Consider the following 57,671-nt stretch of genomic DNA (forward strand, 5'->3'; position numbering starts at 1 on the left):
TGGGTTGCTGCGCAGCAGCATAAAAAAGTAGCCCCGGCTAGCGGGGCTACACAAGATGAACATCCGTGACCTTTCGGCTGGGAGCTCTCTTTTGGGTAAGACAAAGATAACAAAATTATCCTATAAAAAAACTTGACTTTTAAGACAGTACCTTGTGGGCGAGCTGCAGAAACATCTGTTAAAAGCAGAATCGTAATGGAATATCCTTTTTACTATTTGCTATAAATTGGAAACAAACGGATAATCAACGGCTAGTGCAGGTATTTCACCGGACTTTACGGGCGCTATACACGCACAACAGTCCCGGGAATAGCGTGGCAGTGGGTGTGGTGGCTGGCGCTGCAGTGTTTTGCAACTGGAAAATTAAGCAGGCATGGTGCTTACATATAAATGAGTTGGGGGAAAACAATAAGTGCCGGGTTAATCATCTGTTTTGAATTATTTCCTTATCTTGCTGTACGGATTCCACTTCGGCAAACGAGCCGGATTCCGCTGTTCCGGTGCAAAAAAGCAACAGCCGGGGCAGAAAGGTGGCTACTCCGCACTATGTGCGGAGTAGCCGAATAACTCGGTTTATCCGATAGTTAGCAAAGATGTATAATTATGAATTTAAAATTCCATAATATTTTAAAAAATTATCATCTTATTTTAACTGGAATTTCATTTTCCCTTTACTCCCTTATGGGTTCAAATGAAGTTATAGATTACATTAGCAAAAATAAATCCATTTTCTTTGTGAAGCTGGTGGTGATAGAGCAAGTAATTCTTCTTTCTATTTTTAATTTACTTCACATAATCCTATACTTGATAAAAAAGGATTTTATAAGATTTGGCGTAGTAGCAGCTTTTAATAGTGTTTTGCTTTTGATTGTTTTAAGTGGGTATATGATACTATTGGTAATTAGCCCAGCACTTAGTGTAGCAATAGCTATTTGTATTTTGTATTTAGCATTAAAAGATGGTTTAAGAAATAAAAACACCTTTGCCAACCAAACCTATAGTGCATAAACGCACCATAGCAAAGCCGTTTGAGGTAATTGATAAGTATGAAAAGAAGTTTTATTACACTCCTTCCATTTCTGATTTTGATTAGCTGTTATAAACCAGATAATCAGTATAATATGGCTAAATCAGAAGGGGCAGAAAATGTAACAGCTCTACCAGAAGTATCAGGAGATGCTGAGGTAGAATTTAGTATTTTGTTTCTTAAGAATCTGATTTTAAATAGTGACAGCATTTATTTGTTAATCGGAGAAACAAGTCCAAACAAAGGCTACTTGTACATCAAAGAAAGGCTTATTAGTAAGGATGACATTAAGAGCCTTGCAGATTTTATACCGAAAGATACTTCAACTAAATTAATTGTTTATCCAGCGGACACAATAAAAGGAGACATTCCACCGCCACCTCCTCCACCACGTTGGGGTAGACCAATAGGAGTGTTAAGAATTTATAATGCCTCTGTTTCAAGATCAGTTGACTTTGCCATAGATTCATCAGATACTTTTGTTTTTTCGCACAGCGGAAGAAGGCGAATGGCTTTCACAAGGGATGGTGATGCTTATTTTAGAAGAATTTATAGGGAATACAAATCCCTCCAACCACGCCTATAATTTAGTTACGCCATATTTAGACAAGTCCGTTACCAGTTATAGTTAATAACAACACAATACACCCGGAAACCAACCACCTAAATATACGGCAATGGAAGAAAGCAAAAGTGAGATTAAACCAAATGGAACAGTTCAAAGCCCTTTCAAACAGACCTACTTTCATGGCACCAAGGCTGACTTAAAGCTTGGCGACTTGATCGAAATTGGTGTTAACTCAAACTATGGGCAGAAGAATAAAGCAAAATACATCTACCTCACCGCTACACTGGATGCTGCTATTTGGGGCGCTGAACTTGCTTTTGGCGAAGGGAATGAAAGAATTTATTTAGTAGAGCCAACAGGTCCGATTGAGGATGATCCCAATTTAACGGACAAAAAATTCCCGGGTAATCCAACAATGTCTTATCGCTCCAAACACCCGTTTAAGGTTGTCGGCGAGATTACCGCCTGGCAAGGACACTCACCGGAACAAGTCGAAGCTATGAAAGACGGATTAGCAAAACTGAAAGAACAGGGTATTGAGGCAATAGAAGATTAATTTGAAACAGGCAAAACTGATTCATGCACTTACTATTCCGTTATTCTTACTAGCCCTACCAGGTAAAGTGCCAATGCCGTCCTCTTAAGAACTTTTGCTGTCATCTCGACCACAGGGAGAGATCTGGTTTTGAAGGAAAAAAACTTCTAGATATCTCATAGCATTCGAGATGGCAAGTTGCTCATAGGCTACTGGTTTTCGGGGATCTGGAGATCCCCAGCAGATTGCATTCGGATAAAAACATCCGAATGAGCGTGTGTACTAAAGGTGTGCGCTGTCGGGGGACAGCGCACGGGGGCTTCTTTCATAATATTGATCCTAATAACACTTTGGAACTCCTGCCTTCCAGCTTCAGGAAACATCAACCAACCAACTCTAGCTTTTCAGGTTTGTCCTGGCTGGTGCCGGCTATTTCGCTTTTGGCGGCGGCGTAGGTTTTGTAGCCGCCGTCCAGGTTTTTCACCTTAAAGTTGTTTTCCTGCAAAATGCGCAGGGCGATGTAGCCCCGCATACCCGCCTGGCAGTACACGTAGATGGTTTGGTTTTCCGGAAGCTCGTTCAGCCTGTCGCGCAGCTGGTTAAGGGGAATGTGACGTGCACCTTTTATGTAACCGGCATCGAATTCTGCCTGTTCCCTTACGTCCAGCACGTAATTGCCTGCTTCAACAAAAGCATCTATCTCGTGCCACAGGTATGTTTCCAGCGTGCCTTCGAGCATGTTCTGGGCAACGTACCCGATCATGTTCACAGGATCTTTGGCAGAAGAGTAGGGCGGGGCATAAGCCAGTTCCAGTTCCGGCAGGTCGAGCGCCGTCAGGCCGGCTTTTATGGCGGTGGCCAGCACATCAATGCGTTTGTCAGCACCCTTTTCGCCAACAGCCTGCGCTCCGAAAATTCTACCGTCTTCGGGAGAGAAAATAAGTTTTAAGGCCAGCGGTGTAGCTCCCGGGTAATAACCGGCATGCGCATTCGGGTGGATATGCGCGACAAGGTAGGGAATGCCCAGTTTCTGCAGCGTTTTTTCGTTGTTGCCGGTTGTGGCAGCCGTTAAATCAAACACTTTGGCAATGGCAGTGCCTAAGGTGCCTTTATAGGCTGTTTTCTTGCCTGCGATGTTATCGGCCACAATGCGTCCTTGCCGGTTGGCGGGCCAGGCCAGCGGCACAAAAGTGGCGTGCCCGTGCACATAATCCTTCACCTCGATGGCATCGCCCACGGCATAAATATCCGGGTCGGAAGTTTGCAGGTATTCGTTTACCCGGATCGCATTCCGGTTGCCGAGCGCCAGGCCAGCCTCCTGGGCCAATGTGCTTTCCGGTTGCACGCCTGCCGCCATAATGATCATGTCGGTGGCGATTTCGGTGCCGCTTTGGAGTACCAGTTTCTTGCCTTTGTTTTCTATGCTTTGCAGGCCATCGTTCAGGTGAAGGTCAATTCCTTTTTTGCGAATGTGCTGCTGCACGATACTGGCCATTTCAAAATCGAGTGGCTCCATCACCTGTGCCAGCCGCTCCACCAGGCTGACTTTTATACCCCGGTCGTGCAGGTTTTCAGCCATTTCCAGCCCTATAAAACCTCCGCCTACCACAACAGCTCTTTCCGGATGAACTGCGTCTACAAAACTTTTGATACGGTCGGTGTCGGGGATGTTGCGCAGGGTGAAAAGATGCTCTGCCTCCCGGATGCCCGGTATGGGCGGCGTTACGGGCTTGGCGCCAGGCGACAGGATGAGTGTGTCGTACGGCTCGCGGTACAACTCCTGTGTCTGCAGGTTTTTTACCCACACTGCCTTGTGCTCCCGGTCGATGCTGATGACTTCGCTTTTAGGCCTAATATCCAGTTTAAAGCGTTTGGACATGCCTTCTGCGGTTTGAACCAGGAGTTTGCCCCGGTTCTGGATGGTGCCGCCAATGTAATAGGGAAGGCCACAGTTGGCAAAAGAGATGTACTCTCCGCGCTCAAACATGACAATTGAAATGTTTTCGTCAAGCCTTCTCAGGCGTGCTGCTGCGCTGGCGCCTCCGGCCACACCACCTACAATTACTATTTTTTTCCGTTTCATGATGGTCTCAGATGAGGTTTGATATAGTTGCATAATCCGTTTACAAATCGTATTGGCACCTGCAGTTTCTGGAAGATTTTCCGCATGCTTAACTGGCTGGGCGCCTTATTATTTACTGTAAAGTTGGCGCAAACGGCTAGATCTATATGTGACCAAAGTCACTTAAAACCGGAACATGACGAAGATCATTTTTCTGGTGGATTACGGCGGCCAGAGGCCGCGAGTAATCAGCGCGAAGGGAACCTTCGCGCTATAAACATTAGAATGAAATGATCCTGCCTTTACGGTGAAGAAAGGAGAAAAGAAAAACAGTTGCTCAGCCGGTTAAGTCCGGGTTGAACAACTGTCTTATTTTGAAACGAAAAGAATAGCGGGTTCTGTACGCTTAAGAAAAGATCAGCGCATCAGGAAAGTCGATTTTCCTATGTTCTTCAGGGCGATGCCGGTGCCTTTGGCAACAGCACGTAAAGGTTCTTCTGCAATGTGTACGGGCAACCTGGTGCGGGTCGCAATTCGCTTATCGAGACCACGTAACAACGCGCCTCCGCCGGTCAGGTAGATGCCGTTGTGGTAAATGTCGCCGGCAAGTTCGGGTGGCGTTATCTCCAGCGCCTTCATCACCGCATCCTCTATCTTGGAGATTGATTTATCCAGGCAGGCGGCAATTTCGGTGTAGGTTACTCTTATTTGCTTTGGTATGCCCGACATCAGGTCGCGACCCAGTACGGTATAATCTTCGGGCGGATCGGTGAGTTCGAGTAAAGCAGAGCCAATGCTGATCTTTATTTTTTCTGCCGTCCGGATACCGATGAGCAGGTTGTGCTGTTGCCGCATGTAGTGCATAATTTCCGAATCGAAGGTTTGCCCTGCTATGTGCAGCGACTGGTCGCACACGATTCCGCTCATGGCAATGACGGCTATCTCGGTGGTGCCGCCGCCGATGTCTATAATCATGTTTCCCATAGGCTCTTCCACGTTTATCCCGATACCGAGTGCGGCAGCCATGGGTTCGTGGATCAGGTATACTTCCTTGGCGCCAGCCGATTCGGCGGAATCGCGGATAGCTCTTTTTTCCACCTCCGTAATACCTGCCGGAATGCACACCACCATCCGCAGCGAGGGCATCAGAAAACCTTTGTTCAGGTTCACCATCCGGATCATGGCCCGGATCATGTGTTCGGCAGCATTAAAGTCGGCAATAACGCCGTCCATCAACGGCCGTACCGTCCGGATGTTATCATGGGTTTTTCCTTCCATCTGCATGGCCTTGTTGCCAACTGCCAGCACTTCATGTGTGGTACGGTTAAAGGCAATGATGGCAGGTTCATCCAGCACCACCTGGTTGTTATGAATGATTAAGATATTGGCAGTACCTAAATCTATTGCGATCCCCTGTGTCGAAAAGTTAAAAAATCCCATATAAATATTCCTGTGTCAAGCAATGTTGCTTTTTGTATAAAAATGTAACAGAGGCTTTTGTTGGTTATTATAAAAAATGCCTGTTTGGAAATAAAAGGCGTTTGGTTAATTACGTTTTACTTAATCTCTTACCGAAGTTGATAGTTACATATAAAATCAGAACTAAGCAAAATTGTATAAGTCTTTGTTTTGGTGAATGTTGGAATTTGGATGTATATAGTAAATAAGATAAAAATAGACCTGCCTGTTAAGCAAACGTTACTGTAACGAACGACCGGGGCGATATCGTATGTCCGTAGCTGAAATTATAAAATTCGGAGTTAGTGTTTTTTTGAAATAAGTGAATAGAAAGGTGCTTCCTGGCAGTGCAAGCTTGTAAGGTTAATAGTGAAAAAGAGAGAAAGGTTACAGGTGTAGGACGTAATGTCTTCTGTCACTCCTGCAGTTTGAGAACGACACTGGCAGCGTTGCCGCCGAACCCAGCTGCATTAATTAATACTCTTCGGATTGCTGGAGGCCTCGTCTCGTTGAGGACGTTGGCGTAGGGGAGCGGCGGGTAGTACTGCAAGGCAAGGGCCTGCAGGGCATAGGCAAGGCTGAGTGCACCAGAAGCGCCCAGCGTATGACCCAGCAGCCACTTATTGGTGGTGATAGCCGGCGTGTGTTGTCCGAACACAGCTTCGATGGCTGCACGTTCGGCTGTGTCGCCGGCATAGGTGCCGGGCGTATGCGTGATGATCAGATCAATTTGGGAATCGTTGCCGGGCAACTGGGCGAGGGCGTGGCGCATGGCCTTCTGGAAATTCCGTCCCTCCCTGGAGATGCCTGTTTTACTTTCAATCTTTTCAAACCCGATTCCTACAGCTTCCACGATGACTGCTCCTGGCGTAAGCTGCTCCTGCGAAACGCTTTCGAGCGCCAGCACAGCGGCCCCTTCACCCAACACAAACGTATTCTGCCGCTGCCGGGCGTGTGGCTGACAAAAGTAAGGCGTATGCTGTAAGCCGGAGTAAATACCAATCGCTTTCATCTGGGCAATGGTAAAGGGCGTGAGCGGTGCTTCTGCGCCCCCTGCCAGGAAACGTTTTGCCATGCCTGCCTTCAACCAGGCTACCCCGTTTGCCACCGCCATCAAGGCCGTGCTGCAGGTGATGGAATGACTGATTTGAGGGCCTTCTGCATGTACGGCATGGGCTGCCCAACTGGATATGTTGCCTAAGGTAGTGGTGGGAGAGGCTGCAGAGGTAGTTCTGCAGTCGGTACTCTGTTTATAGGCCTCGAAGTGCTGCTCGAAAAGCCCGGTGGCACCGCGGGAGGAACCGATATTTACCGCCAGCTCTTCGTCAGGTGCGGCAGCGGATGCCGTCCAGCCTGCCTGTTCGGCGGCCTGGCGGGCGGCGTAAATGGCCAGCAGCACCGACCGGTCGAGCTGTTTATAATGCGGGTTCGACTGCTGCAGGCTAGACAGTATTTCTTCTGCTTCAGCGCTTATGGCTGCTGTGGGCGTTGGCTGCTCCTGGTGGTTGATGGTCCGGAAACCAAGTTTACCGGAAAGGAATGCGGAATCGGAGGAAGCGGCATCATGGCCCAATGCCGAAATGGCGCCACATCCTTTAATGATAATATAGTTTTGTGCTGTATTCAAATTCTGCCAGGCTTCACGGTGCGAGTCAGTTCAAAGATAGCAGGAGAAACAGGACATTGGCAAACCTTTTTACTGATCGGGCAGGAGTAAATTCCTGCTTCAAGTTTAGCGCAGCGTAACTTGGAGCTTTTTATAGGGCAAGTTTTCAACTTGCGAGTCCATAAAAGCCTGCAAGTGCAGCCACGAAAGCTGAAAGCTTTCATAATTGTTAGCTCCAAGTTACGCTGCGCTAAACTTGAAGCAGTTTTTCTTATAAAAAAATCAACTTATATATCCTCCGTTGAGGAGCAGTGGGTATGGTGGCAGCTGCAGCAGAACTTTTTTTGTCTGAACCACTGATTAAGCAGATTTAGGGATTACGCTGAAAGAATATTTATGAAAATCACTCATATGGGAAGAGCAGCGGGAGTGGTAACAGCGGTAGCAAAATAAAAATTTACTTTTATCACTTCTACAACCACTCTTTAAACTCCTGCGCATAGGCGGCAACGGTTTCTTTGCAGAAATCGGCTTCCTGGCGGATGGAGGGGAGCTTGCGCAGGCCGGTGTATTTTATAATAAAGTCTTCGGTAGATTCGTTTTCTTCTCCGTTGAAGATGATGCCCGCTACCGGAATTTTACGGTAACGCAGCACCTCCGCCGTCAGCAGGGTGTGGTTGATGCTGCCCAGGTAGTTGCGGGAAAGCAACACTACTTCCAGGCCAAAGCGCTGTACCAGGTCGAGCACGAGGTAGCGCTTGTTCAGGGGAACCATGAGGCCACCGGCGCCTTCTACGATCAGGTTGTTGTTTGTTTCGGGTAATTGTATGCCCTGTACATCAATTTCAATGCCTTCTTCAGCAGCGGCACGGTGGGGGGAAGCAGCCATTTTGAGGCGATAAGCTTCCGGGAAAAAAGTGGAAACCGGGTTGGATACCAGGCTCTTCACCATATCGGTGTCGGTAAAATCGAGTCCTCCTGCCTGTACGGGTTTCCAGTAATCAGCTTGCAGGGCTTCGGTCAGTATGGCTGCGGCAACTGTCTTGCCTACGTCCGTTCCGATGCCTGTTACAAAATAGCGTTTCATGTGTGTCGTCTGATGGCTTCTGCAAGCCCCTCTGTTTGTGTTGTCGTATTAAAAGCATGTACAATTACCCGCAGCCGCTCGCTGCCTTCGGGCACGGTCGGACTCATCACGGGGCGTACATCGTATCCCTCCTGTTGCAGGGAGGCGGCCAGCGGCTTCAGTTTTTTTGCATCCGGCACAAAGACAGAAAGAATGATACTGTCCCTGGGGCTGCAGCGGATGCCGCTGGTTTGGTTTAGTTCGTTGTATAGTTGGCTGGCCAGCGCCTTTACCTGCTCCCGCTCCTTGGTTAAAGATGGCAGCAACCGGTAAGCACATTTAATCGCCAGCAGGTCGTGCGTAGGCAGTGCCGTGGTATAAATAAAGGCACGGCTGAAATTTACCAGGAAATCGCGCAGCACTTTCGGCCCCACCACCGCTGCTCCGTGGCAGCCCATGGCCTTGCCATAGGTGATGATGCGTGCAAAAACCTGTTCCTCCAGCCCGAGCGCCGTTACCAGCCCTTCACCTTTTGGTCCGTACAAGCCCACGGCGTGGGCTTCGTCTACTACCAAAGCGGCTCCGTATTGCTGGCAAAGACTCGCCAGTTCCTGCAGCGGCGCCTTGTCGCCGTCCATCGAGTACACCGACTCCACTACCACAAATACCTGCCCCATAGCATGTTTCAGCTTTTGCTGTAGGTCGTCCAGGTTGTTGTGCCGGAAGGCATAGGTTTTGGCAAAGCTCAGGCGCAGGCCGTCCTTCATGGAGGCGTGGCTGGCTTCGTCGTAAAAAACCGTGTCGCCGCGCTGGGGCAGAACCGACAGCAGGCCAACATTGGCGGTGTAGCCGGAGTTAAAGAGCAGGGCTGCCTCTGCATGATGAAAGGCGGCTACCTGCTTTTCCAGCTCCTCGAAAAGTTCGTTGTTTCCCGACAAAAGCCGGGAGCCGGTAGAACCTACCGGCAGGTGTTTATATTTTTCAGCTTCCTGCTGAATCAGTTGCTTTAGTTGTTCCGACCGCGCCAGGCCCAGGTAATCGTTCGAGCAGAAGTCGACGAGGCCGGTGCTGGTGCGGAGCTGCCGCAGGTTGCCCTGTGCTTCCCGGTCCGCCAGCTTTTGTAACAGCCGTTGCTCCAGCTTACTGCGTGGTACTGACAAAGTAAATGAAAAAGATTACCCTACTACCTCTGGCTGCTGCTCTTCTTTAAATGATTTACGCGGTGTCAGGCCCAGCAAATCGAACATTGCTTTATCAGCGTCGAAATCCGGGTTTGGTGTGGTCAGAAGTTTCTCTCCTGTAAAGATAGAGTTGGCGCCGGCCAGGAAGCAAAGGGCCTGCTCCGTCACGTTCATCTGCTCACGACCTGCCGACAGGCGCACCATGGACTGCGGCATCAGGATGCGGGCAGTGGCAATCATGCGCACCATCTCCCACACCGACACGCGCGGCTGGTTTTCAAGCGGCGTACCTTTTACAGGAACCAGCGCATTTACCGGAACCGATTCGGGGTGCTGCGGCAGGGTAGACAGCGTGTGCAGCATACCAATGCGGTCTTCGTCGGTTTCGCCGAGGCCAATGATGCCGCCGCTGCAAACGGAGATGCCGGCTTTGCGCACGTTCTCAATCGTGTTGAGGCGGTCGTCGTACGTACGGGTGGTGATGATATTCTCGTAGTTTTCTTCGGAGGTGTCGAGGTTGTGGTTGTAGGCGTAGAGGCCGGCTTCTTTCAGCTTTTCGGCCTGGTACTCGTTTACCATGCCCAGTGTGCAGCATACTTCCAGCCCCATCTCGTTCACGCCCTTCACCATGTCCAGCACTTTGTCGAAGTCGCGGTTGTCGCGCACTTCGCGCCAGGCAGCGCCCATGCAGAAACGGGTAGAGCCGCCATCCTTCGCACGCTGTGCCGCGTTTAGTACCTGCTGCTGGTCGAGCAGCTTGTGCACATCCACACCGGTATTGTAGCGGGCCGCCTGCGGACAGTAAGCGCAATCTTCGGTGCAACCACCGGTTTTCACCGACAAAAGGGTACAAACCTGCACCTCGCCGGTCGCCTGGTAGTGCTTATGCACGTTAGCCGCTTCCACAATCAGCTCCAGCACCGGCTTGTAATAAATAGCCTTTATTTCTTCCAGACTCCAGTCGTTACGAATGTCTGCGTTTTGTACGAGTTGCGTCATAAAAACCTTAATTAGTGTACGAAGGTAATTTGTAGAATCAGGAATTAAAAATCAAATCTGACGCGGAATTTCAAGCGAAATAGTTAAGGAATTGGGTAAAAGTGGGTTTGATGCACAGAAATTTTTGAAAATCGTGCTGATTTATGCCAGCTGCAGCAACTGAAGGCAGTTTTGCCGGGACGGAATGGCGAGCTGTTATGCGCGGAGGTTTGCTGGTTTTTTGGGATAGGCTGCAGGTAAGCTGCAGTTCCGGCAGCAGCTGGCGTTAAGGCAAAGCAGGAGCCGGGAGATGTAAGATAACTCTAACAAGTGTTTGTTTTAAAGGGATAAATTGCCTACACTTGCACAATCGATTGCATTGGCCTGAGGTTGTAAAACGCTGGATTTTGCTGAAGCGGAACAACCGTTTTGTTTTTCCGGGAGCAGCTAAGGCTATGGAGGCAGGAGCAGCATAAAATATTTTGCTAATTTTATGCTGAAAGACGCACAGCAGCTGCGCCTGTTTGTTAATTTAGTTTCAAATTTTAAATCAATAGCCTCCCAACACAAACAACATAAAATATGAAATTAGAACATTTTGCACTGAATGTAGAAGAGCCCGCCGATATGGTGGAATGGTATGTGGCCCACCTCGGCATGAAAGTAGTACGACAGATGGCAGAAGCGCCCTTTACCGCTTTCCTGGCAGATGATAGCGGCACGATCATGATCGAGATCTATAAAAATCCGCCCCACGAGGTACCGCCTTACCGCCTCATGGACCCGCTGCTGGTACACCTGGCCTTTGTGTCTGAAAATCCGGATGCGGATAGGGCGCGACTGATCGATGCCGGTGCCAGCCTGGTTTCGGATAACCACCTGGATGATGGCTCACACCTGGTGATGCTGCGCGACCCCTGGGGGCTGGCGCTGCAGCTCTGCAAAAGAGGAAAACCCATGCTGGCCAGGTCTTAATTGATTTTTGCTAAACTAAAATTGCAGGAAATGTTTCCCTTAGGTGGTAATCTTGTGCCGAAAAGCTTTCTGCTCCAGCCACCACAGCCACTGCTCCTCTGCTGATTCGGATTTGCAATCCGAATCAGCAGAGACCATAATTTGTAAAAAACTTAACCGTATAGATTTTAAGAAATGACGAAACTCTTCCCGATTTACCGCGCGTTTGCACTTGTTGTTTTAGTTGCGCTGGCCGCCTGCGGAAGCCCGGACACCAAAACGGAACAAACCGCAGAAAACACCGCCGACGAGTCAGATGTATGGAAAGAAATGGATAACATTCTCGCCCAGATCAAAGCGCCCGAATTTCCGGACAAACAGTTTTTAATAACCGATTTCGGGGCTGTAGGTGATGGCAAAACCGTTTGCACGGAAGCTTTCCGGAAGGCAATCGAAACCTGTAACCGCGAAGGCGGTGGCCGTGTGGTGGTGCCTGCCGGTAACTTTTTTACCGGTCCTATCCACCTGAAGAGCAACGTGAACCTGCACCTGGAGAAAGATGCGAAGGTGCTGTTTTCTACCAATCCCAAAGACTACCTGCCGCTCGTGCATACGCGCTGGGAAGGGGTGGAGCTGATGGGTTACTCGCCGCTGCTTTATGCGTTCGAAGAAAAAAATATCGCCATCACCGGCGAAGGTACCTTCGACGGACAGGCAAACGACACGAACTGGTGGCCCTGGAAAGGCCAGGAACGATATGGGTGGAAAAAAGGAACGCCTAACCAGACCGACAAAGACAAGCGTGCGGCCTTGTTCCAGATGGCAGAAGATAATGTGCCGGTAAGCGAGCGAAAGTTTGGCGAAGGCTCTTACCTGCGTCCGCAGTTTGTGCAGCCTTACCGTTGCGAGAACATCCTGATAGAGGGCGTTACCTTCGTGAATTCGCCGATGTGGATTCTGAACCCGGTGCAGTGCACCAACGTGACGATTCAGAAGGTGACCGTGGAAAGCCAGGGACCAAACTCCGACGGTTGTGACCCGGAGTCCTGCAAGAACGTGCTCATAAAAGACTGCTTCTTCAATACCGGCGACGATTGCATTGCCATTAAGTCGGGCCGTAATGCCGATGGCCGCCGCATCAACATACCAAGCGAGAACATCGTGATACAGGGCTGCAAAATGGCCAACGGGCATGGCGGTGTGGTGATCGGAAGCGAGATATCCGGTGGCGCCCGCAATATATTTGCTGAAAACTGCATCATGAACAGTCCGGAACTGGACCGTGCCCTGCGCATCAAGACCAGTTCTGCCCGGGGCGGCGTTATCGAAAATGTGTACCTGCGCAACATCGAGGTAGGCCAGGTGGCGGAGCAGGTGGTTCGGGTAAATATGTTTTACGAAGATTCAGGTTCCTATATGCCGACTGTTCGCAACATAGAGGTGAAAAACATGACGGTGAAAGAAGGCGGCAAAGTAGGCGTGCTGCTGGAAGGCTATGAGCAGTCGCCGGTAGAAAACGTGCGCCTGGTGAACGTAGAGATAGAGCAGGTGGACGTGCCATTCAAATTTAAAAACATAGAAAATGTGCAGTTTGAAAATGTAACCATAAATGGCAAAAAAATTAATCAGCAAAATTTCTTAAAAGTGTTTTAAGGTTAAAGATTATTGTGAATGTGCGGATATTTTGCGAAGAAATTGTTCTAAAAGATCAGAACCCTTGTCAATTAATAACTGATGTTACGCAGGGATTTTTTGTCCCCCTTTGAAGGGGGCAGGGGGATGATTTACATCTGAGGACAAAATATTTTTGTATTGGCTGTAGAACCTGAATTTCTTCGCAGTACGTGCGTCATCCCCCTTACCCCCTTCAAAGGAGGACAACTCCTGCTTTCGTAATTTTTTGCGTAACATCTGTTAATAAAATTTATTCAAAATGAAAAAAGTATTCGCATTACCCCTGCTGGGCCTGAGCCTGCTGCTGATGTCGTTTTTGCCTCAGGCGAAGAAGCACATTACCGTTTATATGATCGGCGATTCCACCATGGCCATTAAGTCGGACAAAGCTTTCCCGGAAATGGGTTGGGGCGTGCCGTTTGTCACTTTCTTCGACGAGTCCGTTACCGTTGACAACCGCGCCAAAAACGGGCGCAGCAGCAGGACGTTCCGGGACGAGAAGCTGTGGCAGCCGGTATTGGACAGCCTGCAGGAAGGCGATTATGTGTTCATCCAGTTCGGGCACAACGACGAGGTTCCTACGAAAAGGAGTGCCACCAAACCGGATGAGTTTAAGGCGAACCTGACCCGTTATGTAAAGGAAACAAGAAGCAAAAAAGCGATTCCTGTGTTGCTTACGCCCGTTGCCCGCCGCAACTTCGATGCTTCCGGAAAATTTGTTCCTACCCACGATGAATATGCTGCCATTGTACGTACCGTGGCAAAAGAACAGAACGTTCCGCTCATCGACCACGACCGCAGAAGCCAGGAGTTGCTGAAGCAGTTCGGACCTGAGCATTCTAAATTGCTCTACCTGCAAATGGCGCCGGGCGAGCACCCTAATTACCCGAAAGGCAAAGACGATAACACGCACTTCAACGAACTGGGCGCCCGCAAAATGGCGCAACTGGTGCTGGCAGATATACGTGCTCTGAAGCTGGAACTGGCCGACAGAATCGTAAATGCCGGAGCAGTAGCCAGAACGGTGAACCCGGAGGCAAAGTAAAGGCAATCCCATGAAAAACTGCTCCAAAGTGAAAACCTGGAGCAGTTTTTCTTTTGTGGAGCAGCAGTGGCAATGGTCACAGCTGCAGCTAACTTTTTTTTCTAAAAGGAAAGCTTGGTAAAGGCACTTTTCTCCTTCAAATACAGGCTTGCATATCAACAGCGATAACTTACTTTACAACATGCGATCACTCCTATTTCTTCTGATCCTGATGTTTGTTTTGCAGCAAGCCCGGGCGCAGGAATTTATTCCTTTATGGCCGGAAGGCAAAATGCCCAACTCCAAAGGCCTGGTCCTGAAAGACAGTATCGTAAACGAGCGGATACACCAGGTGGGCGTGCCGGGTATGTATGCTTTTATCACCTCTAAGGAAGAGAATAAAGGCAGTGCTGTGGTTATTTGTCCGGGAGGGGGCTATGAGCGGCTGGCTTATAACATCAGCGGGTTTCAGCTGGCCAAGTGGTTTAATACCATTGGCATCAATGCCTTTGTGCTTAACTACCGCCTGCCCAATTCCCGCGACCTGAAGGAGCGGCACCTGGGGCCACTGCAGGATGCCCAGCGGGCCATGCGGGTAATCCGGGCCAATGCCGCCACCTGGAAAATAGATCCGGAAAGGGTGGGGGTGCAGGGCTCCTCGGCAGGGGGACACCTGGCTTCTACACTTGGAACTCTTACCGATGATGTTTCTGCCATTGGCGATGCGCTGGATAAAGAGTCGTTTAAGCCAGACTTCATGATACTGGTGTCGCCGGTGATCAACCTCGATACCTATGCCCATGCCGGCAGCAAAAGGAACCTGCTGGGGGAGAAACCTTCGAAGAAGCTGGTGGAAAAGTTCTCGACGGAGAAGCAGGTAACTGCGGCTACGCCTCCTGCCTTTCTTGTACATGCTTTCAACGACAAATCGGTGAATGTGCGCAACAGTCTGCTGTTTTACGAAGCATTGCTTGATAAGAACATCCCGTCGAGCCTGCACGTTTTCCCGCAGGGTGGCCATGCCATTGCCTTACGCAACAACCCCGGCTCCACAAACATCTGGACTTCCATCTGTGAGCTGTGGCTGCACGAGATGGGCTTTACACCGGATCTGGAGAAAAAATAAGTCCTGAATTTTTGCTGCTGCAGTCACCACACCCACTGCTCCTTAAAATACTTGAAATGTCATTTATCAAAACCAGAACTATACTTTTGTTGCTGCCGTTTGTTTGTGCTCTTGGCTGCAGCAAGCCACAGCAGAAGAACCAGTTAACCTGGCAGGTAAACTCGCTGGAAAACATCGGCGGTTATACCCCAACCGTCATCGGCGACCCGAAAGTAATTAAAGCAGATGGAAAACAGGCAGTCGAGTTTGACGGGGTGGACGATGGCCTGCAGCTGGATGTAAACCCGATTGCGGGTGCCGAAGAATTTACCATCGAGGTTACGTTTAAGCCCTACGCAGGTGGCCCGGAAAATTTCGAGCAGCGCTTCCTGCACATCGAAGATCCCGCAGACCAGAACCGCCGCATCCTGATAGAGCTGCGCCTGAACAGGCAGCAGCGATGGTACGCCGATTTCCACATCCGCACCCCAACCGAACGCATCACCCTCATCGATTCCACCCGCACGCATCCGGTAAACGAGTGGCACCAGATAAAGCTGGTGTATAAAAACGGCAAAGCCCGCGGTTTTGTAAACGGGGTAGCGGAGTTGTCGGACCAGGTGCAGTACAGCCCCATGGGGAGCACCGCCAAAACCTCCCTCGGCACCCGCATGGACAAGCGTTCCTGGTTTAAAGGAGCCATCAGCAAGGTGACGTTTTCGCCGGTGACGGAGGAGTAAAGTCATCTGCTTCAACCAGTAGGCAATGGGGAACAGCAGCGGCTGTGGTGGCAGCTGCAGCAGAACGAATTAGCCACAGGGCAGGCGCTACCAGTTCCTGCCGTTGCACCTGGCTGCCTTAGCTCCGGAGGTACTGGTCCCTGCCCTGCAGCCAGTCCTCCCGTCGTGGGGCGAAAAAGTCGATCGCTTCCGTGTCCTGGAGTGCTACGATGGCATGCGGAACATTTGGCGGGATAACGACTATATCGCCGGCACCGGCTACCGTTTCACGTCCGTCGCAGGAGATCCTGGCCGAACCGGAAAGTATGATAAAATACTCTTCGCTTACGTGGGCGTGTTGTGGGGCCTGTGCTCCTTTCCCGATAAGAAGCCTGGCCAAAGTGCCTTTCTCCCCGAAGATCACCTGCCGCGAAAGGATGTCGGTTAGTTTTTCTTTTTCGATGGTTTCCCAGGACAGCTTTCGTACCTGGCCCTGCTTCAGCGTTACTTCCTCCAGGTAAAGACCTGCGCCTACGATGTAGGTATCGTTGCCATGCTGCACTTTCCGGACGAAGGTGTGTTTGTGGGAAGGCGTGTTTTCGCCGGGTTTGTACCAGTAATAGTCTACCCAGGCACTGCCTTGCTCCAGGGCCGCATCAATGTAGTCGCGTACTGCCTGCTTGCCTCTCAGGTCTCTTTCGTTGCGCAGGTTCCTGCCTTCGAGGCTGGGCATGCCGCCGTTTACCAGCTCAACGCCCTCGGGACTGTCTACAAACACAAAGGTATCCATAAAGTAGAAGGGGCCTTTTTTATCGCGGAGCACGTCGAACGCTTCCTGCCCTTTTTCCGCAACCAGGGCTGCCGCCCGGTTCACGACATCTTCGATAAGCGGTTTGTCTGCCTGCATGTTATAGATCCCGCTGCCGACGAGGTATTGCCTGCCGGAGGGGAAGGTGACCCGTTGTACAAAGCAGGATTTCCAGGCAGGAAACACATCGTAGGGCCGCGGCCACATGCAGTGCAGCCACCCTTCGCCTTCCGGGGAGGCGGCGATGTCGAGAAACATCCTGCCGATTGGCTTGCCGAGTATGTCGGTTAAGTCACGCACGTTTTTGCCTTCGCCTTCGGGTATTTCGCCATGAAACACCCGGTTGCCCTCCAGCGACCAGACAAAGAAGTAGATGTCGTCGTGGAGCCACCTGGAGCCTTTTACCCGCATTTCGGGGAAGGCATTTTCTCCTTTTTGTTCGAGCAGCGCTGCCGCGTCGCGCACCAGCTGAACCAGCTCGGGCGCCGTTGTGGCAGAAACCGGTTCTTTTTCTTTGGGGGCATCGGAAAGGTAAACGCCCAGCCTACCAGCACCCAGGCGCCGTCGAGCTGTGCTTTGCTGACATAAGCCGATTTCCGGGTAGAGACGCTTTCGCCTGGCCTGGGCCACATGTAGTCTACCCAGCCTGCACCCCTTTGCTGCACCACGTTAAACATTTCCCTGTTCAGGAATTTGCCGCTGGTGTCTTTCATGTCCATCATAGGGCGCCCTTCGAGGTTCGGAAAGGCCGGGTTGAGCAGTTCGGTACCGCTTTCGTCCATCACGAAGATGTAGGCATCTTTGGCCATGTACGGCCCTGTCGGGTCGCGGAACAGGGTGAAGGCATCCCGGCCGCGTTGCTCTGTTTCTGCCACGGCATTTGTTACCAGGTCTACCACAAATTCACGCTCCATGCGGTCGTTATACATGCCGCTGCCCACGAGGTAGCTCTTGCCCGAGGGCGCCTGCACAAGCCGTACATAACTGCTTTTCCAGCGGGGCAGGAGGGCCCCCGGCACCGGCCACTGGTAATGGTACCAGCCTCCGGGTTTGGCAGGATGCGTGTTGGCGGCGCTGATCAACCCGCGGATGATGGGCTTGCCGTTGATGTCTTTCAGCTCCAGCTGGTTTTTCCCTTCCAGCTCCGGGTCGGGGTGCACGAGCATGTTGCCCTCCGGGGCGAGCACGAAGATATATGACTCGCCCTGGCGCCACCGGCTGCCGGGCTGGCGGAAGTCGGTGAAGGCTGTTTCGCCTTTCTGCCGGAGCAGGTCTGCCGCCTCTTCCACAAGCTGAACAAGGTGGCGTGTTTCCGGGTACTGGAAGCCGGTTGTTGCCGGTTCTGTTTTTAACGTCGCAGTTCCTGCTGCGACAGGTTCCATTTGTTCCATAGCTTTTCAGATGTTTGATGTGAGACAGGTTTGCCAGGTAAATCCGGGGTGCTTAAAAACAAAGTTCCACCTGGCGCAGCTGGTCGTATTTACTGGTTCTTCCCGTTGGGCTTGCGGACCTCACCGGCTTTTTTTGCGTCATCTGCCGGGTAGTAGCCCGAGCCAACAATGTAGGTTTCGTTGCCATGCTGCACTTTCCGGACGAAGGTGTGTTTGTAGGAAGGCGTGTTTTCGCCTGGTTTATACCAGTAGTAGTCCACCCAGGCACTGCCTTTTTTCAGGGCAGCATCAATGTACTCCTGTACCAGGAGCTTTCCTTTCAGGTCTTTTTCGTTGCGCAGGTTTTTGCCCTCGAGGCTGGGCTGGGCGATGTTGACAAGCTCTGTGCCGTCCGGGCTGGTCACAAACACATAGGTGTCCATGAAGTAAAAAGGCCCTTGCTTGTCGCGCAACTGGTCAAAGGCCTCCTTCCCCTGCGCCTCTACCAGGGCAGCGGCACGGTTTACCACATCCTCGATAAAAACGTTGTCCAGCTGCATGTTATAGATGGCCGAACCGATAAGGTATTTTTTCCCGGAAGGAAACGTCACGCGTTTGATAAAACCGGACTTCCAGGCCGGGAAAATATCGCCGGGCTCAGGATACATGTAATGTACCCATCCTTCGCCTGCAGGAGTGGCGGCAGCTTCCAGGAACATTTTGCCATAGGGCCTTCCGTGAGCATCTTTCGCGCCTGTTGTCCGCTGGCCTTCTATGGACGGGTCGGCAGCATGGAAAATCCTGTTCCCGTCTAAAGACCAGACAAAGAAGTAAGTGTTGTTGCGGAACCACCTGGAGTCTTTTTTCCTGAACTCCGGAAAGGCCTTTTCTCCTTTCTGTTCGAAAATGGCAGCAGCGTCGCGTACGAGCGTCATCAGTTCGGGCGCTGTCATTTTTTGCGTGGTAGCGGCTGCTTTGGGAGCGTTGGCAAGGTAAACGCCGCTGCCAACCATTACCCATGCATTGCCAAGTTTTGCTTTACTTACATACGTGGATTTTTGGGTTGAAATACTCTCGCCCGGTTTGGGCCACATGTAATCTACCCAGCCCGACCCTTTGGTCTGCACTACCTTCAGCATTTCCCGCACCAGGGGCTTGCCCTGGGTGTCTTTCAGGTCGAGGAGGTTTCTGCCGGCGAGGTTGGGGAAGGCAGGGTTTACGAGTTCGGTACCCTTTTCGTCTACAACAAACACGTATGTATCCTTTACCAGGTAGGGCCCGGTCGGGTCCTGGAACAGCTGAAAGGCAGCCTCGCCGTTGTTCTCTATTGCTGCGACTGCACTTTTTACCAGGTCCTCGATAAATTCTTTCTCCATGCGGTTGTTGTACATGCCGCTGCCCACCAGGTAGCTTTTGCCCGAGGGCGCCTGCACCAGCTGCACGTAGCTGCTTTTCCAGCGGGGCAGGAGCGCCCCCGGCACCGGCCACTCGTAATGGTACCAGCCTCCGGCCTTACCGGGGGTAGCGGTGGCGGCGCTGATCAACCCGCGAATGATGGGCTTGCCGTTAATGTCTTTTAGCTCCAGCTGGTTTTTCCCTTCCAGCTCCGGGTCGGGGTGCACGAGCATGTTGCCTTCCGGGTCGAGCACAAAGATATACGACTCGCCCTGCCGCCACCGGCTGCCGGGCTGGCGGAAGTCGGTGAAAGCTGCTTCGCCTTTCTGTTGGAGCAGGTCTGCTGCTGCCTTTACAAGTTGTACAAGGTCGCGGGTTTCGTCGAGCTGGTAGTTCTGACCTGGAGTTAACGTTGCGTGTACCGCATTAGGGGCAACTGGAGCGCTTTTATTGCCAGAACCCGTGTTGCCGCCCAGGCACCGGAAGTGTGTCCCTGGCACAGCGAGCAGTGCCAGAGCTGTGAGGAGGATAATAGAGGTATTTTTCATGGTGAAAGAGGTTAATACACTGAAGCAGGGTCGTGGTTACCCGGTTCTGGCCGGGATGTGCAACCTGCTACCACTGGCGGGCTGAAGGGAAGCAGGCTAATGTGATGCAAAAGTAGCGTTCAGGAGTAACCGCATGCTGCACTGGCTTTGGCGGAGTAAGGAAATGAGGCATGCGCTGATTACCTATTTTATTGTAATTTTATTGCTACTTGTTTAAATATTTTTACGATTCTCGTTATGATATGTTTATCAGTCTCTTTACTTTGAGCAGTTGCTTCCAGTCCATACTATGGTAGTCGGCTGTCAGGTGCAGGCGCCTGGCAGCAGGAGGATGCGAGGCTGTCTAAAAGCTATTGGATGTAGCATGAGGGGAGGAGCAGCAGCTTTGGTGGCAGGTGCTGCAAAACAAAGAATGGGTGTTGCTCCCGCAAAAAGGCCGGGCCTGGTTTAGAGGAACTTTGGACTGCGGCGGAGGAGGAGGTGTAGTTACAAACTACATCTTGTAAGAGTGGTGTACGTATTTTTAAGGGTTGTTACCTAATAAAATTTTTCAGTTTATGCTTTCACCCATTTCCGAAGAACAGAACCTGAACCATTGTAAGACAGTTTGAGGAGATATAAACCTTTTGGTATGTTTTGAACATCCAGCACCACCTCTGCACAGTTTATTTCCTTCGTTTTTACGACTCTTCCACTCATATCCAGAACCTCAATTTTATTTGGAAGCCTGCCGGTATGCGGAAATTTAACAGTAAGGGAACTTATAGCAGGGTTAGGGTACACTATCATATTTTTTTGGACCACCAGATCTTTCGGAGAATTTGTAATGGTCATAATTCTGGCTTTTACCTCCTCCATTGACATCTCGCCTGCATAACCATTTCTTACTCCCATGGAATTAAAGGCACAAGCTGCATATAATTCATACTTACTATCAAGCGCAACCAACAAAGTATCCCCGGCACTCATAGCGGGCAAATAAACCCCGCATGTGTTTGCAACACTGTTCAGAATAATCATATCATTAACTTTGAAATCCGCGGTGTTATAATTTTCCAGCACTACAAATCTGCCATATACATGCCCGTCTATCGGCTCCGCCTGAACAAGTTCTTCAAATTTCACCATGGCGTTTTTGGAATAAGGAGAAACAAGATCCCAAAATGTTAGTGGCTTCTCACCAAGGCAGGAACAGGCCAGGGCATTGGCAGTTGTAGCCAGATACAGCAAAACCAATGAGATAGCAGAAAGGGTAAAACTCTTCATACGAGGTTAAAGTATGAATTTAATAACAAGCTGTAATGTAAACTCATCTGATATAAGGAAACGGTAGTATCAAAATAACTCCCATCCCTAACATACACTTATTTTCACTAATTGCGTGATATGATGTTGTATTTATTTAAGTGAAGATAGTATCCAGCTGGTTATTATCCAAGAACTTGCGTGAGCTTCTGTTACAAAGCTTTTTCATCAAGGTATTGCCCCTGTAAACAACAGCAGAGGCAATGGTGGCTGCAGCAGCAGAATAAAAACACCTCAAAAAACAAAGAGAGGCTGCCCGAACCGGACAGCCTCCCTGCTATTTAGCTGTTTATAAGATTAAAGCGATACGCCGCGTTTCCACGGAATAAAGTCGTCCTGGTTCAGGAGCTGCGCTTTGGTTTTTCTGTTGCCGCTGGCTACGTCGATGATGTAATCCAGCGTTTCTTCGGCCATTTGCTCGATGGTTTTTGTTCCTTCGATAACCGGACCTGTGTTCACGTCGATGATGTCGGACATGCGCTCAGCCAGTTTGGTGTTGGAAGAAACTTTAACTACCGGAGTAATCGGGTTACCGGTTGGCGTACCTAAACCGGTTGTGAACAGGATAACATTCGCGCCGGAACCAGCCATAGCGGTGGTGCTTTCCACGTCGTTGCCAGGCGTACAAACCAGGTTCAGTCCAGGCTTGGTTACGTAACCGGTGTAATCCAGCACGTCCACTACAGGCGAAGTACCACCTTTCTTGGCAGCACCAGCCGATTTGATAGCATCGGTAATCAGGCCGTCTTTGATGTTACCCGGGCTAGGGTTCATGTCGAAACCGGAACCTACTGCTTCGGCGGCACGTGCGTACGAACGCATCAGGTGCACAAAGCGGTCGGCTGTATCGTTGTCTACGCAACGGTTGATCAGTTCCTGCTCCACACCGCAAAGCTCCGGGAACTCCGACAGGATAGACTTGCCACCCAGGGCTACAATCATATCAGAAACCTGGCCTAAGGTTGGGTTGGCAGAGATACCCGAGAAACCATCGGAACCACCGCACTCCAGGCCAATCACCAGCTTGCTCAGCGGCGCAGGCTGACGCTGTTGCTTGTCGGCTTCGATCAGGCCCAGGAAGGTTTTACGGATAGCCTGCGACAGGAGCTCCTGCTCTGTTCCTTCTTTCTGCTGCTCCAGGATAATGAGCGGCTTGTTGAAGTTCGGGTTCAGGGCTTTGATTTTTTCTTCGAGGATGCTGGTCTGCGCGTTCTGGCAGCCCAGGCTCAGGATAGTGGCACCAGCTACGTTCGGGTTGTGTACATAACCGGCCAGCAGGGCGCACAGCATGTCGGAATCCTGGCGGATACCGCCGCAGCCACCTTCGTGCGTCAGGAATTTAATGCCATCCACATTTTCGAAGATACGCTTGTGACCGTTAGCAGCATTTCGTTGCAGCTCCAGCTCCTCGATCTGCTTGATGTTGCCCGCCTGGTAAAGTTCCACCATCTGGTGCACGTACGACTTGTACATGTCCTGGTTAGCGAAACCAAGCTCTTCCATAAAAGCCTGCTTGATAATGTCCACGTTTCGGTTTTCGCAGAACACCATAGGGATAACCAGCCAGTAGTTGCCGGTACCTACCTGTCCGTCGGCACGGTGGTAGCCCATAAAGGTTTTGTCGGCATACTTAGACACATCCGGCGCATCCCAGCCGGTAGTTTCGGTTTTACCGGAGAACTCGTTTGCTTCGTGCTTCACGTTTTCTACCGAAAGCCATCCGCCTGCAGGAATTGGTTTCATGGCCTTACCTACCAGCGAGCCGTACATGATAATTTTATCACCAGGGGCCAGATCAAACTGGGCAAATTTGTGTTTTGCCTGAATGTTGTCGACCAGGGTAATAACTGAATTTTCGAATTCTACTGTTTCACCAGCGCTAAGGTCTGTCAGCGCTACCAGCACGTTATCCTTAGGATGGATCTTTAAAAATCTGTGTGACATATGGATGAATCGTTAATAAGCGCAATCGATTGCACTTTCCCGCAAATAAGAAAAAGTATTTGCTAAAAAGAAAGTGATTGGTTAAAAATATTTCTAACAGTTTGCTGCAGGATCTTTTTTTGCTGCTTTTTAGGGGAACAACAGAAAAAGACCTTTAGTTTATCCTGCTTAGGTTTTTATCACGGTCGAAAAAGCAAGACGTCTTCCTGCTTTCAGTGGAACCGGTTTTCAAAAATACATATAAAGTTTATATATAAAAACAACTGTTCCAGGTAAATGAGCGACTGTTTTCCTGTAAACCCTTAAAGAAATAAGCCGGAACAGATGTCTCTATCCCGGCTTACTTAATAGCAATAACAAACCAACACAATAATAAAATGGACTACTTAATCTGCTTAATGCATCTAAGGTAGGGAGTCTTTTTGTTAATTACAAACATTTGTAAGTAAATTTGCCCGTGTCGCTTACCGGTGAGTGCCTAGCCTTGCCACAAACAGGGGTGGTGCAGCACCGGGAATTAATTTGCTTAAACCGGATAAACGGAAGCAGGCAATAATCGCTTACATTTGCTTCCAGGATTACCAGGAACAGGAAAGACCTGTTATCTGGCTGTAAAGTACACTTTTTACCAAGCTTATGAAAAATACACTGCTGCTGCAACTGGCGCTCCTGCTGACAGGATCGTTGCTGTTGTGCGCCTGTGCCGATTCGGCTCCCAATGGTTCAACCTTAAACAAGGATCCCCGGATTCTGGTCTTCTCCAAAACTGCCGGCTTCCGGCATACTTCCATTGGGGCAGGTATAGCGGCCATCCGGAAGCTGGGGCAGGAGAACGGGGTACAGGTGACGGCTACAGAGGACGCTGCCTATTTTCAGGCAGACTCATTGAAAAAGTATAAAGCAGTTGTGTTCTTAAGTACGACCAACGATGTGCTGAACAATGAGCAGCAGTCCGCTTTTGAGAACTATATTCGCGCCGGCGGCGGCTTTGCCGGCATCCATGCGGCTTCCGACACAGAGTTCGACTGGCCCTGGTACGGCAAACTGGTAGGCGCCTATTTTGCAAATCATCCTAAAATCCAGCAGGCCTCCATTGTGGTCGTGGATAAAAAACATCTTGCCACCAGCTTTCTTCCGGACAGGTGGGGGCGCACGGACGAGTGGTACAATTTCAAAAACATCAACCCCGACATGCACGTACTTGCCACGCTCGACGAAAGCACCTACAGCGGCGGCACAAACGGCGACAACCATCCCATTGCCTGGTACCACGAGTTTGATGGCGGCAGGGCCTTCTACACCGCCCTGGGGCACACCGAAGAGAGCTACAGCGAACCGCTTTTCCTGAAGCACCTGTGGGGCGGCATTGCCTATGCCATGGGCCGGAAGCGGTGATTTTTGTTTTCTGCTGCCGTCACCACAGCCTCTGCTCCCGGTTTTTTCCGAGGGTAGAATTAGTTTAAGATTGAACAGGTGTAGCAGGAATGGTGACAGCAGCAGAAAAGCTTTTGGCAACAGTTTTAGGCGAATTTCCAGCATGAACTGGCTGCCGGTGAAAATGATAAACTATGCAGATTATTGACCTTTCGGTAACGATACAGGATAAAATGGCCGTGTACCCCGGCGACCCGGAGGTGCGGGTGGAGGTGGTGCAGACGCTTGAGCAGCATACCTGGGAATTGCGGCGGCTGTCGCTAGGCACCCACACCGGCACCCACGTCGACGCCTTTTCGCACATGCACGCCGGTGGAAAGACTATCGACGAGATTCCCTTGCAGCAGTTTTTCGGCAGGGCAATTGTAGCGGATGTGCAGCAGGATTTCCCGGTTGCCACAGGATTGTTCTTTACAGGTGCGGCAGGAGTAGAGTTGCTGGAAAGAATCGTAGCCGCATCTCCTCCGTTTGTGGGCGGTACTTTAACCGTTGAGCTGGAGCGGGCACTGCTGCAGGCGGGCATTGTCACGTACACCGACCTGGTAAACCTGGAGCTGCTCCCCGTGCAGGTGCCTTTTATGTTTTACGGTTTCCCGCTCAAAATCAGGAATGGAGACGGTTCGCCTGTAAGGGCGGTCGCAGTGTTGGCATAAGGCGTGTGTGGGTACACTTGTGTCGGGACATGGATATTTCAGAGATAAAAATTTATTTTATCCTTAAATTTTCTGCTCATAACATTGCATTTGTAAATTTAAATATATACCTTTCAAGTAGTTGCAGGAACAGGAGGATTTTACCGGTTCTGGATAACCAGTGTGCCCGTACAAGATAAGGGAAGCAATAAAAGTGTACTTTCAGGCCTCACAGCCTATGACGTAAGATAAACCAGTAGACCCAAAAGTACTGGTGCCAGCCCGAAAACTGGCAAGATCAGGAGAGCCGGTAGAAAACCGGCTCTTTTGGTGTAAAGCCCCTTATTATCTTTTCCGAAAACCTTTTGCTGCTGTTAACCCTTTCAGGCTGCTTATTTCTGCCTGCGTCAGTTCCCGGTATTCGCCGGGCTGCAAGCCCTGCAGCGTGAGCGGGCCTATGGCAGGCCGGATGAGGCGCAGGGTCGGGAACCCAACGGCAGCTGTCATGCGGCGCACCTGGCGGTTCATGCCCTGCGATATCTTTATTTCGAGCCAGCTGGTCGGGATGTTTTTCCGGAAACGGATGGGTTTGGAGCGCTCCCACACCGGCGGTTCCTGCGCCAGAACACGTGCTTTGGCGGGAGCAGTTCTAACATTTTTGATGTACACGCCCCGCCGCAATTCTTCCAGCGCTTCTTCCGTCGGCTCCCCGTCTACCTGCACCCAGTACGTCTTCTCGATCTTGAATTTCGGATCGGAGAGGCGGTGCTGCAGGGCTTTGTCGTCGGTCAGCAACACCAGGCCTTCGCTGTCGTAGTCGAGGCGGCCGACGGGGTAGATGTCCGGAATGGGCACAAAGTCTTTTAAAGTGGCGCGGCCTGCCTCGTCGGTAAACTGGGTGAGCACTTCGTAGGGTTTGTTCAGGATGATGTATTTCAAGCGATGTCAGCAATTCAGGGGGTAACACAAAGAGATCAAACAACTCCAAACATAAAAAAATGCTGCGTACTTTCTGCATTTCACCAACTGTCAAATTAATTTAGAATTAATCTTAATAAATCTTGCCTTGAAAAGATTGGGTGGTTACTTTTGCTGCCACAAACACAATGTAGAACTATTCTAAATTATATGGTCTCCAGAACTTTACTCTCGCTGCTGCTGGTTTTCCTGCACTTCAGTTTAATGGCGCAGCAGCAACTGCGCACAGTATCCGGTGTTGTGCTTAACGAAAAAGGCGAACCCGTGGAAATGATTTCGGTTGCCCTGGAAGGGACGGTGCTCGGCACCAACACCGGCACCGATGGTAAGTTCCAGATTTCCGGCATCAGGCCGGGCGTTTATACCTTACGGGTAGGGGGAGTAGGGTATGGAACACTTCGTGAAAGAATTGATCTTACCAGGAGCAGTACCACCCTGAACTTGCAGGTAAACCAGAACCAGAATGCGTTGCAGGAAGTAATTGTTTCGGCAAGCCGCTCCGTGGAAGCACTCGACGAGACACCTGCCTCTGTGCATGTGCTGGACGCCCGCACCCTGCAGTTGCAATCCAGGGTATCGACCAACATCTCCAATATACTGGCCGCCACTGTTCCCGGGCTGGGGCTTAACAGCAACAGCACCAGCAACGTAGGCCAGACCCTGCGCGGGCGCAATGTGCTGATTATGGTAGACGGTATTCCGCAGTCTACCCCACTGCGTAACGGAAGCCGTGATGTGCGTACCATCGATCCGGAGGCAATTGAGCGTGTAGAGATCGTGAAAGGGGCTACAGCCGTTTATGGCAACGGTGCCGATGGCGGTCTGATTAACTATATAACCAAGCAACCTGCTACGGGCAAACCTTTCAGCGCCACCACTTCCGTATACGGCACAGGCATGCCGTTCCATGCAGACGAAACGCTGGGCGGCCGTATAACGCAGCAGTTTATGGGAAAAGTAAAAAAGCTTGATTATGTAGTGACGGGAGCGTTTGAAAAAACGGGAGTATTGAAAGACGGCGAGGGCGAAGTTATTGCTCCTACCTATGGCCTGGGCGAAACCAAATCCTACAATGGTTTTGCCAAAGTTGGCTATAACATCAGTTCAAACCACCGTGTGGAAGGCATGTACAACTACTTCGGCAGCCGCCAGAATTCATCGTATGTAGAGCAGACAGGCAAGTATGCCGAAACGCCGTCTGTTGGTGTGAAAGGCGACCACCTGGGCATCGACGAAGGCACCCGCTACAACCACAACGCCCAACTGCGCTATACCGGCAAAAGCCTTTTCCTGAACACAAACCTGGACCTGAGTGCCTATATGCAGAGCTTCTCCACCGTTTATGGCTGGAGCACCTCCTTCCAGAACGGCGGACAGTCTACCATCCTGTCGAACAAAAAAGGATTGAGAGTAAACCTGAACACGCCATTTGAGCTGGGACAGGGGGTACAGGGTTCCGTTACCTACGGCGCCGATTACATGAACGATGTAACGTCGCAGCCGCTGGTGGATGGCCGCACCTGGGTACCCGAAATGAACATGAAAAACCTGGCGCCCTACGCACAGTTACAGGTTAACTTCTTGAAGGACTTTAACTTTAAAGCAGGTTACCGCTACGATAACGTGGGCATCAGCGTTCCTGACTTTCAGCAGTTAGTAACGAGCACAGGTGCCGGCGGCAACTCTGTGCAGGGAGGCGAACTTGATTTTGATGCTCACACCTTCAACATCGGCTTGCGCTACACCGCTGTTGAAGTATTCAAGCCGTTTGTCAGCTACTCGCAGGGCTTCTCGATAATAGATGTAGGCCGTTATGTACGAAGCGCGAAAGAAAATGAGTTGTCCAAGATGGCCATTGAGCCGGTTATTGTCAACAATTACGAAGCAGGCTTCCACAGCCGGTTTGGGATACTTGCCCTCAGCGGCGCTTACTTTATCAGTACCTCTAAACTGGGAGCGAACCTGAAAGCCAATGAACTTGGGGTGTACTCTATTGAGCGGGCTCCTGAACATGTAGCAGGTTTCGAAGCGGTAGCCGACCTTTTTATCTCCGACAGGATAACAATCGGGGCCAGCGGTGCTTACAGCGAAGGCAAAGTGGACCTGGATAACAACGAATCGTTTAACGATGAAGCCGACAGGTACCTGAACGGCACCCGCATCCCACCTGTTAAAGTAACCGGCTACATCAACCTAAAGCCAATTGACAAGCTGAGCCTGAACCTGCTGGGTATTTACTCCGGCGAAAGAGCCCACTTCGAGCGTAACTCCAAGGGCGGGTACAACTCCGGTGAAGGTCCGGTAGAATCTTTTTATGTGGTAAACCTGAGCAGCTCTTATAAAGTAACTGAAAAGCTGCAGCTGAGCCTGGGTATCGAGAACCTGCTGGACCAGGCGTATTACCTGCCGCAGGCTTACTGGTACGGCCGCGACGATTACTTCACGCGGGCCAATGGCGCCAGGTTCCAGCTGGGCGCATCTTATAATTGGTAACTCCTTGAAAAAGAAACTGCATAAATCGTTTTCGATTCACCACTGGTGCGGGCTGATAGCCGGGATGTTTATCCTGGTTATCAGCCTTTCCGGTTCTATACTGGTGTTTGATGATGATATAGACGAGGCGCAGTTTGCCCGCCACCGCACCCTCGCGGCACCGGCAAAGGCCCTGCACATCGATAAGTCCTTTGAGCGGGTACGGCAGGAAAACCCGGGCTGGGAGATCAGGATTACGGCTTTACCGGGGGCGCCAACCGATGCGCTGCACTACGAGCTGCGCCAGGGGCAGCTGCGCAAATGGATTTTTGTGCATCCCGAAACTGGCGCTGAGCTGGCAACAGTAAATCAGGCTGATAAGCGTTTTTCGTATGTACTCCTGAACCTGCACTACAACCTGCTGGCGGGTACGGCAGGCAAAATCGTGGTACTGCTTACAGGGATAGCCCTGTTGCTGCTGACCATCACCGGCTTTATCCTTTACCGGAGATCCATCTTTAAGGTGCTGACCTTCCGGCAAAAGATTTCCCGGAAAAGCCGTCGTGCCACCTATTCCAGCCTGCACCGGGTGGTGGGGGTGTGGGCGCTGGTATTTAACCTGTTTGTCTGCGTTACGGGGCTGTCGCTGGCTATTACGATCGTGAACAATGCCTTTAAGGGAGGCAGCATAACCATTGCCACACCTGCTATGCCAGCTTCTGTTGATGCTGCTATTGCCCAGGTAAGGGCCGCTTATCCTGCCTTTGAAGTCACCTACCTGCGTTTTCCTAAAACCGAAGACGGTACGCTGCAGCTGCTCGGCCGCCACCATTCCGATCCCGCTTACTACGGCACCTTGTACAGCAATGTGCAGGTGAACTACACCACCGGTGCCATCGAAAAAGTGGATTTTCTGAAAGACCGTTCCTGGCCGGACCGCCTCCTGACTATCCTTCATCCGCTGCACTTCGGCGATTTTGCCGGGCTGCTGGTAAAACTGATCTACTGTATCGGCGGTTTGCTGCCCGGTATCCTCTCTGTTTCCGGCTTCGTGATCTGGTATTACCGCCAACAACCATCCCAACAAAAACAGCGTCCGCAGACGGTTTCGCGTGCAGCCTGAGCTGAATTTTTAGTTTGCTGCTCCTGCCACCATTCCTTCTGCTGCTCATAAAACTTTGCTGCAGCTGCCACCACAGCCGCTGCACCTCCTTGTCATAGATAAATTCGGGCTAATGCAGGAGCAGCGGGTGTGGTGGCTGCGGCAGCTAACACCAAATAGTAAAAAGGATTTTCCATTACGATTCTGCTTTTTGCAGATGTTTCTGCAGCTAGCCCACAACATCCCTCCGGGATGACAGGAGGGAGAAATATTTATTTTGAAGCGGATAATACCAGATAGTATTTACTCAGTTCGACAATACTATTCCACCTTTGTCATTCCCGTAGGGGATCTTGTGAGCTTTAAATAGGGTCCCTACCCCAAACTGCAGTCAAGCTAACTACTGGAGGTCATGTAATGGGAAGTACTTTATGAGATTTGGTATTAGCCAACAGGCAACGTTCCATAAGACAAAAGCGCTGCCTGTTGTTAACGTGTAACAGCAAGCAGCGCTTTTGCGACTTTAGTATAGCTTTTCAGAAGGATTTATTCCGCACTGAAATCCTTGAAGGTTTTGGAGACGTTTTCATGGGTTGGCTTGGTGTCGTTCTGCCAGCCGGCGTCCAGTTCCAGCGCTACCAGGCCTTTCAGGTTCATGATGGCCACAAACTCATCCACATCCTGGTGAAACTTCGGGTTGTTGCGCCGCGACGATTTAAGTGCGTATTTCCGGGCCAGGATATCGCCTTTGGTCTGCAGCTCGTTTCGTTTTTCCATGATGTAGTTCAGGCGGTCTACCAGGTCTTTGGTGGAGCGGCCAATTACCTCCGTCGCCTCCAGCGTACCAATCGTGGTTACCATGGTACCGCCCACGATCGAAATCTTTTTAGAGGTAGCAGGTGTTTCTACAACCACAGGCGCCATACCGGTTACAGCTCCCAGCGAGGCATTAGTCAGCGATCGGCCTTTCTTGCCTTTGCGGGCGCGGTTGTATTTCTTTTTCAGGTCTTTCTCGGCGTCTTTCAACTGCTCCATCAGGTCCCAGGCCCGTACCAGCGCAGAGCGGTATTCCCCGTAAAGCTTCTTGTCTATTTCAGCTTCGTTTACCGCGTTCAGGATGGTGAACGAAATTTTACGTTCGTCCCGCTTGTTCGACTTATCCAGCACATAAAAGGTAATGTCGAAAGATTCCGACTCCTTCGGGTCTTTTACAAAGTCGTAACCTGGCTTCCAGATAAATTCATATTGCGACGGCGTGTTTTTAACAAGCGCTTTGGCGGGTACGTCCGGGTTTTCCGAAATAAAGCTGAACGAGGCGATATCACTTTCCCCGTTCTCGTCGGTGAGCTGAAACACCAGGTTAACAGTGGCGTCTTCTTTTATCTTCACTTCAGACTGCGAAGGAAACATCTGTATGCTTGGGGGCAGGTCCTGCTGTGTCACTTCAATTTTAAAGCTGCCTTGTGTGCGGGCTTTGGCAGGCTGATCCTCCACATAAAATTCCAGCACAATCGGGCGCTTCTGCAAATCCCGGAATTGTGACGTAGAGGGTTTCCAGGTAAATTCTCCCTGGGCCGAAAGTTTCGCGCCCTGCGGCATTGCGTTTGGTATCGGTACAAACACAATAGGGTCACCGTCTTCGTCTTTTACTGCCGACGATTCGATGGTATAGGTGTTTTGCGTGTTAAAGCGAACATAAAACGGCTTCAGCTCGCCAATTTCGGGTGGACGGTTAACATGCTCTACTTTGAAATTGACTACCTGGTTTACGCTCTCGTCTTTATCGTTTTTTGCTTCAAACAGAAGCTGTACGTTGCGGCTGCCACTCAGGCGGTCTACAAAATCATAACTTGGGGTCCAGGAAAAGTGGCCAAGCGAATCGAACACAATCCCTTCCACTCTTCCCTGGTTTATAGAGAAGGTAACTCTTTTGCTGGTTCCACCGGTAACTTTTACATCAAACTCCAGCTTTTTTCCCTCCTTCACTACATTCCAGCCCGGTTGCTCCGGGAAAACAAGTTTAAAGGGGGCATCGGCCGTTGTTTGAGCCGGTACAGGTACCGGTACCGGGGCTTCTGAAGGAGTATCCTGAGCAGCTATTGTGGTTGTTATTAAAAGAAAGGCAGAAAAAAGAAACAGACTCTTTTTCATAAAAGGCTTTGACGTAAGATTCGGGCTTTAAATCGGCGATAAAGTTAGTAAATGTGGTTGTACCTAAAAAACGAAGCGGTTATATATAAATTATAATTTCAGTAAAAAGTTCAAAAAATAACTCCAACACAATGGTACTCGAACGTTTAAGCTCTCAAATAGTTTTTACCAGTGGTGCCTGACTACCCGCCGCGAGCAGAGCAGCAGAGGCTATAGTGGCAGGAGCAGTGCCTTTTTTGCAGTATAATCAGGCCATTTTTAAGCAGAAACAGCACAAAGGCAACGTAAGGGGCGGGAGCAGGATAGGGGAGGGGAGGGGAGGGGGAGCTGCTTTCTGCCTGGCGCCAGGCAGAAAGCAGGTGTACTGTCTATAAATGAGGTACTGGTACAGCGTGTGCAGAATAAACGATTACGGGAAACAGGGTGGGGTTAAACAACTGCTCTCGAAGACGATTTCCTGAAAAACGGGATCGGCTCCAGCTCTACCTTGGTCGCCGGGAAGTTGGCGGCATCGTCCTGCTGAATGATGTGATGAATCAGTTTGAAAGCTTCCTGGCCCATTATCACCGTCTGCTGATCGATAGAAGAAAGGGCAGGCGACGTGTGTTCGCCAAACAGGTCGTTGCAGAAACCGATAATGCCGAACGCTTCCGGTATTTGCAGGCCCCTTTGTTTTAATTCCTTTAAGGCACCCAGGGCAGCAAAATCTTCAACGGCAAAAATGGCATCCGGTGGAGCGGGTAAGTTAAGCAGATAGTCAACACCGGCTTTTCCTTCTTCCAGCGAGATATCGCCGGCATATACCAGCAAGGGGTCGAACTTGATATGATGAGCCTGCAGCGCCCGCATGTAGCCCTTTAACCGGTCGTTGAACGCTTTGATGTGTTGCGGGCCGGCAATATGGGCAATCCGCTTAAAGCCTTGTTTAATAAGGTGTTCGGTTGCCAGGTAGGCGCCTTTAAAGTCATTTACGGTTACCGACGAAATGTCCAGGTCGTTGTTTACCCTGTCGAAAAGCACAACAGGAATATCGTGTTCCTTTGCGTTCAGAAAATGAGAGCAGTCAATGGTGTCTTTGGACAGTGAAGCCAGGATGCCATCCACGCGGGCACTGATAAAAGCGTTTATGCCCTTTATTTCGTAATCGTGCTTTTCGTTGGATTGGTAAATAATAACATCGTAACCGTTTTCATTGGCCAGGTTGGTGATGCCATGAATAACCGAACCGAAAAAGGCACGTTCGGCGGTCGGAATCAATACACCAATCACATAGGTTTTACCCGAACGCAACGAAGAAGCTATTTTGTTTCTGTTATAATTGAGCCGGACAGCCGTTTCCTCCACTATTTTCTTCGTCTTCTCGCTGATCTCCGGATGGTTGTTTAACGCGCGGGAAACCGTGGCCGGCGTTAAGTTCAGGTCAAGAGCAATATCCTGCAAAGTAGTTCTGCGCTTCATTATCTGCTATTCGTTTACGTAAACTTACGAAGGTTATTTAGCTTATCTAACCTGCTATGTCATGCCCCCGGCGGCATAGTTTATCATTAATCGAATATTTTTGGATTTTATTAAGGTGTTTTGCAGCTGGAATTAGTTTCAATTTTCTATTATTTCTTCATATATGAATTATTTATTTGTGTATAAAATGAAGTATTGGCAATGAAATATTGATTTTGTTGCTGAATTTATAATTATTGATGGTGTATGGACTGACTTGTGGGGTTGAGGGGGAATAAAAATAAAAAATTCTGAATTTATAATAACGAACATTTGTCTGTAAAAAAAATATATGTTAACTATACCATGTAAACGATTGCGCTCCTGTTGTAAAGCTTTGTTTGTTGTGCGATCGTGATTATAAATTTCTCTTAGTTGACTCTTTAGCTCACAGACTTTATGGAAATTTTAGATCGTATCAATGCTACTTCAGCCACACCGGTTTACCTGCAGGTTGCCGATGCTATTCTATCTGGTATTGAAACCGGCACGCTGAAGCGGGACCGCCAGTTGCCCTCTATTAACGAGTTAAGCGAGAACAATTATTTGTCGCGCGACACCGTGGAGAAAGCCTACCAGGTGCTTCGGAAGCGGGGTGTTATTGTGTCGGTAAAGGCAAAAGGCTGTTACGTAAGCGACACGTTTACTTCCTCTACATACAAAGTACTGCTGCTGCTCAATAAAGTCAGTGCTTATAAGAAAGCGGTATACTACTCCCTGCTGAAAGCATTAGGCGATAATGCGGTGGTTGACCTGCATATTCATCACTTTGATGGTAAGATATGTGAGAGCCTGCTGCAGGAGCATCTTGCAAAGTACCAGTACGTGGCCATCATGCCCCACTTTAATAAGAATATCGAAAGTGCGAAGCAGGCTATCCGGAAAATACCGAAAGAAAAACTGCTGTTGCTTGATAAGAGCCTGGAAGGCTTTGAAGGGAAATGTGCCGCTGTGTACCAGGACTTTGAGCGGGATATCCGGAAAGCGCTGCACTCGGGCAAGGACCTGCTGAGCAAATATGAAAGGCTGACGCTGGTGCACCCGGAACACATTCCGTACCCGATAGAAATCGTGAAAGGCTTCCGTCATTTCTGCTGCGAAAATTCCATCGAGCATTCCGTCACTGGTGCCATCCGCCCGGATATGGATTTTCAGGGTACCGCTTTTGTGGTTCTGGATGAGTCTGACCTGGTGGAACTGATCGAGCTGGGCAGGGCGAAGGGGCTGGTAACAGGTAAAGACTATGGCATTGTTTCGTATAACGATACGCCGCTAAAGGAGGTGCTGGAAAACGGCATTACGGTTATCTCCACAGACCATGAAAAAATGGGTGAAACAGCTGCGCATATGATCAAGAATAAACTCAAAGAGCAGGTTTCAAATCCTTTCACCCTCATCCGCCGGAATTCACTTTAAAGATATTACACCTCCTGAGAATCAGGAGCAGCGGGAATGGTGGCAGGTGCTGCAGTTGAAATATTCTTAATTGAACTGCAGCACCTGCCACCACACCCTCAGTTGCAGCCTTTTTAATAACTCCCGTTATATTTCCGGATAAACCACTCGGCACTGATCAGTGCCAGCACCACAAAAAACAGCCACCGCAGGTCTACCAGGTCCTTTAAAGCTTCGTCGCTTACGATCAGTTCCTTGTGCTGTGCCTGCAGGAGGTCTTCTTCCAGTTGCTCCAGTTGGGCAGGATAGTACAGCCTGGAGCCCGTGTTGCTGCCTAACTGGTAGAGCAGGTTGTGGTCTGCCACCGCATTAAGCGCTTCCAGCTGGAGCTCTTCCACTACAAACTCGCCTTTGTCTTCGTGCAGGTTTCCGCCAAGGCGGGCGCTGGCAACGTAGGTGTAGCGGCCCCCGGAAAGTGCCCCGATGTTTACCCCTGCCTGATTCTCGCTGTTGGTAAACGTAAATGTTTTAGCGGTACCGTCTTCCCCGGTAATCCGTAAGGTGATGTTCTGCCCGTAAACCGGCTCCAGGGCCTGGTTGTAAGTTTCTGCTTCAAAATAAATCTCGTCGGCACTGGAATATTCTTCCCGCAGGGGGTAAACGTTCAGCCTTTTCTTGTTGCGGGGCGCACTCAGGAGCTGGATCAGGTTGGTGATCAGCTTGTCGAAGACGGCAGGCTGCTCGTAGGCTGCCGCTTCCGAAATGCGCCATTGCCAGGTGCCGGAGGCCAGCATGGTAGCGTTGCGCCTGTCGCCGGTGGTTTGTACCGTGAGCAGCGGGCGGGTGGTGCGTACGCGGCCTACCTGCTGGTAAAGTACGGTTTCGGTATTGGGCGAGAGGTTGAATTCTGCAAACGGAACAGTGGCCGGTGGGTACTGCTGCATGCGCTGCCCTGCTTCTTCGGGTAGTTTAAAGGTGCTGAAATTGTTGTTGACCGCACTTGTTACCTCGTCTACATCGCCGGTGCCTCCGATGCTCACACCCACATTCAGGCGGTTGTAGGCGCTGATGTTGCTCTGCGGCCCGATAATGTACAACGCCGGAATCTGTTTCTGGCGCACCAGGTTCAGCGCTGCTTCGCCGCCTGTCACACGGCCCGGTAACTGGTGCAGCACCGCTACATCATACTCCTGCTGCTTCAGGGTGGTCAATCCCGGAATGAAAAGCTCCGTTTCATAGTTCTCATTCGATTCGATGGCGGCCCGAAGCGCCTTGATGTCCGGGTGCGGGGCAGCGGCGGCTACGAGTACTTTGATCTTGCCTTTTACCACATCGATGTAAGCGTGTTTGGTGTTGTTGAGCGTGGTGAATTCACCCTGCAGGGGCAGCACCTCCACTTCGTAATGGCGTTTGCCCAGGCCGCCTGCCATCACCCGGAAAGGCACCAGCTGCACGCTCCGGTTGGGCTGCAGCGTAACCTGGCGGCGCTCCAGCACCTTGCCATTTTCTTTCAGGGCGACGCTGGCAATGGTGCCGCCAAACCCGTCGTGCTGCAGTTCGGCCTCTATCGGGAAGCGGTTGCCGCTGTAGTTTACCTTGTTGTAGCGCAACGACGACAGGATAACATCTTTTTTTGGTACAGTATCGCCGAGGGCAACCGGGTAAATGGTGAAGTTGTAGTTGGCATAGGTAGGGGAGGTGCCCTGGTTCACAATCCCATCCGAAAGCAAAACCACGCCTGCCAGGTTTTGCCGCTCCTGCTCGTTGCGGGTACCGGTGAGTAACTGGTTCAGGTTAGTCGCTTCCTGGTCGAAGCGGATGTTGCTTATATCCTGTACCCGCTCACCCGGGCTCAGTGTCTGTATGGAGGTATTGTAGCCTTCGTCCTGTAGCTTTTCCGCCAGCTGCTGTATTTGCTGCTGTGTTTGCCGGAGCTTTACGGAGTCGGAGAAGAGGGCGATGGAACTGGAATTATCTACAGCAAAAACGATGGTGGGCTTCACCGTGGTATTGGAAATGTAGCGCACCAGTGGCCCCAGCAGCAAAAAGCAGATAAAGCTCACGACTACGAACCGGACAAAGGCCAGCACGCTGTTCAGGCTTTTAGACCAGGGGGTACGTTTGCTGTATAACAGCCAGGCATAAAGCGCCCCTGCTGCCAGACAGGCTAAAATAAGCCAGGGTGAATAGGTGGTAAGGATTCTGAAAGTAGACATCCAGCGTTGTATAAATTAAAAATTATGAACTATAAATATAACCTGCGAAACTTAAAGAATAGTATGCGGCGCCCTTTCTATTTTTAGAACTGCGTATTAGGCTTACTACGTTTAAAATCCACAAACTAATTCATAATTCATAATATTTAATTTATAAAAAGAATCCGGCCGTTCTCTGGTGGTTATTGGTTATGAGTTTTTGGTGACAGATGGGTGAAGTTGGAGCTTCATATCCATTTTAGCTAATTCGATTATTATGCAAAGTACAGCACTTGGTGCATTCTTCTTAGTTCTGTGGGTTGAATGTCTTAGCCATCCAGGTTGCCGGTGATAACACACGGCAACGGCAAAAGCATGTTCTGTAAGCGATAAATCATTACCTCCCCAACTTTCTACCTAACGATTGGGTACCCGTAAAGGGTACCCCTACATGACCTCCCCAATAACCAATAACGAATAACCAATAACGAATAACAAAAATTAGGTCAGCATACCGCCGTCTACCTGCAGCACCTGGCCGGAGATGTACGCGGAGTCGTCGGAGGCCAGGAAGGCGACGCAGTTGGCTACATCTTCGGGCGTACCGCCACGTTTTAGCGGAATAGCCTTGCGCCACTCGTCCACCACTTTCTGATCCAGTTCGCCGGTCATTTCGGTTTCGATAAAGCCCGGGGCCACAGCGTTGCAGCGGATGTTGCGCGAGCCCAGTTCCAGCGCCACCGATTTGGTGAAGCCGATGATACCTGCTTTAGAAGCGGCGTAGTTCGCCTGGCCTGCATTTCCTTTGAGGCCTACCACAGAAGTAATGTTGATGATGGAGCCACTCTTGGCGCGCATCATGGATTTGGTAGCTGCTTTTGTCACGCTGAAAACAGACTTCAGGTTGGTGTTGATCACCGCGTCCCACTGCTCTTCGTTCATGCGCATGAGCAAACCGTCGCGGGTAATGCCGGCATTGTTTACGACAATATCCAGTTTGCCGAATTCTTTTACCACGTCGTCTACCAGCTTCTCTGCCTGTGCATAATCCGATGCGTCGGACCGGAACCCTTTGGCTTTTCCGCCGCCGGCAGACAATTCCTGCTCCAGTTGCTGTCCTTTTTCTACGCTCGAAAGGTAGGTGAATGCTACCTGCGCGCCCAACTCCACAAATTTCTGTGCGATGGCACGGCCTATTCCTTTAGATGCTCCTGTTACCAGAGCTACTTTTCCTTCTAATGTTTTCATAAGGGTCAAAGTTATAAAAGATTTTTATAAACGAAATGCTATATAGGCTGCTTCTGTTGTAAAGTTTAAGCTTCTGACTTTTAGTTTGTTGTGGAACAGATAGTACTTTGGCAGGACAAGAGTTGGCACGACAGGCGAAAAAATAAAACTAACAGGCGTGGGTACAGAAGTATAGTAACGTGTTTAAAATCTGATTATTGAGCTTGTTTTTATTTTTATTTCTATGCGTTAAGTTCTAATTTTGTGCGAATTTTCAACCAAAGCCCACCAGTAATGTTAAAACGGAGTATCAGATTTTCCATCCTGATAGCGATCTCGTTATTTGTATTTTTTACGGCTGCCCAAACCCTGGAACTGAATTTAGCCGGTATTTTAAGCAGCACCAGCAGCAGCGAAAGTAAAGAAACCATCCTTCCCGAAAAGAAAAAAGAACCTGCCCCGGTTGTGTTCGGTATCCCCACCGACTCGCTGGAGATAGTAGAGGGTGTGGTGGCACGTGGTGAAAACCTTTCCGGTATCTTATCCGACTATAACATTTCGGCTGTCACGGTCGGGGAACTGGCCCAAAAAGCCAGAGAGGTGTTTAATGTCCGGAAGATAAACGCCAACCGGAATTACATTATCCTGCACGCGCTGGATTCGGCCCGCACGGCACAGTATTTTATCTACGAGCCCAATAATATAGAATATGTTATTTACGACCTGCGCGGCGATCTGGCCGTTACACGCGTGAAACGGGAGATGGAAGTGGTTGAAAAAGCCATTTCCGGTGAAATCCGTCACTCCCTGTACGACGACCTGCTACAAGCCGGCGGCTCTCCCCAGTTGGTAAACACCTTCGCCGACATCTACGCCTGGCGCCTCGACCTGAACCGCATCCGGAAAGGCGATAAGTTCAAGCTTATTTACGAAGAGAAAATTGTAAATGGCACCACCATTGGTTTCGGTAAAATAAAAGCAGCCTTTTTTGAGCACCGGGGAGAGCCCATGTATGCGATTGCCTTCGACGAGGGAAAAGGCGTAAACTATTTCGACCAGGAGGGCAAAAGCCTGAAGCGGGCCTTTCTGCGGGAGCCGCTGGAATATAGCCGCATCAGCTCCCGCTTCAGCCTGAAACGTTTTCACCCGGTGCAAAAAAGAAACAAACCGCACCTGGGCACCGACTTCGCCGCCCGCAGAGGCACCCCGATCCGTACCGTTGGCGATGGTGTGGTGCTGGAAGCCAGGTACACCAGGGGCAATGGCTATTACGTGAAAGTGCGGCATAACAAAACCTACACCACCCAATACCTGCACATGTCCAAGTTTGCAAAAGGAATCAGGAAAGGCTCGCATGTAAAGCAGGGGCAGACTATCGGGTACGTGGGCAGCACTGGTTTAGCTACCGGACCGCACCTGTGCTACCGCTTCTGGAAAAACGGCCGACAGGTAGATGCCCTGAAAGTAAAGCTACCGGAAGCCGATCCTATCCGGAAAAAGAATATGCCGGAGTTTAACACTGTGAAGGAAGAAATTGTGCGACGTATGGAGGTGCTGGAGCCTGGGCAAGTGGAAGAACAAAAAGATTTAATTGCTTCGGCCAAAGACAATAAAACGCAGGGCGCGTAGTTTATACATTAATTCATTGTTGGTTTATTTGATGAGAAAGGGCAGCCGGTTTTACGGGCTGTCCTTTTTCATTTAACCCAAGCTTTGGAGCAGCAGAGGCTGTGGTGGCGGGTGCAGCAGAACAAAAACGGCAAAATATCCCTGCGCTAATCTTGTGGGGAAAGTATGAAACGGGGGGGCTGGTGCGAGCTTGCAGCTCGTACGCTCATTTCCCAGGAAAATTGTTTCATTCCTGCCTGTAACAGCAGTTCGGGATACATCATGCTCAACATGGGGCAAGTAAGTACGAGCTGTAAGCTCGCACTAGCAAAATAGCCTTTGCTGCAGTAGCTTTTCTTTTTTGCTCCAAAATCAGCCCCTGCGGCATGGAAAACAGTCTGCTGCAGCTGCCACCACAGCCTCTGCAGCTCCTTTTTTTTACTTGCAGTAATTTTTCAGGTAGGTGTCCGCGTCTTTCACGCCGAGTGATTTCGCTTTGGTCCAGTCGGCACAGGCGCCGGCTTTGTCGCCGAGGTTGTATTTGGGGGCGCCGCGGTTGTAGTAGGCTTCGCCGTAGTTTGATTTAAGCAGAATGGCTTTGGTATAATCGGCCACGGCGCCGCTGAAGTCTTTCAGGCCGTAGCGGGCCAGGCCCCTGTTGTTAAAGGCTTTGGCCATTTTGGGATTCAGTTCAACGGCTTTGTTAAAATCCAGGATGGCGCCCCGGTAATCTTTCAGGTTGTATTTGGAAAGGCCGCGGCTGGCCCAGGCTTCGGCGTGTTTAGGGTTGATACTGATGGCTTTGGTGAAATCTTCGATGGCGCCGCGGTAGTTCTGCAGCCGGTCTTTCGCTACGCCGCGGTTGGTGAGCGTTACCACATGTTTTGGCTCGTACTTCAGTACCTGGTCATAATCTTTAACGGCACCGGCAAAATCTGCCGCATAAAATTTTTCGTTTCCGCTTGTAAAGAAGTCCTTTGCGGTATCCTGCGAAAAGGCAGAAAAAGAAATTAAAACCGGAATAAGTAGTAGGAAAAGTTTTTTCATGGGGCGGCTAAAATTGTACTTTCATTAAATAAATAACAGCATATTGCGAGCGTAACAATGCTTCTGGTGCAATTTAGTGTATTATTCTTGCAAATATACAATAAATTATTTCATATCGTTCCATTAGAAAGCAGGTGCTTGTAAGAAGTCTTTCGTTTTGGGAAATTGGGATTATCGTTTAATTTTGCCCATCACTAAATTTACATAGACATTATGGCATCAAAATACGATTTAGTAGTGGTTGGTAGCGGACCCGGTGGGTACGTGGCAGCTATACGCGCCTCGCAACTGGGATTGAAAGTAGCTGTTATCGAGCGCGAGTCGCTGGGAGGCATCTGCTTGAACTGGGGTTGTATCCCGACCAAGGCACTGCTTAAAAGCGCACAGGTTTTCGAATACATCAACCATGCTTCTGACTACGGCATCAACATTGGCGAAGCCTCTGTAGATTTTGGTGCTGTGATCAAACGTAGCCGCGGTGTAGCCGATGGCATGAGCAAAGGTATTCAGTTCCTGTTCCGCAAAAATAAAATCGATGCGATTTTCGGTACAGGTAAACTGGTTGCTAAAGGTAAAGTTGAAGTGACGGATGCCGACGGTAAAAAACAAACCGTAGAGGCGACCAACATCATCCTGGCGACAGGCGCCCGTTCGCGCGAGCTGCCTAACCTGCCCATCGACGGTAAAAAAATTATCGGCTACCGCCAGGCCATGTCGCTTGAGCAACAGCCTAAATCCATGATTGTGGTTGGCTCCGGCGCCATTGGGGTAGAGTTTGCCTATTTCTACAACAGCATTGGCACAAAAGTAACCGTGGTAGAGTTCCTGCCGAACATCGTGCCGGTAGAGGACGAAGAAGTATCGAAGCAACTGGAGCGTTCGTTCAAGAAAATCGGTATCGAGGTAATGACCAACGCCAGTGTGGAGTCGGTAGATACCAGCGGCGACGTTTGCAAAGCCAAAGTGAAAACAGCCAAAGGCGAAGTAACCCTGGAAGCAGATATCGTACTTTCTGCGGTTGGTATCCAGACGAACCTGGAGAACCTGGGGCTGGAAGAACTGGGCATCAAAACCGACCGTGGCCGTGTGCTGGTAGATGATTATTATAAAACAAACGTGGACGGCATTTTTGCCATTGGCGATATTGTGCCTGGCCCTGCTTTGGCGCACGTAGCCTCTGCTGAAGGTATTATCTGCGTGGAGAAAATTGCCGGTCACCATCCGGAGCCGCTGAACTACAACAACATACCAGGCTGTACCTACTGCTCACCGGAAGTAGCCTCTGTAGGCTTAACTGAAAAAGCAGCCCGCGAGAAAGGTCTGGACATTAAAGTAGGTAAGTTTCCGTTCTCCGCTTCGGGCAAGGCAAGTGCTGCCGGTGCAAAAGACGGTTTTGTTAAAGTGATCTTCGATGCCAAGTACGGCGAATTCCTGGGCGCACACATGATCGGGTACAACGTAACTGAGATGATTGCCGAGGTAGTCGTTGCCCGTAAACTGGAAACTACCGGGCACGAGATCATCAAAGCGGTTCACCCGCACCCAACCATGAGCGAAGCCGTGATGGAAGCCGCTGCGGCAGCGTACGACGAAGTAATTCACTTGTAATTTTACAAAAGCAATACAGGAAAAGGCGGGACGGAACTCCCGCCTTTTTTTATGAACGGCGGGCTCTCCTGCAGTGCAAGTCTTCCTAACACCTGCTGCACTCCCCACCACAGCCTGAGCTCCACCTGCAAAGGCATTTTCTTACGCGTAATCATTTTCTGCAGCTGCCACCACAGCCTCTGCACCACCTGGTTACAGGATAAATCACGCCTGCCCGGGGATTCTGAAGCGGGTGCATCGGGTGTAGCATAAAATTTTTACATATAAAACCAGCTGTGTTTGTTTTGCTTCAGCTGCCTGTGTGGTAAACCTATTTCCCTGAGCTGCAGCTTTGTAAGCGTTTGTTTTACACGTAAAGCCCCGGGTGTGGCCTCGCATTCCGGCAATCGTAACAATACCTGTATTAGTAAGTCTCGGTTTCTGGTTTTAAATTTGCGGCAAAAATTACAGTTTAGGTGTACCCGTGGTAAGCCGGGGAACGATAAACTGATGATGTTTAATTTTATCTGCAAATTATATGTATGATGTTATTATATCGCGCAGCAGTTTGGGCGATATTCCGGATCTGATCAATATTGCCAGCACGACTTATTTCCAGCACTATTCTTACCTGTGGCACGATAAAGGGGAGGAGTACGTGGCCAAACATTTCAACGAACGTACCCTTCGCAGCGAAATGAAAGCGCCGAATGCAGCCTTTTTTATGATTTATTACCAGAATCAGCTGGCAGGTTACCTGAAATTGAACGTGCAGGCAGCATTAGGAGACCACGACCAGCACGATTGCCTGGAAGTGGAAAGAATCTACCTGCTGCAAGAAGCTACCGGGAATGGCGTTGGGCAGCAGGTGATGGAGTTTGTGCTGCGCTTTGCCCGCGAAAAAGGCAAGCGGGTGGTGTGGCTCAAAGTGATGGATAGCAGCAGCCAGGCCATCCGGTTTTATGAAAAAGCCGGCTTCGGGAAAGCGGCCAGCCTGCCGGTGTACTTCCCGCTGTTAAAAGAGGAATTACGGGGCATGCATGTGATGAAACTGAACGTGCCGCTTGCCGGAAAAATTAGTTATGCCGGCACCTCCCAACGCCGCAGCACTAAAAAAGAAGTGTGCGTTGGATAAGGTCCTGGACATACTGATCATAGGTGCCGGGCCTATCGGGCTGGCAGCTGGCATCGAGGCCAAGCGGGCCGGGCTGGATTACCTGATCGTGGATAAAGGCTGCCTGGTAAACTCGCTCTACAACTACCCGCTCAACATGACCTTTTTCTCCACCGCCGACCGGCTGGAGATTGGCGGCATTCCCTTTACCTGTGTGCATGCCAAGCCCAACCGCCAGGAGGCGCTGGAGTATTACCGCCGGGTGGCAGATTCCGAAGCGCTGCAGGTAAACTTGTTCGAGGAGGTACAGGGCATGCGGCTCTCAGGCGATACCTATACCATTAGCACCAGCAAACGCGAGTACCAGGCCCGCCACGTGATCATTGCCATCGGGTTTTACGGGATTCCCAACCTGCTGCATGTAAAGGGGGAGGAGCTGCCCAAAGTACGGCACTATTATTTCGACCCGCATTACTATTACAAGCAGAAAGTGCTGGTAGTGGGAGCGAACAACTCCTCAGCCGACGTGGCGCTGGAAACATGGCGCAAAGGAGCCGAGGTCACCATGGTGGTGCGGGAACCGACGCTGGGACGCATTAAATACTGGACAAAGCCCGACCTGGAAAACCGCATCGAGGAAGGCTGCATCAAAGCCTACTTCCAGTCCGGCATCACCGAAATCCGCGAAACGGAAGTGGACATCGAAACGCCGGATGGGAAGGTAACGATTCAGAACGATTTTGTGATGGCCATGACCGGTTACCAACCCGATTTCAGTTTCCTCGAAAAAATAGGGGTGCAACTCACCAACGATTTCAAGCGCTACCCTTTGTACAATACCGAAACCATGGAAACGAACCTCAAAAACGTGTACCTGGCAGGCGTGATTTGTGGCGGCATGGACACGCACGTGTGGTTTATCGAAAACTCCAGAGTGCATGCCACCCAGATTGTAAAAGATATCGTAGCGAAGCAGGAGGCGCGCGCATAAAAAAGAAGTTGTTTCTCTTTTAAAGGAGCAGCGGGTATGGAGGCAGGTACAGCAGATTCTTTTCACGGATTCAGGTGGAAATAATTTGCAGCACCTGCCTCCATTGCTTCACCACCTTACCTGTTGCGGAACACCTAACCACCTGCTTTCCGTATGACCATGTTATCAGGTAAACAAAAGCCGAAGCAACATGAAAATAGCCATCATCGGAGCCAGCGGAAAAGTAGGCTCCCGCATCACGCACGAAGCCCTCAGCCGGGGCCATCAAGTTACAGCCATTGTCCGCGACCCGACCCGACTCACTACCGAAAACGAAAACCTGGTAGTTACAAAAGGCGATATCCTGGACATAGAAGATACAGCCGTGAAAATAAAAGACCACGATGCGCTGGTGGTTTCCTACAGCCCCGGCTGGGGCCCCGATGCCGACTGCAGCCTGTATGTAGATGCCACCCATGCCGCCATTGCAGCTGCCAAAAAAGCAGGTGTGAAGCGATTGTTAAACGTAGGCGGTGCCGGAAGCCTGTACGTGTCCCCGGGGGTGCAGTCTGTCGATACGCCCGGTTTCCCGGCAGACTGGCGGCCAGGCGCTGCCGCACAGCGCGATTCCCTGGAAGTATACCGGCAGGAAAAGGACCTGGACTGGACTTTCTTCAGCCCGGCGTTTATGATTGGCCCGGGTGAGCGCACGGGCAAGTACCGGCTCGGCACCGAAAATCCGGTGATGGACGAAAAAGGGGAAAGTAACATCTCCTACGAAGATTATGCCGTGGCGCTGGTCGATGAGCTGGAAAAGCCGCAGTTTATCCGGAAACGTTTCACAATCGGGTACTGAAGTATTGGTGCCTAAAGCCTCTTTTTTTAACTTAGAGGTTTCTTCTACCGCCCATGAATCAACCAAATGCACCGCTTGCCGAGCGCATGCGCCCCCACTCCCTCGACCAGTACGCCGGCCAGCAGCACCTGGTGGGGCCAAAAGGCATCCTGCGCCGCTACATCGAAGGAGGCGTCATTCCGTCCATGATCCTGTGGGGACCTCCGGGCGTGGGCAAAACCACACTGGCTAACATCATTGCCAACCAGATGAAGCTGCCCTTCGTGGCCTTGAGCGCCATCAACTCCGGCGTAAAAGACATCCGTGAAGTAATTGAGCAGGCCCGGAAGCGGCATGGTACCGTGCTGTTCATCGACGAGATTCACCGTTTCAACAAATCGCAGCAGGACGCCCTGTTAGGAGCCGTAGAAAAAGGAATCGTAACGCTGGTGGGCGCTACCACCGAAAACCCGTCGTTCGAGGTAATTTCGGCCTTGCTGTCGCGGTGCCAGGTCTACATCCTCAAGCACCTGAGCAAAGAGGAGCTGATCGAGCTGGTAAACAAGGCCCTGCAGGAAGACGAGTGGCTGCGCAACCGCAGCGTGGTGGTGCAGGAGTACGAGGCCCTGCTGACCATTTCCGGCGGCGATGCCCGCAAACTGCTCAACCTGCTCGAGATCGTGGCCGAAGGCGTGAAAGGGGAGCAGGTGGTCCTGACCAACGAACTGGTGCAGCAGGTGGCCCAGCAGAACATCGTGCTATACGACAAGTCGGGCGAAATGCACTACGACCTGGTGTCGGCCTTCATCAAGTCCATCCGGGGCAGCGATCCGAATGCGGCGGTCTACTGGCTGGCCCGCATGATAGAAGGCGGCGAAGATCCCAAATTCATTGCCCGCCGCCTGCTCATCGCCTCCTCCGAAGACATTGGCCTGGCCAACCCGAACGCGCTGCTCATGGCTACTTCCTGTTTCCAGGCGGTGCAGATGATCGGGTACCCGGAGGCAGAGATCATCCTGTCGCAGGCAACGGTGTACCTGGCTACCTCGCCCAAGAGCAATGCTTCGTACAAAGCCATCAAGCAGGCGCGGCAGCTGGTGCAGCAAACAGGCAACCTGCCCGTACCGCTGCACATCCGCAATGCGCCCACCAAACTGATGAAAGAAATCGGCTACGGCAACAACTACAAATACGCCCACGACTACGAAGGCAACTTCGTGCCCCAGGATTTCATGCCCGAAGGCATGCAAAACACCATCCTCTACAACCCCGGCCAAAACACCCGCGAAAACGAAATGCGCAAACAACTCAAAGCGCAGTGGGGAAAGAAGTATGGGTATTAGGAGTTTGGGAGTTAGAGAGTTTAAGAGTTAGAGAGTTTAGGAGTTAGAAAGGTAGAGGTTTTGTAGGGGTTGAAGATTTTCAACCCTTAATGGATGAAAGTTATGGAGTTTTTATTGTTTGATATTATCATGGCTGGTTTAGGAAGACTATACCTAATGGGCAGGTACAGGCAGAAAGCGAGAGTTTCTAAGGTTTTAGCTCACAAGTATGAGGGAAGCTATAGTAACGCCGGAAGAGCGCTGTTTCTGAACCATCTGGCTATACTTTTAGTGCTGCTGCTTTTAGGCTTTATGACTGGAATATTGATTAGCTTCCTGAAATAGCCTGATCAAATATTTTTCTGCTCCTGCCACCATAGCCTCTTCTGCTCCTGCACGACCCACAAACAACCCAAGTCCTGCAAATCCTAAAATTCTGTAAATCCTGATTCAGACAAAAAGAAAATCACAGAAATCATTTAAATCACCGTAAATCAAAGGTTCAGACAAAAATTTCACCCGGATCAAAGTTCAGGAACAATATTCTGCAGCCGTTGTTCTTTAAATAGGTATGAAATACTTTGTAGAACAAGGATCCGTTGTCAGGGAAATCTGGGGGAAGGGCGATACCATTCTCTTTATTTTTGCCGGCGCCTCCGCTGAGTTTGCACTCAACAAGGCGGTGGACTGGCTGTACTTTACCGGTCGCCTCCCTGCCGATCCGCTGGGGCGGCTGTTCTCTACCGTGGGGTATGCCCGGCAGATTGTGTTCTCAGAGTTGGAGGGGGCACACCGCGCCATCGACAGGATGGCTACCATTCACGCCGCTGTCGAAAGCAGCCGCGGGCAAGCTATCCCCGACTGGGCTTACCGCGACGTGCTGTTCATGCTGATCGACTACTCCATCCGCTCGTTTGAGCTGCTGGAAAGAAAACTTTCTACAGCCGAGAAAGCCGAAGTGTTTGAAGTGTTCTACCGGGTGGGCAGCCGCATGGGTTTAAAGGGCCTGCCGGGCAGTTATGAAGCGTGGGTACAGATGCGGGAAGAGCACCTGCAGCAAAACCTACAGCAGAGCCACTTTACGTCAGATCTGTACAGGCAGTACAGGAAGCACCTGGGGGCGGTGCGGTATAAACTGCTGCTCGAGGCGCAGGCCCTGATTGTGCCCGGACGGGTAAAAACATTGCTGCAATTCAACGATACGTCGCTCCTCACACCCATACTCTTCCTCTACAAACTAAGCCGCAAACTGAAACTGGACTGGTTCCTGAAATCACTCATCCTGCCCCCGGCATACATGGCCGAAATAAAGGAACTGGACAGTGCGCCGGCCCGTTAGAATCTAGTTCTACAAGCAAACCGCTCGCCTGAAAGGCTTTACAGCTACTGTCTCCATTGCTTCTGCTGCCTTCGGAATTGCTTTTTCCTTCCCCTTTCCCGGCTTTACTGTTCAGGCCAAAATGATATAAATCACTCCTGCACGTGACTGGCGTCATATGAAGGGGAAGATATATTCTGTTCCTTTATATCACAAAACGACCCCAACCACACAAAACACGAAAGTTTAAAATGTATCAACACACTAAAAACACGAAGCCATGTAAAAAATAAAAAGTGGTGCCCCCAGGCCGCTAAAGTCCACTGTTTTTCCGAAACCGCCTGACGTTTACCAGGCAGAAATGAAATCACCCAAAACATCACGGCTGCTTCCCCTGCCACGCTGGTTTCATGCTGCACAAAGGTGACGGGCAATCTTGCCTGAGCTCCCGTTGATCTCTCAAAAGAAGGGACTGGCTATGTCGCAGCCCTGCGATATAGAAATGATTTGAACGAGAAAAGAGATAGTGAAGATTCCTGCTATGCACCGTGCTGATTTCCGGTACGGCCAGGCGCAGCGTATCCTCAACATTCTGACACAAAAATCGCAAGACATTTCCAATCCGTTTTCTCCAACTGGCTGCACATCGGTTTTCTATACCGGGCCCGAAAGAGGATCAAAAGAAAAAAGATGCCATGAAAGTAACCAACGTAAAAGAGTTAAACAAAAGAATAGCGCAGCTGCGGGACGCGCAAAAGAAATTTGCTACTTACACACAGGAGCAGGTGGACGAAATATTCCGCCAGGCGGCCATCGCAGCCAACAATGCCCGGATTATCCTGGCTAAAATGGCTGCCGAAGAAACTGGTATGGGCTTGGTGGAAGATAAAGTAATCAAAAATCACTTTGCTTCGGAGTACATCTACAACCAGTACAAAGACGAAAAAACCTGTGGCGTAATAGAAAGGGACGAAGCCTTTGGGATCACCAAAATTGCCGAGCCCATCGGCATCATCGCAGCTGTTGTACCTACCACCAATCCCACGTCTACGGCTATTTTCAAGGCACTGATTGCCCTGAAGACCCGGAATGGCATCATCTTCTCGCCCCACCCAAGAGCGAAAAAAGCAACCATCGCCGCCGCCAAAACAGTACTCGATGCTGCCGTTAAAGCAGGCGCTCCCGAAGGCATTATTGCCTGGATTGATGAGCCGTCGGTAGAACTGTCGCAGCAGGTGATGGCGCTCTCCGATTTAACGCTCGCAACAGGCGGACCAGGCATGGTGAAAGCAGCTTATTCTTCCGGTAAGCCTGCTATTGGCGTAGGTGCCGGCAACACACCTGCCATAATCGACGAGACGGCCCATTTAAAAATGGCTGTCAACTCTATTCTGCTTTCCAAAACTTTCGACAACGGCGTGATCTGCGCCTCCGAGCAGTCGGTAATTGTGCTGGACGAGATTTACCCGGAAGTAAGAAGAGAGTTTGAAGAACGCGGCGCTTATTTCCTGAAAGGCGATGAGGTTAACAAAGTAGGTGATATTATCCTGGTGAACGGGGTGCTGAATGCCAACATCGTTGGGCAGCCTGCGGCTAAGATTGCGGCGCTGGCCGGCGTAACGGTTCCCGAAGAAACTAAAATCTTGATAGGGGAGGTAACCTCTGTGGAACTGGAAGAGCCATTCTCGCATGAGAAGCTGTCGCCGCTGCTGGCACTGTACCGTGCAAAAAACTTCGACGATGCCCTGGCCAAAGCGGTACGACTGGTAGAACTGGGCGGCTTCGGCCACACCTCCGTGCTCTACACCGACCAGGTAAAATCGGCGGACCGGATTCAAAGGTTTGGCGCTGCCCTTAAAACCGGGCGAACCATCATCAACATGCCTTCTTCGCAGGGCGCTATCGGCGATATCTACAACTTTCGGCTGGCGCCATCGCTCACGCTGGGCTGTGGCAGCTGGGGCGGTAACTCCGTATCCGAAAACGTAGGTGTGAAACATTTGTTAAACGTTAAAAGCGTGGCCGAGCGCCGGGAAAATATGCTGTGGTTCCGAATGCCTGAAAAGGTTTACTTTAAATACGGCTGCCTGCCGGTAGCACTGCGCGAGCTGAAAGACCTGGGCAAGAAAAAGGCTTTTATCGTGACCGACAAAGTGCTGTATGATTTGGGTTTTGTGACTATAGTAGAGAAGGTGCTGGAGGAACTGGAGATCGATTTCAAAGTATTTTACGATGTGGCGCCCGATCCAACGCTGGCAACTGCCCGCAAAGGAGCCGAAGAAATGATCAGCTTCCAGCCCGACACCGTTATTGCGCTGGGTGGTGGTTCACCGATGGATGCCGCCAAAATTATGTGGGTGCTGTACGAGCATCCGGAAGTGCTGTTCGAAGACCTGGCCATGCGCTTCATGGACATCCGTAAACGCGTGTACCGCTTCCCGGCCATGGGTGAAAAAGCGATGTTTGTGGCCATTCCTACTTCAGCAGGTACAGGTTCGGAAGTAACACCGTTTGCCGTAATCACCGACGAAACCACCGGCGTGAAATACCCGCTGGCCGACTACGAACTGACGCCGGACATGGCCATTGTGGATGCCGAGCTGATGATGCAGATGCCACGCGGCCTGACCTCCGCCTCCGGTATCGACGCCCTGACGCACGCACTGGAAGCCTATGTGTCGGTGCTCGCTTCCGAGTTTACCAACGGGCTTGCATTGGAGGCAATACGGCTGGTGTTCAAGTACCTGCCTGCCGCCTACAACGAGGGCGCTACCAACATCAAAGCCCGCGAAAAAATGGCACATGCCTCTACCATTGCCGGTATGGCCTTTGCCAACGCGTTCCTGGGCATCTGCCACTCGCTGGCGCACAAGCTGGGCGCCACGCACCACATTGCACACGGCGTGGCCAACGGCATGCTCATTTCCGAAGTGGTACGCTTCAATGCCGTGGACAATCCGCGCAAGCAGGCGGCCTTCCCGCAATACAAGTACCCGAATGCCAAGTGGCGCTATGCGCAGGTTGCCGATTACCTGAACCTGGGTGGCAGCACCGACGACGAGAAAATTGAGCTGCTGGTGCAGGCGATAGAGGAGCTGAAAGCGAAAGTAGGTATTCCAAAATCCATAAGAGAGGCGGGGGTGTCTGACACTAAATTTTACGCTTCCCTGGATGAGATGTCGGAGCAGGCGTTTGACGACCAGTGTACCGGCGCCAACCCACGTTACCCGCTCATCAGCGAACTGAAGCATCTTTACATTAACGCTTTTGAAGGCCAAAAGTCTGCTGCTCCAGCCACCACACCCACTGCTCCTGCGCAGGAAGAAAAAAGAGAAGAAGAAGCCGTGGAGGCTTGAGCTTTTAACTATCTAACTCTCTAACTCCCAAACTCCCAAACTCCAAAACACTAAATCATGAAAGAAGTATTAAATTCCAGGCTTATGCACCCCCGCGACCAGATTGCCATGATCATGGGGCGGATTTACAAACGAGGACTAACCACCACCTCCGGCGGCAACATTTCCATCATCGACGACAGCGGCGATATCTGGATTTCGCCGGCAGGTGTAGACAAAGGTTCCCTGCATCCGTCCGACATTGTCTGTGTGAAGAAAGACGGTAATATTGTCGGCAACCACCGGCCTTCTTCGGAGTTCCCGTTTCACAAGGCGATTTACGAAATCCGTCCGGACATCAAAGCTATTATTCATGCGCATCCGCCTGCGCTCGTATCGTTCAGTATTGTGCGTGAAATTCCGAACACCAACGTAATTTCGCAGGCCAAGCACGTGTGCGGGCCTATCGGGTATGCGGAGTACGAGCTGCCGGGCAGTGTGGCTTTGGGCGCTAAAATCGCCAAAGAGTTTACCAAAGGCTTTAACGCCGTGATCATGGAAAACCACGGCACCGTGGTAGGAGGCACGAACATGCTGGATACTTTTCAGCGGTTCGAGACGCTGGAGTTCAGTGCCAGAACCTTGCTGTACGGTAAGTTGTTAGGAGAACCTTCTTACCTGGCTGATGAGGAAATTGATGCATTCCGGAAGCAGATCCCGCATCTCCTGCCCGAAATGGAGGAAGTGAGCTACCCGTCGGATGAGCGGGAGAAACGGCAGGAAATCTGCCAGATCGTGCACCGCGCCTGCAACCATGGCCTCATGATCAGCTCGTACGGCACCGTGTCGGTGCGCTGGAGAGGCAACGACTTCCTGATTACACCAACCGATGTGCCCCGCTGGGATTTACAGATAAACGACATCGTGCAGATAAAGGACGGGAAACGCGAGCCGGGTAAAATGCCAAGCCGCACAACCTACCTGCACCAGGAGATCTACGCCCGTCATCCCGAGATCAACTCCATCATTCTCACGCAGTCGCCTTACCTGATGGCGTTTGCCGTTACCGGAGCCGCATTCAACGTGCGCACCATCCCCGAAAGCTGGATCTTCCTGCAGGACGTGCCTGCGTTGCCGTTCGGTATTCAATTTAAAGGCAGAACGGAGATTCCGGAAATTCTTTCACAAAACAACCCGGCTGTCATGATCCGCAACGACTCCGTGCTGGTGACGGGCGACAAACTGCTCCAGACTTTCGACCGCCTGGAAGTAGCCGAGTTCAGTGCCAAATCGCTGGTAATGTGTGCGCCTATCGGTAAAATGGTGCCAATCAGCAATGAACAGGTAGAGGAACTGCGTTCGGTGTTCCTGCGTGGGTAACACCGCTGGTTAAAACCAATCTAAAATTCTTTCAGCCAACTCCCGAAGCAGCAGAAGCTGTGGAGGGAGCGGCTGCAAAATAAAATGAGCAGGAAACCGGTAATTCCTGGCCGGGTAACCTGTGTCCTTTCAAATCAAACCAACAATTGAAATAAATTATTATGGAAACTTTTCGACGAATTTACTGGCCGGCCATCAACCTGGTTGGCCCGGGTGCTGTGAAAGAGATCGGTGTGGAAATAAAGAAACTGGGGCTCCGGAAGCTGCTGCTTGTTACCGATAAGGTACTTCGCGCGGTGGGCGTGGTGGCCCGCGTAACCGATGTGCTGGACAAGGAAGGCATCAACTATGTTATTTTTGATGAGGTTAAACCAAACCCCACTACCCGCAACGTAAACGACGGACTGCAGGTATTCCAGGAATTTGAATGCGATGGTATTCTGTCGGTTGGCGGCGGTTCGCCACAGGATGCCGCCAAAGCAATTGGCATTCTCTACACCAACGGCGGCGATATTACCCAGTACGAAGGTATTGGCAAGTCCCAAAACAAATCAGTGCCGATTATTGCCGTAAACACTACGGCCGGCACTGCTTCTGAAGTTACTATTAACTACGTGATTACCGACGAAGCCCGCAAAATCAAAATGGTGATTGTAGACCCGAATTCGCTGGCAACGGTAGCCGTAAACGATCCAGAACTGATGCTGAACAAACCGGCAGGTCTGACCGCCGCCACCGGCATGGATGCCCTGACACATGCCATCGAAGCCTACATTACCAAGGGCGCTTTCCGCCTTTCCGATACGCTGGCCCTTGAAGCCATAAAGCTGATTGGCGAGTCGCTGGAGACGGCGGTAAAAGATGGCAGCAACCTCGAAGCCCGTTCCAAAATGACCTGGGCCTCGTACATTGCCGGTCTTTCCTTCTCCAACTGCGGCTTAGGCATTGTGCATTCCATGGCGCACCAGCTGGGCTCTGAGTACGACCTGCCACACGGGGTTGCCAATGCGCTGCTGCTGCCTTTCGTAGAAGAATTTAACTCGGTTGTTTGCCCGGAGAAGTTCCGCAGCATTGCCATCGCCTTAGGAAGAAACGTGGAAACCCTGACACTGGAAGAAGCCCGGCAGGAAGCCATTACAGCGCTGAAAGAAATGGCCGAGAACCTGCAGATTCCAAAGCTGGCAGCAACCCCTTTTAATTCCGGCGACATAGACCGGCTGGCGGAGCAGGCGTTTACCGATGTTTGTACCAGCGGTAATCCCAGGGAGGTAACTGTAGACGACATAAAAGAGATCTACCGACGAGCTTACGAGTTGGAAGCAGTAGAAGAGGCGAATGCAGGTTAACTTGCTTTACCTTTTGTCAGCTAAATTGGCAGTTTTTCCAATTAATTGTTCCTGTTTTTGTTGTTAAAAGCCGGTCCCAGGATCGGCTTTTTTTTTGTAGTGCTGTGGCGGGTTTGGCACAGCAACAGGAGCAAACATCTTATTTTGAGGTGGCTGCTTTCCCAATATGGGAAAGGGAGCACAAATAAGGCATTTTTAGAACATTCACTTCGGTAAAGCAAAAGATGTTTTTAGACTTTTGCAAATGTTTAGTTGTATGCAGGCATGGTATTTAAAATCTAAATTGTAGGACATGATCCTGCTTCGTCTGCCGCTCTATGCAATATAAAATTTTCTGGCTTAGCTTCCAGACCAATTACGAAACAAACGTTTTTATAGAAAAAAGCTTTTGTTTTTTTGGATGTTATACATCAGCTTGATAGCTGTTCCAGTTCTGGAGGCAACAGCTGGTGTACCTGCTCACGACGCTTTCCTGTATTTTTTTAACCTGCTTCCCCGGCTGTTGTGTCTGCTCTCTTCCTGAAATGGGAGAGTGTCTTGTGTTAATTTCCTTTTCCGGGAATTTCATCTTTTTCAAGGGGAGCTCCCGCTACGTATAAATATAGAGAAATTTTAATATTTAAATAAGTAAAATTACTTATCTGGTTTTCTCTTCCTCTTTCTCCTGCCAAACCCGAATGGGCCTATTGCGGCACAGAATTGCTCTATGTACTACTGCAAGTAAAGCAGGAGATAAAGGGCAGCCACCGCCGATCTGTCTAAAATCTAACTGTACTACCTGGTAAGAAAAAAAGTACAAACGAAAACCAACTTTAAATGAACAGAATTCAACTTAGTCACTATTTTGTAGTAATTTTTGCAGTTATTTTATTGGCTTGTCAGCCTGGCAGCGTACGTGCCCAAACGCCCGGGTTAATTTATAAGCCCGCATCCAGCGGGGGCAACCTGGTGCTCGATCCGAACGGGGATGGCTATGTTTCAGCTGCCAGAGTGCCCTCCGGTTTTGCAGATACCAAAGACGAACGTGCAGGCTACAGTGAAATTACCTACCGGCCATTCCCAGCCTTAAGCAATGAACCATTGGGCGATATTGTAACGGGTTCGGGCGGCGGCCACACCGACCTGGCGCCACCGCAGTACACCGGGGCAACAGGTTCTCCCATCGCAGCTTACTTCGACGGTAAAAACGTGATGTTCCGCATCAGGCTGGGTGGCGCGTCCACAGCTTCGAAAGGCTACAGTGTGGTGATTGACACGAACCAGCAGTTCGGCGATTTGGTTGAAGGCGGCAACCCGGCCACTACCCCCAATCCGGGTTTTGAATTTGAGGTAGTTTTTGCCTCTAACTTCGATGTCAGTATTTACGACCACCGGGGGAAAGCAAGCGGCGGCTCCAAAATATGGACCGGTTCGGTGGAGCAGTTCTCGCAGAAGGCGGTGGCGGCTTCTACGGCCAGCGGCAACACCGATTACTTTTACGACTTCTATGTGCCTTTGGCTGCTTTCCCAACGACCGGTTCCGACTTACTGACAGCGTCGACACCCCTGCGCTTGTCCGGTATCACGGTTACCAGTGCCCAGAGTGGTGTTAGCGGAACGGTATCGGATGTGGGCGGTGTAAACTTTGCCGCTTACGGGCACAGCAAGCAGAGCGCCTGGGCCGATGTAGTCAGTTCTTTCCCGCCTACCAGCCTGAACCAGCTCCAGAGTGGCGACTTTGGCAAAATACAGGCTACAGCGCCTGTGGTAAATAGTCCGGTGATAGCAGGAGCTACCACCGTAAAAGGAATATCTGTGGAGGCAGCGGGTTCTGCCATCCTGGTTTACAGAACCGCCGGCGGTGTAACGACACAGATCGGTACAGCTACCGTAGGCGCCGATGGCTCCTGGTCTGCTACCGTCACTGCTGGTGTTGTGCTGGCAGTAAATGATGCAATTACGGCTACGGTTACGCCTGCCTCTAAAGCAACGTCTGCCTTGTCGGTACCTGTTACGGTTACGGCCGGAGCCTGTACAGCCACACCTGCCCCTGTCATTAGTGGTCTTATCTCCTCCGGAAACACAAGAGGATTCACCGGTACTACCAGCTACGCGGGCAACCAAAGAATCACGATCTACTCAGTTGGAAGCGGTTTTATCACTTCTGTAAACTGGAATACAACGACACAGGGCACCACCTGGTCGACTGGGTATTTAGCGTTGGCGGATAACAGCTATTATGCCACCGTTACACCCTTAGATGGAACCGGCAACATCAGCGGTTGCGAATCGCTGCGGTCGAACCAGTTGTGCTATCAGAACGGGCAGCCAAAAGTTAATACGCAGATACTCCAGATTACCAGTGTGACCTACGACGGGAGTACCCAAAGCAACTCCACCTCGTCTACCTGGCATGAGGTGCCGGCAAACATTGCCAGCATTTCCGGTTCTCTTTCCTTAAGCGGTACGTCCATTGAAGGGAATATAGTCGTTTTCCGGAACGGGGTGGCCTCTGCCTTGTCGGTACCGTTTACCACGGCCACTACTACCTGGACCATACCCCTTACCGATGCTTTCAGAGCAAGCTTGCAGGCAGGCGATGTGCTGAGTGTCAGAACGGACATCACGCTCTCCGGTGGCGGCCAGATCACTTGTACCAATTCCTACTCCAGCGCTTCGAATTTATTAACTGTACAAGCCACCACAGCCACACCCACTATCAATGCACCCGGTTGCGGGTTGGTCACCACCTTGTCGGGTACTTCCACAGAGGCAGCCGGAACGGTGCTGCAGTTTTATACCAACGGCACAGCCGGTTTGCGGGATGGCGCACTGGTGGTGCTGTCCGGAACTACGACAGCGGTTACAGCAACCGTCACTACCCAGGGCAACTGGACGGCGAGCTTTACCGGCGTAGCAGGCGGTGGCATTGCCGCAGCTACCCCCATTACTGCCCGTGCCAAAGCAGCGAATAAAGTGCGAAGCGTAAACTCGGCTGCTGTTTCCGCGATAGCTGCCGCACCAGTTCCCGGTGGCGCCACCTTTACGATAGATCCGGTTACAGAACCGGCAGCGGGCGTGCAGTATGTAACTATCCGGGGAACAGGTCCTGCCAGTGCAGGCGGTACCACCTACTATGTAACGGTCAGTATCGCCGGAACTTTGTTTGCACCAGTAGCCACCACAGCCACAGGTACTTGGGAACTTAACGGCATCAGCCCGCTGGAAGTGTATACCGGTGCGGTAATCGCTGCGACCTTCAGCAGCAGTGCCAGCAGTTGCCCGAGTGCGCCTGTTACCACCACGGTGCTGTGCACGCCTCCTTCCAGCGCCTTTACCACCAGCTTTGCCGGCAGCAATTCCATCTGCTACAACGGCACTGTATCCGTTACCCTTTCCGGTTCTGAAGTGGGCGTTGCC

42 protein-coding genes (1 of these 42 running past the window's edge) are annotated in these 57,671 nt (G+C 50.8%); 25 read left to right on the plus strand and 17 right to left on the minus strand.

Going from position 1 to position 57,671, the window contains the following annotated elements; genetic code table 11:
- Positions 1-603 precede the first annotated feature (603 nt).
- From DCW36_RS20190 to arr, 3 genes are all read left to right on the plus strand, one after another.
- Complete coding sequence (locus tag DCW36_RS20190) at positions 604-1,008, plus strand: hypothetical protein (RefSeq protein WP_125185412.1); 405 nt, start codon at positions 604-606, stop codon at positions 1,006-1,008.
- Between the two features lie 38 nt (positions 1,009-1,046).
- Positions 1,047-1,613, plus strand: a complete 567-nt coding sequence (locus DCW36_RS20195) for a hypothetical protein (RefSeq protein ID WP_125185413.1) — start codon at positions 1,047-1,049, stop codon at positions 1,611-1,613.
- 91 nt (positions 1,614-1,704) lie between these two features.
- Positions 1,705-2,151, plus strand: coding sequence for an NAD(+)--rifampin ADP-ribosyltransferase (gene arr / locus DCW36_RS20200; protein WP_114782614.1), 447 nt, complete (start codon positions 1,705-1,707; stop codon positions 2,149-2,151).
- Positions 2,152-2,512: 361 nt separating this feature from the next.
- Here the strand turns inward: arr and DCW36_RS20205 are convergent, their stop codons facing one another.
- The 6 genes from DCW36_RS20205 to bioB form a co-directional block, all read right to left on the minus strand.
- Entirely contained in the window at positions 2,513-4,213 is a 1,701-nt protein-coding gene (locus tag DCW36_RS20205) for a CoA-disulfide reductase (protein WP_114782615.1), read from the minus strand.
- Between the two features lie 396 nt (positions 4,214-4,609).
- Positions 4,610-5,632 (minus strand): rod shape-determining protein, encoded by a 1,023-nt coding sequence (locus DCW36_RS20210; RefSeq protein WP_114782616.1) that lies wholly within the window; start codon positions 5,630-5,632, stop codon positions 4,610-4,612.
- A gap of 433 nt (positions 5,633-6,065) precedes the next feature.
- On the minus strand, positions 6,066-7,277 hold the full coding sequence (locus DCW36_RS20215) for a beta-ketoacyl synthase N-terminal-like domain-containing protein (protein ID WP_114782617.1): 1,212 nt from the start codon (positions 7,275-7,277) through the stop codon (positions 6,066-6,068).
- Between the two features lie 451 nt (positions 7,278-7,728).
- A complete protein-coding gene (gene bioD / locus DCW36_RS20220; RefSeq protein WP_114782619.1) occupies positions 7,729-8,343 on the minus strand; it encodes a dethiobiotin synthase in 615 nt (204 codons plus the stop codon).
- Positions 8,340-9,482 carry an aminotransferase class I/II-fold pyridoxal phosphate-dependent enzyme gene (locus DCW36_RS20225; RefSeq protein WP_164891201.1) on the minus strand — a complete coding sequence of 381 codons (1,143 nt, stop codon included), beginning with the start codon at positions 9,480-9,482 and terminating at the stop codon, positions 8,340-8,342. The genes bioD and DCW36_RS20225 overlap by 4 nt, the downstream gene beginning before the upstream one ends.
- 15 nt (positions 9,483-9,497) lie before the next feature.
- Positions 9,498-10,502, minus strand: coding sequence for a biotin synthase BioB (gene bioB, locus DCW36_RS20230; protein WP_114782620.1), 1,005 nt, complete (start codon positions 10,500-10,502; stop codon positions 9,498-9,500).
- Positions 10,503-11,063: 561 nt separating this feature from the next.
- Between bioB and DCW36_RS20235 the strand changes: the two genes are divergently transcribed.
- From DCW36_RS20235 to DCW36_RS20255, 5 genes are all read left to right on the plus strand, one after another.
- Positions 11,064-11,456 carry a VOC family protein gene (locus DCW36_RS20235; protein WP_114782621.1) on the plus strand — a complete coding sequence of 131 codons (393 nt, stop codon included), beginning with the start codon at positions 11,064-11,066 and terminating at the stop codon, positions 11,454-11,456.
- 174 nt (positions 11,457-11,630) lie between these two features.
- Positions 11,631-13,088 carry a glycoside hydrolase family 28 protein gene (locus DCW36_RS20240; RefSeq protein WP_114782622.1) on the plus strand — a complete coding sequence of 486 codons (1,458 nt, stop codon included), beginning with the start codon at positions 11,631-11,633 and terminating at the stop codon, positions 13,086-13,088.
- A gap of 280 nt (positions 13,089-13,368) precedes the next feature.
- On the plus strand, positions 13,369-14,154 hold the full coding sequence (locus DCW36_RS20245) for a rhamnogalacturonan acetylesterase (RefSeq protein WP_114782623.1): 786 nt from the start codon (positions 13,369-13,371) through the stop codon (positions 14,152-14,154).
- Positions 14,155-14,335: 181 nt separating this feature from the next.
- On the plus strand, positions 14,336-15,259 hold the full coding sequence (locus tag DCW36_RS20250) for an alpha/beta hydrolase (RefSeq protein WP_114782624.1): 924 nt from the start codon (positions 14,336-14,338) through the stop codon (positions 15,257-15,259).
- 56 nt (positions 15,260-15,315) lie between these two features.
- Positions 15,316-15,978, plus strand: a complete 663-nt coding sequence (locus DCW36_RS20255) for a LamG-like jellyroll fold domain-containing protein (protein ID WP_114782625.1) — start codon at positions 15,316-15,318, stop codon at positions 15,976-15,978.
- Positions 15,979-16,096: 118 nt separating this feature from the next.
- Here DCW36_RS20255 and DCW36_RS20260 read toward each other — a convergent pair whose 3' ends face one another.
- The 5 genes from DCW36_RS20260 to DCW36_RS20280 all read right to left on the minus strand — a co-directional run bounded on the left by DCW36_RS20260 (position 16,097) and on the right by DCW36_RS20280 (position 23,327).
- Positions 16,097-17,230, minus strand: coding sequence for a cache domain-containing protein (locus DCW36_RS20260; RefSeq protein ID WP_125185414.1), 1,134 nt, complete (start codon positions 17,228-17,230; stop codon positions 16,097-16,099).
- Positions 17,167-18,156: a cache domain-containing protein gene (locus DCW36_RS20265; protein ID WP_114782627.1), complete on the minus strand. Its 990-nt coding sequence runs from the start codon at positions 18,154-18,156 to the stop codon at positions 17,167-17,169. The genes DCW36_RS20260 and DCW36_RS20265 overlap by 64 nt, the downstream gene beginning before the upstream one ends.
- A gap of 89 nt (positions 18,157-18,245) precedes the next feature.
- Positions 18,246-20,078, minus strand: a complete 1,833-nt coding sequence (locus DCW36_RS20270) for a cache domain-containing protein (protein WP_114782628.1) — start codon at positions 20,076-20,078, stop codon at positions 18,246-18,248.
- Positions 20,079-20,633: 555 nt separating this feature from the next.
- Positions 20,634-21,344 (minus strand): T9SS type A sorting domain-containing protein, encoded by a 711-nt coding sequence (locus tag DCW36_RS20275; RefSeq protein WP_114782629.1) that lies wholly within the window; start codon positions 21,342-21,344, stop codon positions 20,634-20,636.
- A gap of 336 nt (positions 21,345-21,680) precedes the next feature.
- Positions 21,681-23,327: a UxaA family hydrolase gene (locus DCW36_RS20280; RefSeq protein WP_114782630.1), complete on the minus strand. Its 1,647-nt coding sequence runs from the start codon at positions 23,325-23,327 to the stop codon at positions 21,681-21,683.
- A 636-nt stretch (positions 23,328-23,963) separates the two neighbouring features.
- Between DCW36_RS20280 and DCW36_RS20285 the strand changes: the two genes are divergently transcribed.
- Positions 23,964-24,722, plus strand: coding sequence for a ThuA domain-containing protein (locus tag DCW36_RS20285; protein WP_114782631.1), 759 nt, complete (start codon positions 23,964-23,966; stop codon positions 24,720-24,722).
- Between the two features lie 173 nt (positions 24,723-24,895).
- The gene (locus DCW36_RS20290; RefSeq protein WP_114782632.1) at positions 24,896-25,414 is read left to right on the plus strand and encodes a cyclase family protein; all 519 of its coding nucleotides are present in this window, start codon (positions 24,896-24,898) and stop codon (positions 25,412-25,414) included.
- Positions 25,415-25,738: 324 nt separating this feature from the next.
- Here DCW36_RS20290 and DCW36_RS20295 read toward each other — a convergent pair whose 3' ends face one another.
- Complete coding sequence (locus DCW36_RS20295; protein WP_114782633.1) at positions 25,739-26,332, minus strand: pseudouridine synthase; 594 nt, start codon at positions 26,330-26,332, stop codon at positions 25,739-25,741.
- Positions 26,333-26,521: 189 nt separating this feature from the next.
- Between DCW36_RS20295 and DCW36_RS20300 the strand changes: the two genes are divergently transcribed.
- Both DCW36_RS20300 and DCW36_RS20305 read left to right on the plus strand, forming a co-directional pair.
- On the plus strand, positions 26,522-28,864 hold the full coding sequence (locus DCW36_RS20300) for a TonB-dependent receptor (RefSeq protein ID WP_114782634.1): 2,343 nt from the start codon (positions 26,522-26,524) through the stop codon (positions 28,862-28,864).
- A gap of 4 nt (positions 28,865-28,868) precedes the next feature.
- Complete coding sequence (locus DCW36_RS20305) at positions 28,869-29,966, plus strand: PepSY-associated TM helix domain-containing protein (protein ID WP_164891202.1); 1,098 nt, start codon at positions 28,869-28,871, stop codon at positions 29,964-29,966.
- Between the two features lie 525 nt (positions 29,967-30,491).
- On the opposite strand, the gene DCW36_RS20310 is transcribed toward DCW36_RS20305, so the two are convergent.
- The gene (locus DCW36_RS20310; RefSeq protein WP_114782637.1) at positions 30,492-32,096 is read right to left on the minus strand and encodes a hypothetical protein; all 1,605 of its coding nucleotides are present in this window, start codon (positions 32,094-32,096) and stop codon (positions 30,492-30,494) included.
- A 429-nt stretch (positions 32,097-32,525) separates the two neighbouring features.
- Complete coding sequence (locus tag DCW36_RS20315; protein ID WP_114782638.1) at positions 32,526-33,554, minus strand: LacI family DNA-binding transcriptional regulator; 1,029 nt, start codon at positions 33,552-33,554, stop codon at positions 32,526-32,528.
- A gap of 438 nt (positions 33,555-33,992) precedes the next feature.
- Here DCW36_RS20315 and DCW36_RS20320 point away from each other — a divergent pair, with 438 nt between their 5' ends.
- Complete coding sequence (locus DCW36_RS20320) at positions 33,993-35,009, plus strand: GntR family transcriptional regulator (RefSeq protein ID WP_114782639.1); 1,017 nt, start codon at positions 33,993-33,995, stop codon at positions 35,007-35,009.
- 113 nt (positions 35,010-35,122) lie between these two features.
- Here DCW36_RS20320 and DCW36_RS20325 read toward each other — a convergent pair whose 3' ends face one another.
- Both DCW36_RS20325 and fabG read right to left on the minus strand, forming a co-directional pair.
- The gene (locus DCW36_RS20325; RefSeq protein ID WP_114782640.1) at positions 35,123-37,204 is read right to left on the minus strand and encodes a vWA domain-containing protein; all 2,082 of its coding nucleotides are present in this window, start codon (positions 37,202-37,204) and stop codon (positions 35,123-35,125) included.
- 480 nt (positions 37,205-37,684) lie between these two features.
- A complete protein-coding gene (gene fabG, locus DCW36_RS20330) occupies positions 37,685-38,431 on the minus strand; it encodes a 3-oxoacyl-[acyl-carrier-protein] reductase (RefSeq protein WP_114782641.1) in 747 nt (248 codons plus the stop codon).
- 273 nt (positions 38,432-38,704) lie between these two features.
- Between fabG and DCW36_RS20335 the strand changes: the two genes are divergently transcribed.
- Positions 38,705-40,039, plus strand: a complete 1,335-nt coding sequence (locus tag DCW36_RS20335; RefSeq protein WP_114782642.1) for a peptidoglycan DD-metalloendopeptidase family protein — start codon at positions 38,705-38,707, stop codon at positions 40,037-40,039.
- Positions 40,040-40,456: 417 nt separating this feature from the next.
- On the opposite strand, the gene DCW36_RS20340 is transcribed toward DCW36_RS20335, so the two are convergent.
- Positions 40,457-41,065 carry a tetratricopeptide repeat protein gene (locus DCW36_RS20340; RefSeq protein ID WP_114782643.1) on the minus strand — a complete coding sequence of 203 codons (609 nt, stop codon included), beginning with the start codon at positions 41,063-41,065 and terminating at the stop codon, positions 40,457-40,459.
- A gap of 213 nt (positions 41,066-41,278) precedes the next feature.
- On the opposite strand from DCW36_RS20340, the gene lpdA reads away from it, so the two are divergent.
- The 11 genes from lpdA to DCW36_RS20395 all read left to right on the plus strand — a co-directional run.
- The gene (gene lpdA, locus DCW36_RS20345) at positions 41,279-42,673 is read left to right on the plus strand and encodes a dihydrolipoyl dehydrogenase (protein WP_114782644.1); all 1,395 of its coding nucleotides are present in this window, start codon (positions 41,279-41,281) and stop codon (positions 42,671-42,673) included.
- Positions 42,674-43,190: 517 nt separating this feature from the next.
- Entirely contained in the window at positions 43,191-43,787 is a 597-nt protein-coding gene (locus DCW36_RS20350; RefSeq protein WP_114782646.1) for a GNAT family N-acetyltransferase, read from the plus strand.
- Positions 43,780-44,757 carry a YpdA family putative bacillithiol disulfide reductase gene (locus DCW36_RS20355; protein WP_240676256.1) on the plus strand — a complete coding sequence of 326 codons (978 nt, stop codon included), beginning with the start codon at positions 43,780-43,782 and terminating at the stop codon, positions 44,755-44,757. The genes DCW36_RS20350 and DCW36_RS20355 overlap by 8 nt, the downstream gene beginning before the upstream one ends.
- A gap of 190 nt (positions 44,758-44,947) precedes the next feature.
- On the plus strand, positions 44,948-45,592 hold the full coding sequence (locus DCW36_RS20360; protein WP_114782648.1) for an NAD(P)-dependent oxidoreductase: 645 nt from the start codon (positions 44,948-44,950) through the stop codon (positions 45,590-45,592).
- A 53-nt stretch (positions 45,593-45,645) separates the two neighbouring features.
- The gene (locus DCW36_RS20365; protein ID WP_114782649.1) at positions 45,646-46,914 is read left to right on the plus strand and encodes a replication-associated recombination protein A; all 1,269 of its coding nucleotides are present in this window, start codon (positions 45,646-45,648) and stop codon (positions 46,912-46,914) included.
- 93 nt (positions 46,915-47,007) lie between these two features.
- The gene (locus DCW36_RS20370) at positions 47,008-47,238 is read left to right on the plus strand and encodes a hypothetical protein (protein WP_114782650.1); all 231 of its coding nucleotides are present in this window, start codon (positions 47,008-47,010) and stop codon (positions 47,236-47,238) included.
- A 226-nt stretch (positions 47,239-47,464) separates the two neighbouring features.
- Positions 47,465-48,232, plus strand: coding sequence for an oxygenase MpaB family protein (locus tag DCW36_RS20375; protein WP_114782651.1), 768 nt, complete (start codon positions 47,465-47,467; stop codon positions 48,230-48,232).
- A 635-nt stretch (positions 48,233-48,867) separates the two neighbouring features.
- Positions 48,868-51,567: a bifunctional acetaldehyde-CoA/alcohol dehydrogenase gene (gene adhE, locus DCW36_RS20380; protein ID WP_262708164.1), complete on the plus strand. Its 2,700-nt coding sequence runs from the start codon at positions 48,868-48,870 to the stop codon at positions 51,565-51,567.
- A gap of 57 nt (positions 51,568-51,624) precedes the next feature.
- Positions 51,625-52,926, plus strand: a complete 1,302-nt coding sequence (locus tag DCW36_RS20385) for a class II aldolase/adducin family protein (RefSeq protein WP_114782653.1) — start codon at positions 51,625-51,627, stop codon at positions 52,924-52,926.
- Positions 52,927-53,087: 161 nt separating this feature from the next.
- Entirely contained in the window at positions 53,088-54,272 is a 1,185-nt protein-coding gene (locus DCW36_RS20390) for an iron-containing alcohol dehydrogenase (protein ID WP_114782654.1), read from the plus strand.
- An 816-nt stretch (positions 54,273-55,088) separates the two neighbouring features.
- Positions 55,089-57,671, plus strand: partial view of a T9SS type A sorting domain-containing protein gene (locus DCW36_RS20395; RefSeq protein WP_114782655.1) — the 5' portion only. Its footprint extends 1,875 nt past the window's final position; only the first 2,583 of its 4,458 coding nucleotides appear in the window; the start codon lies at positions 55,089-55,091; the stop codon falls past the right edge of the window.

This window comes from Botryobacter ruber, from assembly GCF_003347595.2.
GTDB lineage: Bacteria > Bacteroidota > Bacteroidia > Cytophagales > Hymenobacteraceae > Pontibacter > Pontibacter ruber_A.

Coding starts and splice junctions, on each gene's coding strand:
- DCW36_RS20190 (WP_125185412.1), top strand. CDS start 604: ATGAATTTAAAATTCCATAATATTTTAAAAAATTATCATCTTATTTTA.
- DCW36_RS20195 (WP_125185413.1), top strand. CDS start 1,047: ATGAAAAGAAGTTTTATTACACTCCTTCCATTTCTGATTTTGATTAGC.
- arr (WP_114782614.1), top strand. CDS start 1,705: ATGGAAGAAAGCAAAAGTGAGATTAAACCAAATGGAACAGTTCAAAGC.
- DCW36_RS20205 (WP_114782615.1), bottom strand. CDS start 4,213: ATGAAACGGAAAAAAATAGTAATTGTAGGTGGTGTGGCCGGAGGCGCC.
- DCW36_RS20210 (WP_114782616.1), bottom strand. CDS start 5,632: ATGGGATTTTTTAACTTTTCGACACAGGGGATCGCAATAGATTTAGGT.
- bioD (WP_114782619.1), bottom strand. CDS start 8,343: ATGAAACGCTATTTTGTAACAGGCATCGGAACGGACGTAGGCAAGACA.
- bioB (WP_114782620.1), bottom strand. CDS start 10,502: ATGACGCAACTCGTACAAAACGCAGACATTCGTAACGACTGGAGTCTG.
- DCW36_RS20235 (WP_114782621.1), top strand. CDS start 11,064: ATGAAATTAGAACATTTTGCACTGAATGTAGAAGAGCCCGCCGATATG.
- DCW36_RS20240 (WP_114782622.1), top strand. CDS start 11,631: ATGACGAAACTCTTCCCGATTTACCGCGCGTTTGCACTTGTTGTTTTA.
- DCW36_RS20245 (WP_114782623.1), top strand. CDS start 13,369: ATGAAAAAAGTATTCGCATTACCCCTGCTGGGCCTGAGCCTGCTGCTG.
- DCW36_RS20250 (WP_114782624.1), top strand. CDS start 14,336: ATGCGATCACTCCTATTTCTTCTGATCCTGATGTTTGTTTTGCAGCAA.
- DCW36_RS20255 (WP_114782625.1), top strand. CDS start 15,316: ATGTCATTTATCAAAACCAGAACTATACTTTTGTTGCTGCCGTTTGTT.
- DCW36_RS20265 (WP_114782627.1), bottom strand. CDS start 18,156: ATGGAACAAATGGAACCTGTCGCAGCAGGAACTGCGACGTTAAAAACA.
- DCW36_RS20270 (WP_114782628.1), bottom strand. CDS start 20,078: ATGAAAAATACCTCTATTATCCTCCTCACAGCTCTGGCACTGCTCGCT.
- DCW36_RS20275 (WP_114782629.1), bottom strand. CDS start 21,344: ATGAAGAGTTTTACCCTTTCTGCTATCTCATTGGTTTTGCTGTATCTG.
- DCW36_RS20280 (WP_114782630.1), bottom strand. CDS start 23,327: ATGTCACACAGATTTTTAAAGATCCATCCTAAGGATAACGTGCTGGTA.
- DCW36_RS20285 (WP_114782631.1), top strand. CDS start 23,964: ATGAAAAATACACTGCTGCTGCAACTGGCGCTCCTGCTGACAGGATCG.
- DCW36_RS20290 (WP_114782632.1), top strand. CDS start 24,896: ATGCAGATTATTGACCTTTCGGTAACGATACAGGATAAAATGGCCGTG.
- DCW36_RS20300 (WP_114782634.1), top strand. CDS start 26,522: ATGGTCTCCAGAACTTTACTCTCGCTGCTGCTGGTTTTCCTGCACTTC.
- DCW36_RS20310 (WP_114782637.1), bottom strand. CDS start 32,096: ATGAAAAAGAGTCTGTTTCTTTTTTCTGCCTTTCTTTTAATAACAACC.
- DCW36_RS20315 (WP_114782638.1), bottom strand. CDS start 33,554: ATGAAGCGCAGAACTACTTTGCAGGATATTGCTCTTGACCTGAACTTA.
- DCW36_RS20320 (WP_114782639.1), top strand. CDS start 33,993: ATGGAAATTTTAGATCGTATCAATGCTACTTCAGCCACACCGGTTTAC.
- DCW36_RS20325 (WP_114782640.1), bottom strand. CDS start 37,204: ATGTCTACTTTCAGAATCCTTACCACCTATTCACCCTGGCTTATTTTA.
- fabG (WP_114782641.1), bottom strand. CDS start 38,431: ATGAAAACATTAGAAGGAAAAGTAGCTCTGGTAACAGGAGCATCTAAA.
- DCW36_RS20335 (WP_114782642.1), top strand. CDS start 38,705: ATGTTAAAACGGAGTATCAGATTTTCCATCCTGATAGCGATCTCGTTA.
- DCW36_RS20340 (WP_114782643.1), bottom strand. CDS start 41,065: ATGAAAAAACTTTTCCTACTACTTATTCCGGTTTTAATTTCTTTTTCT.
- lpdA (WP_114782644.1), top strand. CDS start 41,279: ATGGCATCAAAATACGATTTAGTAGTGGTTGGTAGCGGACCCGGTGGG.
- DCW36_RS20350 (WP_114782646.1), top strand. CDS start 43,191: ATGTATGATGTTATTATATCGCGCAGCAGTTTGGGCGATATTCCGGAT.
- DCW36_RS20360 (WP_114782648.1), top strand. CDS start 44,948: ATGAAAATAGCCATCATCGGAGCCAGCGGAAAAGTAGGCTCCCGCATC.
- DCW36_RS20365 (WP_114782649.1), top strand. CDS start 45,646: ATGAATCAACCAAATGCACCGCTTGCCGAGCGCATGCGCCCCCACTCC.
- DCW36_RS20370 (WP_114782650.1), top strand. CDS start 47,008: ATGAAAGTTATGGAGTTTTTATTGTTTGATATTATCATGGCTGGTTTA.
- DCW36_RS20375 (WP_114782651.1), top strand. CDS start 47,465: ATGAAATACTTTGTAGAACAAGGATCCGTTGTCAGGGAAATCTGGGGG.
- DCW36_RS20385 (WP_114782653.1), top strand. CDS start 51,625: ATGAAAGAAGTATTAAATTCCAGGCTTATGCACCCCCGCGACCAGATT.
- DCW36_RS20390 (WP_114782654.1), top strand. CDS start 53,088: ATGGAAACTTTTCGACGAATTTACTGGCCGGCCATCAACCTGGTTGGC.